Here is a 57,671-nt window from a genome sequence, read left to right as displayed (position 1 = left end):
GAGCAGCGGCACCAGCGACATCTGCAGCGGGACGATCTGCAGGGCGAAGACGCCGAGGAAGATCCAGTCGCGTCCGGGGAAGTTCATCCAGGCCAACGCGTAGGCGGCGAGCGCGGCCAGTGCCACCACGAACACCGTCGAGGGCAACGTGATGACGAAGGAGTTGACGAAGTAGCTGGCCAACTGGCCCTGGCTGGCCGTACCGAACAGGACGTCACGGTAGTTGGCCAGGGTCAGGCTCGGGTCGGTGAAGAACGTCCACCAGCCGGTCGTCTTGATCTCCTGCTCGGGGCGGAAGGAGGAGACGAACAGCCCGAAGGTGGGCAGGGTCCACACGACGGCGATGACGATCGCCGCGATGCTCGCGGCCCGCCCCGACAGCCGGCGGCGGACCCGGGCCGCCGAGGACTCCGTGGCGGCGGGGGAGGTCGGGGCGCTCATCGCTGCTCCCTGGCACGTCGATTGGTGCGCATCTGCACGAGGACAAGAGGAATGACCAGAACGAACAGGAAGACCGCCAGCGCCGAGCCCTGGCCCAGCTCGCCGTAGCGGAACGCCTGGTTGTACATCTCGTTGGCGATCACGCTGGTGTCGAATTGGCCACCGGTCATGGTGCGCACGATGTCGAAGACCTTGAGCGTCTGCACCGAGATCGTGATCAGCACGACGGTCACGGTCGGCCAGACCGAGGGCAGCGTGATGTGGCGGAACAGCTGCCAGGGCGTCGTCCCGTCGAGGCGCGCGGCCTCGATGATCTCGGCCGGGATGGCCTTGATCGCGGCGGACAGCACGACCATCGCGAACCCGGCCTGCACCCAGATCAACACGACGATCAGCAGCAGCGTGTTCAGGGGCTGGTTGAGCAGCCACTGCTGGGGCTCGCCGCCGAACCAGACGACGATCTGGTTGAGCAGGCCGATCTGGTCGGATTCGGCGGGGCGCACCGCGTAGACGAACCGCCAGATGATGCTGGCGCCGACGAAGGAGATCGCCATCGGCATGAACATCAGCGACTTGGCCACCGATTCGAAACGCGAGCGGTCCACCAGGATCGCGTAGAGCAGCCCGGTCGCGGTCGCCAGGAGGGGGGCGAACAGCACCCACAGCAGCGTGTTGCGCAGCACCGTGAGGATCTCGGGCTGGGTGAACATCCAGACGTAGTTGTCCAACCCGACCAGGCTGTCACCGGATCTGTCGAAGAACGACAGCGCGGTGGTGCGAATCGCCGGGTAGACCAGGCCCAGCAGCAGCAACAGCAGCGCGGGGCCGAGGAAGCACACGGCCTGCCACCAGTCGCGCCGGGTCTTGGGTCCGCGGTCGACCAGGAGCAGGAGCAGACCGATGACGGCGGCGAACCCGGCGACGCCGATCACCAGCCACAGGATCTTGGGGAGTTCTTCGAGCAGGGAGAAGCCCATGCCGGCCCTTTCGGTGGGCGGACCGGGCGCCGGCACGCGCCGGCGCCCGGGACGGACTTACGGGAGGAGGGATGGGCGGGGACGGGGGCCGTCGCCCGCCTCGGGGGCAGCGGGAATCAGGAGGAGGGCCAGGATTCCTCGATGTAGGCGAGGGTCTCCTCGGTCTCGTCGCCGTTGATCCAGTTCGTCATGCCGCGCCAGAACGTTCCGGCGCCGACCGAGGCCGGCATCATGTCGCTGCCGTCGAACCGGAACACCGCCTCGGAGTCGCGCAGGGTCTCGGCGCCCAGTCGGTCGGTCGGGGCCTCGAGAAGGTCGAGGTCGAGGTCGCGGTGGGCGGAGAACCAGGAGCCCAGGGAGGCGCGGCTGTTGGCGTACTCCACGGTCGACAGGTACTCCTGGACCGCGACGACCTCGGGGCGGTCGGCGAAGGCGCCGATGAACTCGCCACCGCCGAGCACCGGGGTGCCGTGCTCCTCCTGGATGGGCGGCAGGTTGAAGGCGTAGACGTCACCGTCCTCGGCGACGGTGGTCCCCTCGGGCCACTGGGCGGCGTAGAAGGAGCCCATCAGGTACATGCCGCACTGCCGGTCGAGGATGGGGGTGCCCGCGTCCTGGAAGGAGGTCGTGGCGATGCTCTGCACCTCGCCGTGGCCGCCGTTGACGTAGTCGGGGTTGCGCAGGATGGAGTCGACGCGGTCGAGCGCCTCGGCGACGGCCGGATCGTCGAAGGGGATCTCGTGGTCGACCCACTGGTCGTAGACCTCGGGGCCGTGTTCGCGCAGCATGATGTTCTCGACCCAGTCGGTGGCGGGCCAGCCGGTGGCGTCACCGGACTCGATGCCGGCGCACCACGGCTTGATGCCGTCCTCGACCATCGCGTCGCTGATCTCGATCAGCTCGTCCCAGGTCGTGGGCGTCGCGTAGCCGTTGTCGGAGAAGAGTCCGGGGGAGTACCAGACGAACGACTTGACGTTGGCCCCCAACGGCGTTCCGTAGAGCTCTCCGTCGACGGTGGCGTAGTTCAGCCAGTCCTCGCTCCAACCGGATTCCGCGTTGGCGCGCACGCTTTCGGGAAGTGCGATGGCGTCACCTGATTGGGCGAAACGGGCGAGTAGGCCGGGTTGGGGGAAGAAGGCGAGGTCGGGGGCGTTTCCGCCGTCGACCTTCACCTGGATCTGCGCCTCGAATTCGCCGCTTCCCTCATAGGCGATGTCGATACCGGTGCACGAGGAGAACTCCGACCAGGATTCTTCCAGCAGCTCGGCCTCCTGGTCGCGAATGGAGGCGTAGATGGAAACGGTGGTGCCGTCGTGTCCCTGCCACTGCTCGTAGGCGTCGCAGTCGGCGGATTGGGGGTCGGCTCCCTGCGATTCGCCTGATAGGTAGGAACAGCCACCGGCGAGTAGCAGTAGGGGGAGTGACGCCGCGATGGTCGCGCGGCGGCGCGCGGGCGTGGTCATGCGTGTACCTCCAGTACCGCCGGATGGTGTGGTGTAGACCGGGGTTGTTTCGTCTGATGGAAGTGGTTTTGAGTGACGTTGTCCACATATATAGGTGCTCTCTGTCGTAACGTTTGTGTCACACATGGCGATGCGCCTGGTCAGCGGGTCTGACCTTTCCGGGGGCGTATCCGTTCATGGGGCGGGTGGTGCAACTCACGACCCCGGGACCTTGCGAAACGCGGCGAACCGCCAGATCTCGTCGGCGTGTCGGGGTGGGCCGGCGGGGAAGCGTCGTGACGCCGTGTCGTTTCCACGCCCATATCGACGTTGTTTTGTCAACGGTTGTATTACGCGAATGGTGGTACCTATATTTGCTTCGCCCTGCGGGTCGGGTGCCAATGACCCGCATTCCCGCCGAGGAGGACGAATATGCCCAGCGCCCTGTTCGAGCTCGACGTCGAACTCGTCACCTCGACCGACGACACCCCTGTTCACCCCGACGCCGCCCGCGAACTCGACGAGAACGCCGCCCTCACCCCCACGACGGTCAACACCTACGCCGCGGGAATCGCGATGTGCATTCCCTGCTGCTGACCTTCGGCCAAGGAAGAACGACCCCCATTGTCCGCCTCGGGCAATGGGGGACCGGGGCGGCCCGGTGAGCGAACGAACGGAACCCAGTGTCGCGTGATCCCCGGAATGGGGCGGTGTACCGTCCCGCGTCCTTCGGTGTCGTCCGGATGGCCGCGCTCCCCCTGCGTCACCCCGCCGTGGCCGTCACGGCACGCCCGGACGGAGCGGCCGCCGACCAGCGCGGATCCGCGCGCCTCCTGCTCGACCTCGTCGCCGACCCCGTCGTCCGCGAGGCGATCCAGACCTCCAGCGCCTCCCTCGCCGCGACCATCGCCCGCATCGAGTCCGGCCGCCCTGTCGACCAGGCCAGGGTGGATCGCGCGGTGCTCTCCGTCACCCGCTACCTCCTGCGGATGACCCGGCGCACCACCCCCTTCGGACTGCTCGCCGGAGTGGCCCCGGCGTCCTTCGGCGCGCCGACCGAGATCCGCATCGGCGCCCGCCACCACAAGCGGCCACGGCCGGACACCGCCTGGCTGGCCGGCCTCACCTCGGATCTCCACCACGACCCCAAGGCGCGGGACGGCCTCCTCCTCGTCGTCAACAACCTGTGCCACCGGCGCGGCGACCGGCTCGTCCTGCCCTATGTCCGCGAGGCCGACGGCCATCGGAGCGGCCCGGTGGCCCACGAGCTCACCGTCGGCCTCACCCCTGTCGTGCGCGCCGCGGTCGAGGCCGCCCGCCTGCCCCTGACCTTCGCGGAGCTGCGCGCCGCGGTCCGCGCGCGCTTCCCCGAGGCCGCCGCCGACGACGTCGACCTGCTCATCGGCCGTCTCGTCGACCGCGAGATCCTCCTCACCGACGTCGCGTCCCGTACCGACCTACCCGATCCGCTCGCCCACCTCGGTGAGCGCCTGGCGCAGACCGACGCCCCGGTGGCGATCGAAGTGCGGGAGGTGGCGCGGCTGCTGGACGCCTACGCGGCCACCGCGCCGGGAGAGGGCGGGGAGCGCTGGCGCGACGCCGTCACGGCCATGCGTCGGATACGCTCCGCCGACCTGCCCGGCGGTCGCCCGCCGATCCAGGTCGACCTGCGGCTCGACGCCGACTTCCGCCTTCCCGAGGAGGTCGCGGTCGAGGCGGCGCGCGCCGCCGACGTGCTGTGGCGGCTGGCCCCCGCGGGCGCGGCCCACACCCCCCAGCTCGCCGACTACCACCGGGCGTTCCTGGACCGGTACGGGATCGGTCGTCTGGTGCCCGTCCGGGAGCTGCTCGACCCCCACCTCGGCCTGGGAGTCCCCGCCGGCTACCGGATGCCCCCCGGGGACCGCCCCGCCCCGCCCGAAGCCGCCACGCCCTACCCGGCCTCCCGCGACGAGACGCTGGGACACGCCCTCCACGCCGCCCTCGCCGCCGGGCCGGGCAGCGAGCTCGTCCTCGACGACGGGCTGGTCGCCGCCCTCTCGGGGGAGGGGGAGGAGGTCCCGCCCTCCCCGACACTCGACCTGTGCGTCCAGATACTCGCCCGCTCCGCGAACGCCCTCGCCGAGGGGGACTTCCGGCTGGTGGTGGCCAACGGCTCCTACACCGCGGGGGCGATGGCCGGGAGGTTTGCCCACCTTCTCGGCCTCGAACGCGAACTGGCCGGCCTGCACACGGAGCGGGGGGACGGGCCTCTCACCGCCCACCTGTTCTTCCAGCCCTACGCGGCGCGTTCGGGCAACGTCGCGCGTACCCCGCTGCTGGCCCCCAGGGCCGTCGCGGTGGGCTGCTTCCCGGTGGAGCGGGACGGGGCGGGCGATCCCGTCGACCTCGGCGATCTGGCCGTGGGGGCCACCGGTGAACGGCTCTACCTGGCCCTGGCCTCCACCGGGCGGGAGGTGAGGGTCATCCGTCCGACCATGCTCAACATCGTCACCGAGGCCCCCAACATCGCCCGCTTCCTCGCGGCGGTCTCGATGAGCGGGGTCCGCCCCTGGGCGCCGTGGCAGTGGGGCCGCCTGGACGCGCTGCCCCACCTTCCCCGGGTCCGCCGGGGCCGCAGCGTCCTGGCGCCCGCCCGCTGGCGGCCGGACCCCACACTGTGCGACCCCGCGCTGTCGGAACGCGCGTGGGAGCGCGCCCTCGACGCCTGGCGGGAGCGGCTGGGCGTCCCCGACGTGTTGCGGGTCAGCGCGCTCGACCGCCACCTGGACCTCGACCTCGGCGCGCCGATGCACCGGAGGTTGCTCCGCGCCCAGCTGCGCGAACGCGCGGTCCCGCTGCTTCAGGAGTCCCCCCTCGCCGATCCGGCGGAATCCGGCTGGAGCGACGGTCACGCCGCCGAGGTCGTGGTGCCGTTGTTGTCCCTCCGTCCCGGGCCGCCGGCCCCGGCACCGGCCCGGCTCGCCCCACGGGTGGCCCACCCGCCCGGAGGCGAGTGGCTCTATGCGAAGGTCTACGTCGCCCGTGACCGCATGGACGCGCTCCTCGTCCGCGACCTGCCGGCCTTCCTCTCCACGGTGGAGGCCGACGTCGACCGCTGGTTCTTCCTGCGCTACGTCGATCCGGCCCCGCATCTGCGGCTGCGGCTGCACGGGCGGCCCGAGCGGTTGCTCTCCGCCGTCCTGCCCGCCCTGCACGCCTGGGCGGCGGCCGTCACCGAACGCGGGGTGATCCGCAAGGTCGTCCTCGACACCTACGAGCCCGAGGTCCTCCGCTACGGCGGTCCCGATGCGATCGAGTACGCCGAGCGGCTCTTCGACGCCGACAGCCGTGTCGTGGCCGGCCAGCTCGCCGCCCGCGCGCGGGGGGTGACCGCCCCGCCCCTGGAGACGCTGGCCGCGATGAACCACGCCGAACTCCTGCGCGGCCTGGGGGAGTGGGACTGGTGCGGCTGGGTGCTCGACACCTACCCCATCGAGCTGCAGAAGGAGGTCGCCCCCACGGTACGCCGGACCGCCGCCCCGCTGGCCGACCCGGATCGGTGCCGCAGACTCGCCGGACCGCCGGGGAGGGCGGACGAGCTTTTCGCGCACTGGCCGGCCCGCGCCGCGGCGGCCCGCGCCTACGGTCGTGCCCTGGGGATCGGCGGTTCGAAACGGCCCTCCCCCGCGGCCGCCACGGCCGTCGCCGGCCTCCTGCACATGCACGCCAACCGGCTGCTGGGCATGGACCCCGCCGCGGAGCGCCGCTCCTACGGCCTATTGCGCAGCGCGGTCCGGACCAGGGTGGGCCGGACGGGGGGAGGGGCCCGATGAGCGCTCCGCAGCGGGTCCGTGCGGCGCGTGTCGTGGAGGAGGTCGCCCGGCGGCTGAGCGATCCCGACGCGGTCGTCGCGGCCACCCGGGCCAACGCCGGGCGTCGCGGGGTCGATGAGTCCCGGTCCCCGTTGTGGGAGCCGGGCTCGCTCAACCGGGGGTATCCCGGGCTCGTGCTCTTACCCGCCGAGTTGGGCCTCTCGGCCCCCGACAGTGAGGGACACCGGCTCAACGCGCACAGGTACCTGGAGCTGTCGGCCGCGGCCACCCGTGCCCGACCCGCGCACGGCGCGTTCGCCGGAGTGGGCGCGCTGGCCTCCGCGGCCCGTGTCGCCGCGGGCGCCGACGGCGACTACGCGGGGCTCCTGGCCCGGACGGACGCCCGTATGGCCGAGCACGCCCACCGGTTGGTGGCGCTGCACGTCTCCACCCGTGCGGCCGGGGAACCGACCTACCCGGCGCTGGTGGACGTCCTCAGCGGCCTCAGCGGAGTCGGCCGTTATCTGCTGCACCGGCGCAGGGCCGCCGCCCCCGACGTGGCCGCCGCCCTGCGCGCGGCCCTGGGCTGTCTGGTCTCCCTGCGCCTGCCACTGTCGGTCCGAGGGGTCGAGGTGCCCGGGTGGTGGTTCGGCGCCACCTCCCGCACCCGTGTCGCCGAGGAGTTCGCGGACGGACAGGTCAACCTGGGTCTCGCCCACGGGGTCCCCGGCCCGTTGGCCCTGCTCTCCCTGGCCTGGGAGGAGGGGGTCCGGGTCGACGGGCAGGCCGAGGCGATCGAGGGCATGGCGCGGTGGCTGCTGGAGTGGCGCGAGGAGGACGCCGCCGGACCGTACTGGACCGCCTACATGCCACTGCGCTACTACGCGGACCGGCGGGCCTGGCCCACGCCCCTGCCGGCGCGTCCCTCGTGGTGTTACGGGGCCGTGGGGACCGCCCGCGCCCTCGACCTCGCCGGGCGGGCCCTGGGACGGCCCGAGTGGGTCGGGGCCGGTCTCGAGGCGGTGCGGGCCATGCTCCGCAGGCCCGTCGCGGACTGGGGCGTGGTCGACGACGCCCTCTGCCACGGTCGGGCCGGGATCCTGTACCTGCTCGGCCTGTTCCACGCCGACCACCCCGAGGCCGGCTTCGGGCCGGCGGTCGAGGAGAGCGCGGCACGCCTGCTGGCCGGCTTCGATCCCGAGGCCCCGTTCGGGTTCCGCTTCCACCAGCCGGCCGCCGACCTCGATCTGGACATGCCGGGGTTCCTCGACGGCGCCGCGGGGATCGCCCTGGCCCTGCACGCCTACGCCACCGGCCGTCCGCCGGCCAGCGGCTGGGACACCCTGCTCCTCCTCCGCTGAGGCGGCCTCCCGGGACATGACGCCCTGCGTTTCGCGGCGCCCTCCAGGGTGCTTCGCCACCGGGCGCGCCAACGCGGCGGGACGCGGACGGCGCCGCGGGTGCCCGGGGCCGTGGCGTGGCTCGCCGTCGATCCGGGATGGGCGTGGTGAGCACCCGGGACACGCGCTCGGCAGGAGGGCCCCGAACCGGTCTCCCCGAGGGGTTGCCCGTGATCGCTCAGGGCGAACAGGAAACAGGGAACAAAGGGAGACTCTTCTTTATTGAGTGCTAGTGACTCAACAAGGAGGGTCAGATGACCGAAACGCAGACCGCCGTGACGCTGCCCGTCCTGCCACTGGACGACGATGTCGTCCTGCCCGGCATGGTCGTGCCGGTCGGCATCTCCGACAGTGAGGTCCGCGCCGCCATCGACGCCGCCAGGGCCGGAGAAGAGGAGCAGGCCACGGCGTCCGGCATCCGCGCCACCCCCAAGTCCCGCGTTCTCATCGTTCCGCGCATCGACGGCTCCTACGCGGCCGTGGGCACCGTCGCCGTCGTCGAGCAGGTCGGCCGCACCCCCGAGGGCGAGCCGGCCGCCGTACTCCGGGGGGTCGCCCGGGCCCGTGTCGGCAGCGGCACCACCGGCCCCGGCACCGCGCTGTGGGTCCTGGCCGTGGTCCACGACGAGGAACCGCCTGAAGGCGGCTACCCCGGCCGCGTCCGCGAACTCGCCCGCGAGTACAAGACCCTGCTCACCACCTACCTGCAAAAGCGTGGGGCCTGGCAGATCATCGACGGGATCCAGCAGCTGGAGGACCCCGGACGTCTCGCCGACCGCGGCGGCTACTCCCCCTTCCTCAAGACCTCCCAGAAGCTGGAGCTGCTGGAGGGGTACGACGTCGCCGAACGCCTCGGCCGGTTGATCGAGTGGACCCGCGAGTACCTGGCCGAGCTCGACGTCACCGAGACCATCCGCAAGGACGTCCAGGAAGGGGTGGACCGGCAGCAACGCGAGTTCCTGCTGCGCCGCCAGCTCGAGGCCGTCCGCAAGGAACTCGACGAGCTGTCCGGCAGGCCCTCCAGCGAGGAGGCGGACTACCGCGAGCGGGTCGAGGCCGCGGACCTGCCCGAGCACGTCCGTACCGCCGCTCTCGCCGAGGTGGACCGGCTGGAACGGGCCGGAGACGCCTCCCCTGAGTCCGGTTGGATCCGCACCTGGCTGGACACCGTGCTTGCCATGCCCTGGAACGAGCGCAGCGAGGACGCCTACGACGTCTCCGAGGCGCGCGAGGTGCTCGACGCCGACCACGCGGGTCTGGACGACGTCAAGGAGCGCATCGTCGAGTACCTCGCGGTGCGCCGGCGCCGCTCCGACAAGGGCCTGGGGGTGGTCGGCGGCCGTCGCAGCGGGGCCGTGCTGGCGCTGGTCGGACCGCCCGGTGTCGGCAAGACCTCGCTGGGGGAGTCCGTCGCCCGCGCGATGGGACGCGCGTTCACCCGCGTCGCCCTGGGCGGCGTCCGCGACGAGGCCGAGATCCGCGGGCATCGCCGCACCTACGTCGGAGCGCTGCCCGGCCGTATCGTCCGCGCGATCAAGGAGGCGGGCACGATGAACCCGGTCGTGCTGCTCGACGAGATCGACAAGGTCGGCAGCGACTTCCGCGGGGATCCGGCGGCCGCGCTGCTGGAGGTCTTGGACCCGGCCCAGAACCACACCTTCCGCGACCACTACCTGGAGGTCGACCTCGACCTCAGCGACGTGGTGTTCCTCGCCACCGCCAACGACGTCGAGGCCATTCCCGGCCCGTTGCTGGACCGCATGGACCTCGTGCGGCTCGACGGCTACACCGAGGACGAGAAGGTGGTCATCGCCCGGGACCATCTCCTCCCGCGTCAGTTGGAGCGGGCGGGGCTGGACGCCGAGGAGGCGCTCCTCGGCGAGGACGCGCTGCGTCGCCTGGCCGCCGAGTACACCCGTGAGGCGGGCGTGCGCGGTCTGGAGCGGGCGATCGCCCGGGTGCTGCGCAAGATCGCCGCCTCCGTCGCCCTCGGGGAGCGCGGACTCCCCGTCACCGTGGCGGCGGAGGACCTGCCCGACTACATCGGCCGGCCCCGCCACGTTGCGGAGCCGGCGGAGCGCATCACCGCGCCGGGGGTGGCCACCGGCCTGGCGGTCACCGGCGCCGGGGGTGACGTGCTCTATGTCGAGGCGTCGCTCGCCGACCCCGAGTCCGGCGCGAGCGGGTTGACCCTGACCGGCCAGCTCGGCGACGTGATGAAGGAGTCCGCCCAGATCGCGCTCTCCTACCTGCGTTCGCGGGGCGCCGAGATGGGGCTGCCCGTGGGCGATCTCAAGGAGCGGGGGATCCACGTCCACGTGCCCGCCGGCGCCGTCCCCAAGGACGGTCCCAGCGCGGGGATCACCATGACCACGGCCCTGGCGTCGTTGCTGTCGGGGCGCCCGGTCCGCTCCGATGTCGCGATGACGGGGGAGGTGTCGTTGACCGGAAGGGTGCTGCCGATCGGCGGGGTGAAGCAGAAGTTGTTGGCCAGCCTGCGCAGCGGGATCACCAACGTGATCATCCCGGCGCGCAACGAGCCGGACCTCGACGACCTGCCCGCCGACGTCCTGGCCCGGTTGAACGTCCACCTGGTGGACGACGTTCGCGAGGTGGTGGAGATCGCGTTGCAGCCCGCGCGGCGCACGGAGGCCGTGGCCGCGTGACGGTCGCACCGGGGCGCCGTCGCGGACGGCGCCCCGGTCCCGCCGGCGGCGGGGCGGGGGAGATCCCGGACGACCCGTTAGATTGGACCCATGACGTCTGCGCACGCCCCCGAGCTCCACGTCGCCCTGATCGGCTTCGGCAAGGGCGGTGAGGTCTTCCACGCTCCCCTGATCGATGCCACGCCCGGCCTGCGTCTGTCGGCGGTCGTCACCGGCGACCCCGAGCGGGCCGCCCGGGTGCGCGAGCGCTATCCCGAGACCGAGGTGCTCGCCTCGGTCGAGGAGTTGTGGCGTCGGGCCGAGGATTTCGAGATCGTGGTCGTGGCCTCCCCCAACGCCACCCACGTCCCGTTGGCGCGTGCCGCGCTCAAGGCGGGCCTCGCGGTCGTCGTGGACAAGCCGTTCGCGCTGACAGCGGCCGAGGCGCGCGAGCTCGCCGAGGAGGCCGAGCAGCGCGACCTTCCTCTCACGGCCTTCCACAACCGGCGCTGGGACAGCGACTTCCTGACGGTGTGGAAGCTCATCGACGACGGGAAGCTCGGCGAGGTCCACCGCTTCGAGTCGCGCTTCGAGCGCTGGCGGCCCCAGCCCAAGGACACCTGGCGCGAGCGGGGGACGGCCGACGAGGGCGCGGGGTTGCTCTACGACCTGGGGCCGCACCTCGTGGACCAGGCGATCAACCTGTTCGGACCGGTGGCCACGGTCTACGCCGAACTCGATTCCCGCCGCCCCGGGGTGGCTGCCGACGACGACGCCTTCGTCTCGCTCCACCACGCCTCGGGTGTGCGCTCCCACCTGTGGATGAGCGCGCTGGCGGCCCAGCTGGGGCCCCGCTTCCGGGTCCTCGGCGACCGTGGCGCGTTCAGCATCCGCGGTCTGGACGGCCAGGAGCGCCGGCTGGAGCGGGGCGAGCGCCCCGACGCCGCCGACTGGGGCGAGGAACCGATGGTCAAGTGGGGCGCGCTCGGTGTCGAGGGCGATCTGCTCGCGGTGGCCAGCGAGCGCGGCGACTACCCGGCCTTCTACGCCGCGGTCCGCGACGCCGTGGGCGAGGGGGAGCCGCTTCCGGTGGAGCTGCACGAGGTCGTCCACGGCCTGGAGGTCATCGAGGCGGCGCGGGAGAGCGCCCGGACCGGACGGGCGGTGCACCTGTCCGCCAAGTCTGAGGCGGACTGATCCACGGGAGGGCGCGCGGTGGCCCTCCCCGGCCTCCTCGCCGCCGCGCGGCGCGCGCCGGCGGTGCCCTTCGGGAGCGGCCTGTCAGGCCAGTCCCTCGGCGACGAGGAGGGCCCCCTCCTCTAAAACGAACGCGCGGAACGAGGCCACGGCGGGCGGCTCGTAGCCGGCCGGACGCCACACCAGTCCCAGGGTGCGCACCGCGCCGGGGTCGTCGATGACGAGTTCGCCGGTCCCGGGGAGGAGGCCGTACCGGTGGGGCGGCAGGACCGCCACGCCCAGCCCCGCGGCCACCAGACCGCGGGCGGTGTCGATGTCATCGCCCTCGAAGGCCACGCGGGGCGCGAAACCGGCCCGGTGGCACAGGTCGTCGGTCAGGTGCCGCAGGCCGCGCCCGGGTTTGAGCGCGATGAAGTCCTCCCGGGCCACCGCGCGCAGCGCCACCCGCTCGCGTCCGTTGAGCGGGTGGCTGTCCGGGACGACGAGCCGCAGTGGCTGGGTGTGCAGGACCCGGGTATCCAATCCGGGTTCGGCGGGCAGTGGAGAGGTCAGCGCCAGGTCCACCGAACCGTCACGTAGGTGGTGCATCGCCGCCGCCCACACGTCCTGGATGAGGGCGAAGCGCACGTCGGGATGGCGCGCGCGGAATCCGCGGATCAGCGCGGGGACGACCTCGGCGCCCAACGTCGGCGGAAACGCCAGGGTCACCCGGCCGGCCGAGGCGTCCGTCAGTTCGGCGGCCCCCTCGGCCAGGGTCTCCAGCGCCCGTCGGACGTGGGGGAGGAGGACCCGGCCGGCCCGTGACAGCCGGACGCCCCGTCCGGTGCGTTCCAGCAGCTCCAATCCCAGTTCCTCCTGAAGGCGGGCCAGCGCGCGGCTGACCGTGGGCTGGGGGACCCCCAGTGCGTCCGCCGCCTGGGTGATGTGCTCGTGGGTGGCCACGGCCTCGAACATGCGGAGCCGGGGCGCCAGTACGTGGGCGATGCGGCGGATCTCCTGACCATCCATGCGTATCAGTATCGAACATCCGATATCCATGTATTGGACGTATGGAATGGCCGTGTTTAACGTCGAGGGAGTGACCTCGACCTCGACTGATATGACTTCGGCGGACCAGGAGTCCGGGGACGACCCGGCCCGCGGAACGAACGGCGCCTCCTCCTGGCAGGGGTGGCGGCGGGGAACGGGTGGCCACCGGCGGATCATGGCCGCGATGGGGGCGGCCGGGGTCGCGACCTTCGCCCAGCTCTACGCGGTCCAGGCGGTACTTCCCGGGCTCGCCTCCACTTTCGACGCCTCGGCCGCGCAGACGGCGTTGACGGTCTCCTTCGCCACCGGGGGCCTTGCCGGATTCGTCCTGTTGTGGAGTGGGGCGGCCGACCGGTTCGGCCGGGTCCAGGTGATGATGACGGCCTTGGCGGTCTCCACGCTTCTCGGGCTGTTCGCGCCCTTGGCTCCTGAACTGTGGGCCCTCATCGCGCTGCGCGCGGTCCAGGGGGCCTTCCTCGGCGGAGTTCCCGCGGTGGCGATGGCCTACCTGGCGGAGGAGATCCACCCCGCGGACCTGTCCCGCACGGCCGCGGGATACATCGCGGGCACCACCATCGGGGGCATGACCGGGCGGCTGCTCTCGGGGGTCGTGGCCGACTTCGGCGGCTGGCGTTGGGGGATCGCGGCGGACTCCGCGCTGGGGCTGGTGGCGTTCGTGGTGTTCGCCGTCGCCGTCCCGAGGGCGCGGGGGTTCACGCCGGTCCGGCGTGGGACGGGCCCCGGCCTGCTGCGGCGGTTGGCGGGGGCGCTGCGCGATCCCGGCCTGGTGGCGCTGTACTGCCAGGGGCTGTTCCTCATGGGCGCCTTCGTGACGGTCTACAACTACCTGGGCTTTCGGATGCTGGGGGAGCCGTTCGGCGTCTCGCAGACCGTCGTGGCCTTCCTGTTCGTCGCCTACCTGGCGGGCACCGCGGGTTCGGCGATCGCGGGCGGGCTGACCGGGCGGCTCGGCCGGCACACGATCCTGCTGGCGGGCGTGGCCGGCATGGTCGTGGGGATGGTCGGACTGGCGGTCACCTCGCTGATCGCGGTGGTCGTCGGGCTGCTGGTGATGACCTTCGCCTTCTTCGCCGCCCACACCACCGCTTCGGCGTGGGTGGGACACCGTGCCACGACCGGCCGCGCCCAGGCGTCGGCGCTCTACACCCTCGGCTACTACCTCGGGTCGAGTCTGTTCGGCTGGCTCGGCGGCGTGGTCTACGGTCACCTCGGCTGGGGCGGCGTCGTGGGCTACGTCGTGGCGTTGTGCGCCGCCGCGGCCCTCTCGGGGGTGATGGTGCGGTTCCCCGTTCCCGCCGCCCGCTGAACCCGGGTCGCTCCGGCCCCGATCCCTCGGCACGGCCGTGGCGCCGCGTGACGCGCGGCGCCACGGCCGTGTTCGCGTTGCGCCATCGGATCGGCGCGCGTTGTGAGCGTCCGCGTATGCGCGTGGTGCGCACTTCACGCATTTGAAACCTCCATCTTGCGTAAAATGAGCAAAAAGGTCATGATGGGGCGAACGTTACGCGCATGACCTGGCAGGAGGAGTCGATGGGACGCCACCAGCGGCTGCTGGACGCCGTCACCGAGGGGATCCAACGCGTCGAGGATCTCGCCGACGCCCTCGGCGTCAGTCCCTCGACGGTCCGGCGTGGGCTCAGCGAGCTGGAGCAGGCCGGGAAGGTGGTGCGCACCCACGGAGGCGCGGTTCCGGTCAGCGCGACCACCGAACTGTCGTGGACGCAGAAGAGCGAGCGCAACGCGACCGCCAAACGGCGCATCGCCGAGCGCGCCGCCGAGCTCGTGGAGGACGGCGCCGTCGTCCTGCTCGACGCCGGCAGCACCACCACCTTCGTCGCCGAACGCCTCGCCGACCGCTCCGGGCTGACCATCGTCACCAACGGCATCGGCCCCCTGTGGGCGCTGCACGACGCCGAGGACGTCGAGGTCATCCTGATCGGCGGACACGTCCGGCAGCGACGCGGCTCGATCGTCGGCGACTACGCGCGCGCCGTCCTCGACCGCGTCACCGCCGACATCGCCTTCATCGGAGCCGACGGGCTCGTGCCCGGGCGCGGCCTCAACTGCGCCAGCTCCGAACTCGCCGCGGTCAAGGAACTCCAGATGCGCAGCACGCGGCACACCGTCGTCGTCGCCGACTCCACCAAGATCGGCGCGGCGCCGTTCCCGCACTGGGCGATCGTCCCCGGCCCCTACACCGTCATCACCGACGAGGGCGTCACCGAGGACGACCGCGCCTCCCTCACCGAGGACCCGCGATGCTCCCCCCTCATCGTTCCCCTCGGTCCCGATTCCCCGGCAATGACGCCGGCGGAAGGCTAAGGAAGAAGAACGAGTATGGAACTGCAGCTGCTCGCGGCGCTGGCGCTCGGCGTCGCCGCGGTTGTCGCGCTCATCCTGTGGTCGCGACTGGACGCGTTCGTCGGCCTGCTGGCCGGTGCGCTGGTCACCGGCGTGGTGGCCGGAGTCCCGGTCACCGAGCTGATCGACCACATCAGCACGGGATTCGGTAGCACGCTGGGCGGTATCGGCGTCGTCATCGCCCTGGGCGTGATGATCGGCAAGATCCTGGAGGAGAGCGGTGGTGCCGACGCGCTCGCCAAGCTCTTCGTCCGGATGGCCGGTAAAGGACGCGAGGACGTCGCCATGACCGCCACCGGCGCGGTCGTCTCGGTCCCGGTGTTCTGCGACTCCGGGTTCGTCATCCTGCACCCGTTGGCCCGTTCGCTGGCCCGCCGCTACGGCAGGCCGATCGTCACGCTGTGCCTCGCGCTGGCGGGCGGCCTGGCCATCACCCACCACATGGTGCCCCCGACCCCCGGCCCCCTGGCCGCGGCCGGCCTCTTCGGCGCCGACCTCGGCTCGGTGATCCTCGCCGGCCTGCTGTTCGTCATCCCCCTCATCCCCGTCGTCGTCGCCTACGCGCGCATCGTGGGACCGCGCCTGGAGTCCCAGCTCGACCCGGCCCTCGTCGGCGACGCCGACGAGGACGAGATCGGCAAGGAGCCCGCCGACCCCCGGATCGGCGCCTTCCGCGCGAGCATCCCGCTCCTGCTGCCGCTGCTGCTCATCGTCGGCAACACCGTCACCGGTGCCGCCATGGAGGGCAGCGCGGTCGCCACCGTCTTCGCCTTCCTCGGCGAGCCCGCCATCGCCCTGCTCATCGGCCTGGCCATCGCCGTCTACCTGCTGCCGCCGCGCGGCACCGACCGCAAGACCGTGCTCGGCTGGCTGACCGCCGCCGCGGCCTCGGCCGGCATGATCGTCTTCATCACCGGTGCCGGCGGCGCGTTCGGCGAGGTCCTGCGCCAGTCCGGCGTGGGCGACGCGCTCGCCGACGCCGTCTCCGGCTGGCCCGTCCCGATGTTCCTCATGCCGTTCCTCATCGCGAGCTTCGTCCGCGTCGCGCAGGGGTCGGGTACCGTCGCGATCATCACCGCCGCCACGCTGAGCGCCCCGATCGTCGAGGCCGCCGGCGTCAACCCGACGCTGGCCGTACTGTCGGCCTGCGCCGGTTCGATGGTGTTCTCCTACTTCAGCGACTCCTTCTTCTGGGTCGTCACGCGGTTCACCGGGCTGTCCGGCGTGGCCGCCATGAAGATGTGGAGTGGGATGACCACCACGCTGTGGCTCGCCAGCCTTCCGCTGCTGGGTGTCGCGGCGCTGATCCTGAACTGAGGAGACCGTCATGGCTCAGGTCCTCGTCGTCGCCGACGACCTCACCGGCGCCAACGCGACCGGCGCGCGCTTCGCCCGCATGGGGATGCGCGTGGCGACCGTGGCGCCCGAGCACGTCACCCACGTGGCCGACGACTACGACGTCGTCATCGCCAACCTGGACAGCCGGCACCTGCCGCCGCAGCAGGCCGCCGACCTCGTCACCGACGTGATCGAGGCGGTGTGGCCGGTCGGACTGGTCGTCAAGCGCACCGACACCACCCTGCGCGGCAACATCGGGGCCGAGCTGGAGGCCGCCTGGCGAGCGGTGCGGGAACGCTTCCCCGCCGGCACGCGGGTGCGCGCGCTGTTCGCGCCGGCCTTCCCCTCGTCCGGGCGGGTCACCGCCGACGGGGTCCAGCTTCTCGACGGTGTCCCGTTGGAGCGGACCGAGCTCGCGTTCGACCCGCTCAGCCCGATGCGGACCAGCATCGTCACCGACATCATCGCCCAGCAGAGCGACCTGGCGGTGCGTCACGTCCCGATCCGCCAGGTCACCCACGCGATGCTCACCGCGGACCTGGTGGCGGGGGACGAGCCCATCGTGCTGTGCGACGCCCTGACCGAGCAGCACCTCGCCGACATCGCGACGGCCGCGGCAGAGGCCCACCGCAGGGACGGGACGGTCTGGGTGTCGGTCGACCCGGGCCCGGCCGGGGCGCTGCTCGCCGACGCGCTGCGCCTGGGCGGTCGCGGCAACGCGGCCGGCCCCCTGCTCGCCGTCGTCGGCAGCGCGACCGAGCTGACCCGGCGCCAGCTCGACGCGGTCGCGCGCACCGGACCGGTCCGCTTCGTCGACGTGGACGTCACCAGGCTGGCCTCCGGCGACGAGGAGCACCGCGACGACCTCGCCGCGGCCCTCACCGACCACCTCACCACCGCCGTCTTCCCCGAGGTCGTGGTGTTGCGTACGGCCACCTCGGCCGGCGACGTGGTGGAGCTGCCGGCCGAGTCCCGCCGCGCGTTGCCGCGCCTGCTCGCCGAGCTGGTCACCGAGGTCGTCGAGGAGGCCGGGCGCGCCGCCGGGGCCACCGGCCTGCCCAGCGGGCTGTACACCAGCGGAGGCGACGTCACCTCGGCGGTGCTCGACGAGCTCGGGGTGCACGCCTTCGAGGTCGGCGGCGAGGTCGTCCCGCTGGCGGTCCACGGGACGCTGAGCGGCGGCCCCCTGGACGGCATCCCCATCGTCACCAAGGGCGGCCTCATCGGTGACGACACCACCATCCTGGAGTGCTTCGCCAAGTTGCGCCGCGCGGTCCAGACCCGGCTGCGCAACGTGCGCTCCGAGGTCTCCGAGCACGTGCTCATCAGCGGCGGACGGCCGCGCGACTGACCGACTCATCCGGGCGTGACCTCCCCACGCCCCCACCCACTGGAGGGACCAGACATGACCGAACGCCCCACCCTCGCCGTCACCGTCGGCGACCCCGTCGGCATCGGACCGGAGATCACCGTGCGCACCCTCGCCGAGGTCGGCGCCTCGGCGTCGGCCCGCGGCGTCGTCGTCGCCGACCCGGCCGTGCTGCGCCGCGCCGTCCAGGTGTGCGGCCTGGACGTCGAGATCCGCACGGTGTCCTCGTGGGACCTGCCCCCCGAGCAGGAGGGGGTCATCGACTGCTACGACATCGACGTCCTGGGTGAGCAGGAGCTCGCCTGGGGCGTGGTCGACGCCCGCGCGGGCCGGGCCGCGGTGCGCGCCATCGAGGTCGCGACCAAGGCCGCCATGGACCGCGACGTCGCCGGCATCGTCACCGGCCCCATCAACAAGGAGGCCATCTGGGCGGCGGGCAGCAAGCACCTCGGCCACACCGAGATGCTGGGCGAACTGACCGGGGTGACCCGCCAGACCACGATGTTCGTGGTGCGGGGCAAGAAGATCTTCTTCGGCACCCGGCACCTGTCGCTGCGCAAGGCCCTCGACCAGATCAACGAGGAGCAGCAGGTCGCCGTCATCAACGAGGCGCTGACCGCGCTGCGCGTGTTCGGCGACGACGAGCCCCGCCTGGCCGTGGCCGCCATCAACCCGCACGGCGGCGAGAACGGCGCCTTCGGCGACGAGGAGATCGTCCACCTCAAGCCGGCGATCGAGCGGGTGCGGGCGACCGGCGCCGACGTCACCGGACCGGTCCCGGCCGACTCGGTGTTCCACCAGCTCCTCCAGGGGCGCTACGACGGCGTGCTGTCGCAGTACCACGACCAGGGGCACATCGCGGCCAAGACGTTCGACTTCCACGGCACCATCTCGGTGACGGTCGGCCTGCCGATCCTGCGCACCTCGGTGGACCACGGCACCGCGTTCGACATCGCGGGCAAGGGGCTGGCGGAGGAGGGCACGATGAAGTCGGCCTTCCTGCACGGCGCGGAGTTCTCCCACTTCGCCGACCGCATCCGGGCCGAGTACGGTAGCTGACCCCGGCCTCCCCGCCCCTTCCACGCGGCGTGGAAGGGGCGGGGCCGAGACGGCCTGTGGACGGCCACCGCGCGGGCGAAGGCCGTTCGCCTAACGTCGGGACTCCCAACCGACCCGTCAGGGAGGCCCACGGTGCGCTGTGTCGTCCAGATCGAGATCGAGGCGGCGGGCGCTGTGCCCGTCCTCGACGAACTCCGTTCCCGGGGGGCCGCCCATGTCCTGACCGAGGACCTCGGCGCGATCGTGCGCGTCGAGGGGCCCGGGGGGATCGTGGTCCGCCTCCTGGAGCATCGGTGTCTTCCCCACGACCGGGGCGTCCTCGTCGGTCTGCTCGCCGAGGCCCCGTCGCCCGACCGGGCCGGCACCGGACTGCGTCTCGCGTTGGCCCGCCTCCTGGGCGAGCGCGCCTGCCTGGCGGGATGGCGGGTGGCGCGGGTCTGGACGGTCCCGGTCGCCGCCCCGCCGTCCCCTCCGGGCGCTTCCGGGGCGGGGGCGCGATGACCTCACTCGTCGGCGAACACCTCGGGCACCGCGAACGGGGGGCGGCCCGATCCCGACACCGGGTGTCCGCCCCAGACGTTGGGATCGCCGATCCTGCCATGCCCCTCGTGGCCCTCGGGGGTGCGCACCACGACCGTCCTCGCCTTCCCGGCCGCGTACCACTCGCTGACCTCGCTGTTGGGGGCCAGCCGGCCGACCCAGCGGTAGCCGCCGGTCAGCGGGTCGAAGTGACCCGCCAAATGGGCTTCGGCGGCGATCTCCCGCTCGTCGACCACCACGGTCACCGGACCGCGGTACTCCTCTTCCTCGTCTCCCATGCCGCTCATCTCGCGCCTTCCTGGATGTTCGTGAAACGGTGTGGTGCGGTCCCGCCCGCGGGCGGGACCATGTCAGGCCGCCACGGCCGTCCGGGACGCCGGCGTCTCGCGGCGGAGGAGGTAGTTGGCCGGGTCGAACCTGCGCGTGCGCAGCGCGTAGGACCAGGTGAACGTCGGCCACAGCGTGGTGTTGCGGCCCTCGGAGTTGAGATACCAGCTGTCGCAGCCCCCCGAGGTCCACACGGTTCCCTCCAGGGCGTTTTGGACCCACGTGTTGTAGGCGTCCTGGGCGTCGGCGCGCACCTCGATCCGGTCCAGCCGGTTGCGGCAGGCGTAGCGCAGCGCGGCCATCACGTAGGCGATCTGCGCCTCGATCATGAACACCTGCGAGGTGTGCCCGAGCCCGGTGTTGGGTCCGGTCAGCAGGAAGAAGTTGGGGTAGCCGTTGATGGTGGTGCCGCGGAACGCCTGGGCGTCCTCGCCCCACCGCTCGCCCAGGGCCACCCCCGCCGCGTCGTGGACACGCTGCGCCACCGGGATGTCGGTGACGTGGAACCCGGTGCCGAAGATGATCGTGTCCACGTCGTGCTCGGCACCGTCGCGGGTGATGATCGAGTGTTCCCGGATCTCGGCGATGCCCTCGGTGACGACCGAGGCGTTGGGGCGGGTGAGCGCCGGATAGTAGTCGTTGGACATCAGGATGCGCTTGCAGCCGATGGTGTAGTCCGGCGTCAGCTTCGCCCGCAGCCACGGGTCCTTGACCTGGCGGCGCAGGTGGAAACGGGCGAGCGCCTCGGCGGCCTTCGTCAGCCTGGGGTTCTTGGCGAACCCGAACACGTAGTTCTCCCGCGCCCAGTAGATGCTGGTCCGGGCGATCCGCTGGGTCACGGGCAGGGCGCGGTAGAGCCGTTGCTCGATCCCGCTGATGGGGCGGTCGTGGCGTGGGATGATCCACGGCGGCGTGCGCTGGAACAGGTGCAGGCGCCGGACCAGCGGCTGGATCCGGGGGACGAACTGGATGGCCGAGGCGCCGGTCCCGATGACCGCGACATCGCGTCCGCGCAGGTCGTGGTCGTGGTCCCAGCGCGCCGAATGGAACACCGTGCCGGCGAACCGCTCGAGGCCGGGGATGTCGGGGATCGACGGATCGCTCAACGGCCCCGTCCCGCTGACCAGGAACTGCGCGGTCAGCGTCCCCCCGCTCGTCTCCAGCCGCCAGCGGTTGGCGTCGGGCTCCCAATGGGCCGCCAGCAGTTCATGACCGAACCGGACATGGCGCACCACGTCCTCGTCCTTGGCCACCCGCAGCAGGTAGTCCCAGATCTCCGGCTGGGGCGAGAAACTGCGGCTCCAGCCGGGGTTGGGCGCGAAGGAGAAGGAGTACAGGTGCGAGGGGACGTCGCAGGCGGCACCGGGATAGGTGTTGTCCCGCCAGGTGCCGCCGATCTCGTCGGCGCGTTCCAGCAGCACGATGTCGTCCAGACCGGCTCGTTTGAGGCGGACGGCCATGCCCAGTCCGGCGAACCCCGTACCGATGATGGCGACGCGGTGGTGGGGCACTCCCGAGGCGGGGGGCTCAGGGGCTTTCGTCACGAGCGGACCTTTCACGAGGGAAACCGGGGTCGGCCACGGCGTCCGGTGACACGGGCGCGATCGTTCCACCGGGACGCCGTGGCCGCTGCGCACGGCCGGGGCACGAGGCCGGGGCCGTGCGAGTTCGACGGGCCGTGGCGGTGTGCGCGCGACGATCGGTCAGGCCGGCGCCCCGGGGCGCCCCAGCAGACCCGCCTTGCGCCACAGGTACCTGCCCGGACCCGAGATGGCTCCGGCCTTGCTGAGCGTCGCCACGACCTTGCGCGCGGCCCAGGTGCGCGTGTCCACCCAGTGCGGGTTGCGCAGCGCGACCCTGCGCGCCTCGCGGGGGTTCAGTCCCACCGCCGCGTAGCAGCGGGGGTTGATGAGGCGGGTGGTGGAGTAGTAGACGACGAGGCCGAGCACGAGCCGGGTGTAGGCGCGGGACAGCGCGTTCCTCCTGGGCCAGTCGCGGATGAACTCCTCCCGCGCGTAACGCATGTGCCGGGCCTCCTCGACCACGTGGATGCGCGAGACCGCGCGCACCAGGGGTTCCAGGGACTCGTCGGTCATGGCCTCGCGCTGGATCTGGTCGAGGATCTCCTCGACGAACAGCGCCCCACTGAAGGTGAGCGGGCCGTTGGAGATCGTCTTGAACACCTTGCCGAGGAAGTGGGTCACCGGGTCGAGCCGGTAGTAGGGGGCGCCGAGCCTGCCGACCATCTTGGCGAACATCACCGAGTGACGGCACTCGTCGGCGATCTCGGTGTAGGCGTACTGGATGTGGTTGGAGGTGGGGTCGCGGTCGTAGGCGTGGCGTACCAGCATCTGCATGAGGATCGTCTCGAACCAGATCCCGATGCTGGCGATGCTGGCGACCTCGTGGCGGCTCAGCTCCTTGCGCTGCTCCTCGGTCATGCGGTCCCACAGCTCCGTCCCGTACAGCGAGACCCGCTCGGGGCGGAGGGCGTAGCGGTCGCGGTCGATCGGCGCGTCCCAGTCGATCTCCACCAGCGGGTCGAAGGACGCCTTCGCCGAAGAGCGCAGAAGCCGTTTGGCGATGTCCTCGCGGTCGGTCGGGGCGGGCGCCTGTGCCTGGACGGTCATGGCGTTTCTCCTTGCGGGTGCGGCGCTGCTGTGCGTGAGGGACGGACGGGCCCCGGTGTGCCGGCAAGCCGCGGGGTGTCCGGCCGGGCCCATCCCCGACGAGGCGGTGGCGAGAGCGGGGTGGTGGGCGCCGTGGAGCCGGAGGCGGGGCGGAGATGAGGGGCGCGTCCGCTGAGATCACCCTGCGTGTCCGGCGCCAATGTGACCTCCTCCACAGTTCTCATTAAGAACGTTACAATGAGCATTGTCACGATGCAATAGGGAATTTTCCGGGCCCGTGGAGACCCGCGACGGCCCGCACCACTCCGGTTCCCAGCCCGGGAGCGCGCCCTCCCACGCCCCACGGTCCATAAGCTGAGCCCATGGCCGAATACCGCATCGACGAGCTGGCCCGGCTCGCCGAGACCACCGTCCGTAACGTCCGCGTCTACCAGGACCGTGGACTCCTGCCGCCTCCTCGCAGGGAGGGCAGGGTCGGCATCTACACCGAGGCCCACCTGGCCCGGTTGCGGCTCATCGGCCAGCTCCTCAAACGCGGCTACACCTTCGCCAACATCAGCGAACTGGTGACCGTCTGGGAGCGCGGCGGCGACCTCGCCGACGTGCTCGGCTTCGAGTCCGCGGTCGGCGATCCCTGGACCGACGAGATCCCCGTCTACGTCACCCTGGACGAATTGCGCGGGATGTTCGGCGGTCAGGTCACCCCCGCCACGTTGACCCGTGCGCTGCGGCTCGGCCTGCTCGAACGCGACGGTGTGCGCTTCCGCGCGCCCAGCCCGCGCCTCCTGCACGCGGGAGCCGAACTCGTCTCCATCGGGATGTCCCTGGACGGCGTCCTGGACATCGCCGAACAGCTACGCGAGCGCATCGACGCGGCGGCGCGGGACCTGGTCGGGACGGTCGCCGACCACGTTCTGGCGGTACACGCCCCCGGCGGGCTGCTCCAGGGAGACGACATCGCCGGCGCGGCCGAGCTGATCCGCCGGGCGCGTCCGCTCGCCCAGACCGCGGTCGACGCGATCCTCGCCCAGGCCATGGCCCACCACCTCCAAGAGGCCCTGGGCGAGCACTTCGCCGCCGTCCTGGAACACCTCAAGGCGGCGAAGGAGGAGCGGCACAGCGCCTGACCGCCGCCCTGCCTCACAGGGCGGCCCGGCACAGCTCCGCCAGCCGCTCCTCCACGAGTCGGGGACTCTCCAACATCGGTACATGTCCGACCCCGGGCAGCAGGTCCAGCCGGGCGTCCGGCAGGGCCCGCGCCAGCGCGTCGCCGTGGTGGGCCGGCGTCAACCGGTCCTCCTCGCCCAGCATGATCCTCACCGCGACGTCACGCAGCGCCGTCGGAAAGCGCGGCGCGCCCGACGCCACGACCTCCGGTCGGAAGGCGGCGATGACGGCCGTGGGTGTGGCGTGGAGGAGCTCCGCGCACTCCCGGACCAGCATCGGGTCGGCGTGACGTCCAAAGAGCGTCCGGCGGACGAGCGCCTGGTGAGCGCTCCAGTGGGCGGGAAGGAGAGCGCGCAGGTGCTCGACCGGTCCGGGGAGCGCTGCGAGCGCTCCCAAGACGCCGCGCCGCGCGAGGGCGGACACGCGCGCCGCCCGCGGAAGCCCCGGACCTTCGGGGGCCGGCCGCCCGGACGGCACGGAGACCAGCAGGAGCCCGCGGACCCGATCGGCGACGAGATCGGGATGGGCCGCGGCCAGCGCGCACACCGCCACACCCCCCACGCAGTGCCCGCCCAGGACCACAGGGCCCGTCGGGGCGAACTCCCGGATGACCGCGGCCAGACCCGCGCCGAGCAGCCCGCCGTCCACACGGCGGGCGCCCAGGGTGGAACCGGCGTGGCCCCGCTGTTCCCAGCGCACCACCCGCACCCTCCCCGGCTCGATCCCCGACCGGCCTGAGAACAGCGCCGACACCTGAAGACGCCAGGTGTCGGAGGACAGGAACCAGCCGTGGCACAACACGACGGTCAGCGGAGCGTCGTCCGGCCCGCGCAGGAACACCCGCAGCAGCGCGCCGTCGGGTGTCCTGAGGCTCCGTGGGCTTTCGACGGCGTAGCGCAGGGGGGTCATCGAGCCTCCGTCCGGGGGCGTCCACGGACCTGACGGCCCGTGAGGGCAGGGGAGGGCGGGAAGGGACCGGAGGGGAAGCCCCGCCGGAGTGGGAGTCAGCCTGCCGCCGCGGTGGAGGCCGGAGGGACCACCTCGACGGAGAGGGAGCGACGCCGACCGAAGTTCAGCTCGGCGAACGCTCCCGCGGGAACGGCGGGATGGCGGGGGAAGACCGGGTCGACACGCCGGTAGGGGGATCCCGGCTCGGGCCTGGGGTCGGCCTCACCCCGGTTGGGCCACAGCGACATCGCCCGTTCCGCCTGCGCGGTGATCGTCAGGGAGGGGTTGACCCCGAGGTTCGCCGAGACCGTCGATCCGTCCACAACGGAGATCCCCGGGTGGCCGTAGAGCCGGTGGTAGGGGTCCACCACTCCCTGCTCGGGGGTGGCGCCGATGGGACAGCCGCCGAGGAAGTGCGCGGTCAACGGGATGTTGAACACCTCCCCGACGGTGCCGCCGGGGAACCCGTCGATCTCCTTGGCGAGCCGCGTCATGACCTCCTGGCCCTTGGGGATCCAGGTCGGGTTGGGAGCGCCATGCCCCTGTCGGGACGTGAGCCTGCGTCCTCCCCACAACCCGCGCCGGGTGTAGGTGGTCAGCGAGTTGTCCAGCGACTGCATCACCAGGCCGATGATGGTGCGCTCGGAGAAGCGGCGCACCGAGAGGCTGCGCGCGAAGACGTAGGGATGGGCGGCGGCCAGGCCGAGGAAACGCAGCCAGCGGGGGATCCGTCCACCACCGGGCACCTGGATCGTGGCGAGGAGTCCCATCGCGTTGGACCCCTTTCCGTAGCGCACCGGTTCGACGTGGGTGTAGGGGGCGGGGTGGATGGAGGAGGTGATGGCGACCCCCCGGGTGAAGTCCTCGGGGGGCGTCATCGACGTGGTCATCGCCCCGGCCAGGGACTCGGAGTTGGTCCGGGTCAACGATCCCAGTCGGGGCGAGATGCGGGGGAGCAGCCCACTGTCGCGCATGGCGTGCAGCAGGCGCTGGGTGCCGTAGGTGCCCGCGGCGAGCACGATGTTGCGGGCGGTGAGGGTGCGGGCGTTGGCCCGGACCCGCGGAGCGCCGGTGACGAGGGTGTCCACGGCGTATCCACCGCCGAGGGACTCGGGACGCTCACGGATCCGCTCCACCGTGGTCATCGGATGGATCACCGCGCCGCCGCGTTCGGCGAAGTAGAGGTAGTTCTCGGTGAGCATGTTCTTCGCGCCGTGTCGGCACCCGGTCATGCAGTTGCCGCATTCGGTGCAGGAACGCCGGCGTGGGCCGGCACCGCCGAAGTAGGGATCGGCGCTCTCGGATCCGGGTTCGATCCGCTCGTTGCCCTCGCCGTCGAGTCCGTCACCGTAGAAGACGCCGACCGGGGCGAGGCGGAAGGTGTGGCCGACGCCCATGTCCTCGGCGACCTTCTTCAGGTGCACGTCGGAGGGGGTCATGTGCGGGTTGGTGCGCACCCCGAGCATCCGTTTGGCCTGGTCGTAGAAGGGGGCCAGTTCGTCGTGCCAGTCGGTGATGTCGCGCCACTGCCGATCGGCGAAGAACTCCCTCGGCGGTTCGTACAGCGTGTTGGCGTAGTTGAGGGAACCGCCGCCGACGCCCGCGCCGGCCAGGACGAGCACGTCACGGAGCAGGTGGATGCGCTGGATCCCGTAGCAGCCGAGAGCCGGGGCCCACAGGAAGTTGCGCAGGTCCCAGGAGTTCTTGGGCAGGGTCTGGGGGGTGTAGCGGCGGCCTGCCTCCACGACGCCGACGCGGTATCCCTTCTCGGTGAGGCGGAGCGCGCTGACCGAACCGCCGAACCCGGATCCCACCACGAGGACGTCGTAGTCGAACATGTCGTCCCCGGAGCCGGGGGTGGTGGGCCGGGGGGCCGTGGTCTCCGCGGTGTGGTCGTGCTCGGGGGCCATGGCACACCTTCTCTTCTCTCGGGGACGGGGAACGTGGCCCGAAGCGTGCTCGAAATGAAAAACGAGCCACCTAGAAATGTGACATTAACTATTGTAATCTTCCTCACCTACTGATGAGTAGGGTGTCACATGGAAAACCCGAGCGGTCATCCCTCTCGAGACCCCCGATCCCCCATCCCGGGCGCGGGACCGGCCACGGCCGACCCCGGTTGAGGAGGCAGTTCCCATGGCAGAAGAAACGCAGACGATCGTCCAGGGCGGTGTGGGGTGGAGGCGTTTCCTCCTCGCCCTCGGCCCCGCCCTCGGTGCGGCCGCGGTCCTCGTCGTCCTCACCGCCCAGGGCAGCATCGCCGCCTCCTTCGCGGTGTCCGGCCAGAACTTCAAGGTCTCGGCCGACTCCCTGGAGGGAACGGGATTCGCCCAGTTCGGCGACGTCGCGACCTCCGTGGACGACACCGCTCACCCCGTCGCGCTGTCGGTCATCGACGACGCCGAGCTGACCAACCTGTGCCAGTCGGTCCTGATGGAGACGCCCGTCGGCGACGTGACACTGCTCGTCGAGGCCGGTCAGGACGGCACGCCGGTGACCGCCCGCAACATGGTCATCGACCTGGAGCAGCTCTCCGGGGAGGCGTCCTTCTCCGGCATGCAGATCGGCCGTGACGCCAGCACGTTGGAGAACGCCAGCGGCGAGGCCGGCGCTCCCGGGGGGTTCGGCATGCAGGCCGGCACCATCAACGTCACCGACCTGCGGCTCACCGCCTGGTCGGTCAACGCCGGAACCTTCGGGCTCAACGGGCTCCAGCTCGGTGTCAAGCCCGGCGACCACGAGTGCTTCTAAGGCCATGAGAAGGCACGGAACCGCCCAACTCCGGCATGCTCCCCGACAGGGGTTTCGGACATGGCGCAGGACCCGTCCCTTCTGGGGCGGCCTCCTCGTCATCGTCGCGGGTCTGGCCATCGTCGCGGCTCCGATGGCGCCCCTCCCCTTGATCATCCACCAGGGCATCGCCGGCGTCTCCGGCTATTTCGTCGGACTGCTGCTCATCGCGATCGGCGTGCTGACCTGGCTGCAACCCGCCCAACGGTTCTTCTTCGGGATCGTCGCCATCCTGCTCTCGCTCGTCTCCTTCGTGACCTCCAACTTCGGCGGGTTCGGCATCGGCCTGCTCACCGGCATCGTCGGCGGCTCGTCGGTCTTCGCCTGGGGCCCCAAGGAACCCCGTGAGCATCGGCGCCGGGCACGCGGCTCCGCGACCGTCCCGCCCACCGGCCCGGCGGAGAAAGAGCCCGCAGCGGAACCCCGAGGGGACGGCACATCCGAGGAGCGGCCTCCCATCGTCGGAAGCGAGGGGCAGGTCCACGGCGTCATCGCCTTTCCCCTGGCGCTCCTCCTCGCCCTGTCCGCGCCGGCCTGGCCATGGGATGACCGGTTCGGTGGTGGGCAGGAGGGGACGGCGGAGCAGGAGGCCACCCCCAGCCCGTCTCCCTCGCCCTCGGTCTCCCCCTCGCCCGGTTCCCAGCCCTCCGAGCCCCCTGGAGCCTCACCCGGCCCCGGCGACGGAGGTGAGGACGACGGCGGGGACGGTGATGAAGACGGCGGTGAGGACGGCCGGCCCGAGGAGGAGGACGAGGAGGGCGACTCCGAGGAGGAGGCCGAGGTCGCCGAGGAGTGTCAGGTCCGCGAAGGGGTCACCGACATCTCCGAGGAGGAGTTCCGCGCGATCATCGAGGCCTGTGAGGCCGCCCGGGAACGCGGCGAGGTCCCGGACTTCACGGTCCATGAGGGGGATGGCAGGTTCATCGCGCACACCGCCCCCTCCGGCCTGAGCGCCGACCGCCTCACGATGAGCGGGGCGGCGTTCGGCGGCGTCGTCGAGTACCCCACCACCGACGGCCCGCGGCGTTATCTGAAGCTCACCATGGACGAGGGGGTCTTCACCGGGGCCGAGAAGTGGTTCGAAGAGGGAACGGTCCGTAGCACGCTGGACATCCCCTCCATGACGATGGAGGGCGACGTCGTCTTGCACGTCACCCGGATGGAGGTCCGCCTGCTCGGCATCCCCCTGACCTTCACCCCCGACTTCCCCCCTCCGTTGCTGCTGCCCTACATGATCGTCACCGACGTGGACGTCGAACATCCCCTCGCAGAGGCGGACTCCATCGTCATCGACGGTTTCGCCCAGTCGGTCGGTTCCTGAGCGCACACCAGGCGTGAGCCCGGCCGTCCACGGGAACGGCCGGGCTCACGCGTTTCAGCGACGCTCGGCGTGGGCCGGACGCGGCAGCAACCGGCTCGGCTCCCCGACATGGGACACATACAGCGCGTCACGGGCCCGGGTGCACGCCACGAACACGAGGTTGCGTTCCTGCTGGTGGACCTGTTCCAGGGCGACGGGGTCGCCCTCGGCCGCCTCGATCGCGGCCTTCGGGGGCAGGAGCGGCTCACTCAGGCCGACCACCGCCACACAACGGAATTCCTGCCCCTTCAGTTTGTGCATCGTTCCCACGCGCACCCCCTCGGCATCCTCGCCGGTGTCCAGCGGCGCGGTGGCGATCCCGCGGGCGGTCAACTCCTTGGCCACGTGCCGCACCACCCACTGGTTGCGCCCGGCAACGGCGATGGAGGAGGGGACGATCCCGGCTTCGAGCCACCCCCGGACCCACGCCCCGAGCGCGGCCAGCTCCTCCGCCCGGCTGGAGCAGGCGCGTACCACCGGATCGGGGCCGTGCAGGAGGGAACGGTAACCCGCGAGGGTGTCGGCGTTGTCGTCCAGCCCCACGGCCGCCGTCCGCCCCAGGATGGGCAGCGCCCAGTCCAGGATCTCCTGGGTGATCCGGTAGCCGACCCGCAGCCGGTGGCTGCGACCGCGCACGTTGATCCCCAGCGACGCCAGGGAGACCCGGTTGTCGTAGATCCGCTGGTGCGGATCGCCGACGATGAACAGGTCGTCGGGTCCTTCGTCCACCGCCGCGCGTAGCAGTCGCCACTGCGCGGGGTGGAGGTCCTGGGCCTCGTCGACGACGACGTGCTGGTAACGGGGGCCCGAGTGGCGCAGGAGACGGGCGGCCTCCTGGGCGATCTGGGGGTAGAACCACTCGCCGGCCACACGCATCGCGCCGGTGTAGCGCCGGATCGTCTCCCACACCAGGGTGCGGTGCTCGGGGGCGAGGTGCAGGATCCGACCATTGCGTTCACAACGGATGTAGGAGGGCAGGTCGGTGATGTCCCGGGCGAGGATCACCTGCTCCCACTCGTCGACCAGGAAACGGCCGGAGTAGGGGATGCCGTCGGCGCGGGCGGCCTCGCGCCAGCGCTCGGCGAGCGCCTCCTTGGCGAGTGTCTGGAGGGGCGCGCCGGACTGTTCCTGGACGATCCCCCGGGCCAGGGCGTCGATGGTGACGACCTCGATCCGGGAGCGCACGTGGGGGTCGGGGACGATCCGGTCGAGCTGATCGGCCAGGGTGCGGGCGAGGAGCCGGTTGAAGGTCGTGAGCAGGACCGGACGGTGACCGGCGGGACCGTCGAGGCGGTCCTGTAGGGAGGCCAGGTGCGCCGCCCGATGCAGCGCGATGACGGTCTTTCCGGTCCCGGGACCGCCCGTGACCTGAGCGGACCCGTTGAACCGGGCGCTGGCGATGCGGTGTTGGTCCGGGTGCAGGGTGATCCGCCATTCGGCGAACGAACGGCCCAGGCCGCGGGAGAGCTCGGCGGGGCCGCTGACCCGCGGGGCGCGGGGCGTGGCCATGGGGGACGGGGTGTGTGGTTCCACGATCTCCATGGGGGCGGTGGAGGGGACCCGGTAGCCCCGGGCGAAGGCGACCGCCTCGTCGTGGGGGCGGACCGCGACAAGGCAGTAGACGTCCGCCGAGGTCGGCGCGACGACACCAGACCATTCGGGACCGATCTGCATGACGCGCACCCGGGGGTCCGGTGCGTCCGAAATAGGTTCGAGGTCCTTTCGGTCACCGGCCATGTAGGCCTGCATGACCGTCAGCGTGGCGGCCTGGACCCGGGCATCGAGACGGGAGAAATCGCTGAGGAAAGTCGGGGCAATCGCGAGCTGAGGCACGTCGGGGGTTCCTCCGGTCATCGACCTGACGTGGGGATTCGCGTGGGGAAGAAGGTTGCGTGCAACCACCGCGTCACCTAAGAACATCGCCCCCGCGGAATTCCGGCAAACCCCTTGGGAAGGAGGAATCCAGACCGGTCACAAGGAGCCGGAGCGTGTGGTGTCCGTGCAGCTCAGGACGTGTTTTCAAGGCCGGTTCCGGGGGTGGGCAAGATGATGTGGCCCACGGAGGCCTCGCGCTGGGGAAGCGAACGCGGCACCTGTGACCGTAAAACGCTTATCAGTGGGGCCGAAAAGAAGAGGGGGGGAGGGACGGGACGGGGCCGGCGAGAAGAGGACGGCGGAGGAGGCCGGTTCTGGCCACCTGTGGGCGCGGGTTAGGGTGAGGCGGTCCCACCCCGCGTCGTCCGGTCCAGGAGGAGTTCAGTTGCGCGCAGCGATAGTGACCGCGTTCCGGGTCGTGGCGGCGGTCGAAGCGGTGACCTGGATGGGGCTGCTGGTCGGCATGTTCTTCAAATACGTCGTCGTTCACAACGAGATCGGCGTGACGATCTTCGGCCCGCTGCACGGCATCGCGTTCATCGTCTACGTAATCCTCGCGGTGCTCGCCTGGTGGACCCTGCGCTGGCGTCCCCTGACCGGGCTGCTCGCGCTCGTCGCGAGCGTGCCGCCACTGGGCACCGTGGTCTTCGAACGCTGGGCCGCCGGCACCGGACGCCTCGCCGTCGAGCCCGCGCGCGAGCAGCAGCCCGCCTGACGGGTGGGGCGAGCCGACACGGGGGCTGCCCGGCTCTCCTTTGTCCGATTACGATGGGAATCCGCTGAAGGAGCACGAGGAGTAGGACGGGAGGAACGTGAGCCCAGACGAGGTGAACAATGCCCTGCGCGCCTCCGACGCCGATCGGGAGCGCGTGGCCGAGATCCTGCGTGATGCCGCGGCCGAGGGGCGGATCACGCTTGAGGAGCTCGACGAACGGCTCGACCTGACCTACCGGGCACGTACCTACGCCGACCTCGCGCCGTTGACCGCTGACCTCCCCGCCACGTCCTCGGGAGTCGCCGTTGCCGGGTCGGAAGGCGGTCTCGTCCCGGGCGGGACGGAGCGAACCCTGGAGCTGAAGGCCAAGGGCAGCACGATCACCCGTACCGGTGCCTGGCGGGTCCCCGGCCAGATCATCGTCAAGAACCCCTATGGCACCGTCCGACTGGACTTCCGCAAGGCGGTGTTCACCACCTCCGTCGTCGATATCGACATCACCCTGTCGTGGGGCGAGGCGAAGCTCATCCTGCCCGACCACGCCTCCGCCGAGATCGAGGTCGACACCTCCTGGCTGGGAACCATCGACAGCCGGGTCAACGAGGTCGCCGATCCCCCGGCCCCACACCTGCGCATCACCGGGAAGGCGGCCGGCGCGACGCTGAAGGTGCGCTACGGTTCGAGATTCGACAACCTGGTGGCCTCGTGGGGCACGGAGTAGGCCCGACCCCCGTCGGGTCTCCCGGCCGCGGTGGCGGCCGGGAGACAGCCTCCTATCCCGATCTCCTGCCCACCACCACGCGGGCGGCCTGGAAGAACAGGGCGATGGTCAGGGCTCCCGGATCGGCCGCGCCCAACGCGGCCTCGCCGACGTAACTGGACCGGCCCTTCCGGCCGAGCAGTTCGCTGGTGCCCTTGGCGCCACGCTGGGCGGCCTCCAACGCGGCGTCCACGGCCCCCGCGAGGTCGGCGCCGTCGCTACGGGCCCGCTCCAGGGCCTCGGCCGCCGGGGCGATCGCGTCGACCATGGTGCGGTCGCCGACCTTCGCCGATCCGAGGCGCTGGATTGTCGCCAGGCCGTTGGCGGTGGCCTCGGTGAGCTCGCCCACCCCGAATTCCTCCCCGCCACGGGCGGCCTTCGCGAACTCGCGGAACCACATGCCGAACAGTGGTCCGCTGGTGCCTCCGCTGTAGGAGAGGAAGGTCGTGGACATGGTCTCGAACGGGTCGCCCAGGTCCCGGGGCGGATTGCGGACGAGGGCGTCACGGGTGCGTCGCAGGGCGGTGGTCATGTTCGTGCCGAAGTCGCCGTCGCCACTACGCCGATCGAGATCGGTGAGTTCGGGTTCGGCCCGTTCCACGGTGGCGATGAAGCCATCCACCCACTGGCTCGTCTGGGCCGGTGTGAATCCGGTCGTCATCGGTGCGGACTCCTTTCCAGGGGTGTTCACCAGGTCAGCGCCGGCGTGGACACCGGGGCGTCCCACAGGTCGACCAGGTCGTCGTCCGAGCGGATCAACGTGATCGAACAACCGGCCATGTCCAACGAGGTCAGATAGGTGCCCACCAGCGCGCGGTCGATGACGATCCCCTCCTTCGCCAGCACCTGGACGAGTTCGCGGTGGATGGCGTACAGCTCAAGGTCATGGGTGGAGCCGAGCCCGTTCACGATCGCGATGACGTGTTCCCCGCGGCCCAGCCCGAGGGGGTCGCGTACCCGATCGACCATCTCGGGGACGAGGTCGCGTACGGGGGCGAAGGGGTGGCGCTGGCGGGCCCGCTCACCATGGATGCCGACACCGAACTCGATCTCGTCGTCCGCGAGGTCGAAGGAGGGCCGTCCCTGACCGGGATGCGCCCCCGCGGCCAGGGCGACGGAGAAGGTGCGGGCTCCCGAGGTGATCCGCCGTCCCAGGGCGACGATCTCGTCGAGGTCGTCGCCGCGTTCGGCCGCGGCTCCGCAGAGCTTCTCGACCGCGATGACGGCCGCGGTGCCGCGCCGTCCCGGTCCCTCGCCGTCGCCGGTGTCGGAGGCGACGTCGTCGTCGACGAACACCGCCTCGGCGCGGATGCCGTCGTCCTCCAGCAGTTCCGCGGCGATGCGGAAGTTCAGCACGTCACCGGTGTAGTTCTTGACGATGTGCACGACGCCGCCGCCGGAATCGGCGGCCCGGGAGGCCGCCTGGATCTGGATGGCGGTGGGAGAGGCGAACACCGCGCCCGGCACGGCGGCGTCGAGCATTCCCGGTCCCACATAGCCGACGTGCAGGGGTTCGTGTCCCGACCCGCCCCCCGAGACGAGGGCGACCTTGCCGCGGCGCCGGCCGGAGTCCGCGCGTACCACATAGGACGGATCGCGGTTCCAGCGGATCCGACCGCGCTGCGCGGCCTCGAACCCCTCCAGCGCCTCGTTGACGAGGTCGGCCGGGTCGTTGACGAACTGCCGTCGCATGTGCCCCTCTTTCCACGTGGATTCTCTCCAGGGTCCCTCCCCGCCCAGGGGGAGGGACATGCGGCTTGTCGGAAAACGGACTCACGCGGTCGGTACCACACCGAGCGCGGTCGCGGTGAGTTCGGGGAGGTCGAAGCGGGCGGGATCGAGACGGACCGACACGGCCAGCCCCGGCGCCACCGACCAGAACGCCTGGCCTTCGGTGATCAGGCCGGGATCGGAACCGTGGGAGAAGGGGGTCAGCCGCCAGGTGGCGAGATCGCGTTCGTGGTATTCGGCCAGAAAATCCCGCAGACCGGCGAGATCGCGGAGACGCTCGCCCCGCAGTACCGCCACGCTCAGGTCCACCCGGTGCCCCTCCTCGCCGAGGTCGCGTTCCCACACCCGGGAGGAGAAGGCGACCCCGCCCCATTCGTAGGAGAAGTCGGAGACCGACGAACCGATCCCCGAAGGAAGATGGTTCACGGCGAAGCCGTCCACGATGCCCCCTTTCGCGCCTTCGTCGCCCAGCGCACCACTGTGCCAGGTGGTCGTGGTCACGGTGAACAGCGTGACGAGCAGGAGACGTCCGATCCAGGACATGGCGAACCTCCAGGGTGGGGCGGGCGCCCGATCTGAGCGCCGCACCTCCATGCTGCGTACCGGACGCCGGCCCTCACCACCGCAATCCGAGGGCTGTGGACAACCCGAGGCACGCCTGTGCGGCCACGACGGCACACGCCCAGAGGGAGAGGCCCGCGGAAAGGCGCGCCGGCTAGTCGCCCGGGCAGTCCCCGTCGTCAGGTACGACGTGGATCCTGAAGCGAGACGACTCCTCGCAGCCGAAGGGCCAGATCTCCTCGGCGGCGCGCGCGATCGTCTCCCAGTGGTCCTGACCCACCCCCTTGGGACGGACCGTCGCGCGGACGTCGAGGGCATAGCCACGCCCCCCGTCCCGTCCCAGCCTCACCCGGGTCTCGACCCGGACCGGCCGGCCGGCGCCGCCGCCCCCGTCGGCCGCCGCGGCCTCGGCCGCGGCGTGGTGCAGGCACGCCGCGAAGCCGGCGGCCAGCAACTGCTCGGGTGTCACCCCGCGACCGTTCGGCTTCAGGGGCGATGCCAACGGGGTCACCAGCGCACCCTCCTCGGTCCGCACACTCCCGTTCTCGGCGATCGCCCGCGCCTCGTGCACCGTCTCGTGTCGTCCCATCTCCTCGTCCCTCCTCCGTGCCGAGCGCGGGACGGCTACCCGGGCGGAGTGCGCCGAACCACCCCACCCCCGGGCGCAGACCCGGGGGTGGGGCCGTGATTAGGGCGAGGGGGTCGGGTAGCGGGCCGAGAACCCCACGAACACCGGTGCCGAGAGTAATCGAGGAAGTTCTGTCATGACGGACGTAGCAAGCCAGGGCCGCCGCAGCGGTGATGAGCGCCAGACCCTGACCAACCGGCAAGGCCACCCCGTCTACGACAACCAGAACCAGCGCACCGTCGGCGCCCGTGGCCCGGCGACGCTGGAGAACTACCACTTCCTGGAGAAGATCAGCCACTTCGACCGGGAACGGATCCCCGAGCGGGTCGTGCACGCCCGTGGCGCGACCGCGTTCGGCTACTTCGAGGCCTACGGGAAGTGGGGTGACGAACCGATCTCCCGCTACACCCGGGCCGGGCTGTTCCAGGAGGCGGGCAAGCGCACCGACGTCGCGCTGCGGTTCTCCACCGTCATCGGCGGACGCGATTCCGCGGAGACGGTCCGCGACCCGCGCGGTTTCGCGGTGAAGTTCTACACCGAGGAGGGCAACTGGGACCTTGTGGGCAACAACCTCGCGGTGTTCTTCATCCGTGACGCCATCAAGTTCCCCGACGTCATCCACTCCCTCAAACCCGACCCGGTGACCTTCCGGCAGGATCCCAACCGGATCTTCGACTTCATGTCGCAGACGCCCGAGTGCATGCACATACTCGTCAACCTGTTCAGCCCGCGCGGCATCCCCTCCGACTACCGTCACATGCAGGGGTTCGGCGTCAACACCTACAAGTGGGTGAACGACAAGGGCGAGACCGTGCTGGTCAAGTACACCTGGATGCCCAAACAGGGCGTGCGCAGCATGACCGAGGAGGACGCCGCCAAGATCCAGGCCCACGACCTCGGCCACGCCACCAAGGACCTGCGCGAGGCCATCGACCGGGGCGACTACCCCGAGTGGGAGCTGTTCGTGCAGATGATGAGCGACGACGAGCATCCCGAACTCGACTTCGACCCGCTCGACGACACCAAGACCTGGCCGGAGCAGGACTTCCCGCCCAAGCCGGTGGGCCGGCTCGTCCTCAACCGCAACGTCGTCGACAACTTCACGGAGAACGAGCAGATCTCGTTCGGAACCGGTGTGCTCGTCGACGGCCTGGACTTCTCCGACGACAAGATGCTGGTCGGCCGCACCTTCTCCTACAGCGACACCCAGCGCTACCGGGTGGGGCCCAACTACCTGCAGCTGCCGGTCAACCAGGCCAAGAACGCCCAGGTGCGCACCAACCAGCGTGACGGCCAGATGGCCTACTCCCAGGACAACGGGGGCCGGAACCCGCACGTCAACTACGAGCCCTCCATCACCGGCGGGCTGTGCGAGGCCCAGTACCCGACCCACGACGAGCAGGGCCCGGAGATCGTGGGCAGGGTGACGCGCAAACGCATCCCGCGCACCAACGACTACAAGCAGGCGGGGCAGCGCTTCCGGCTCATGGAGCAGTGGGAACGCGACGATCTGGTGAAGAACTTCGTCAACCAGCTCTCCCAGTGCGACCGTCCGATCCAGGAACGGATGGTCTGGCACTTCCTGCTGGTCGAGGACGAGCTGGGGCTACGGGTCGGGGAGGGGCTCGGCATCTCCCCCGAGGACGTCGCCCACCTGGAGCCGCTTCAGAGCCAGACCCTCACCGACGAGGACCGTGACCGCTTGGGCAAGCTCGGCAAGAACGGCCCTCGTGACGTCAACGGCCTGAAGATGACCCACACCGTTCCCAACGAGCGGTTCGAGGTCACGCGCTGACGGCGTCTGGACGACGGCGCGCGGGGCGCCCCGGCAGGTATCGCCGGGGCGCCCCGCGCGTGCAGACCGCCCAGGTCAGCGGCCACCGCCGCTTTGGTAGCGGAACAGCGCGGTGCGCGCCTCCTTGCGGACCCCCGGGTCGGGATGGTTGTCCCCGAGCCAGCTCAGCAGGAAGGTGGTCTCGGGATGGCCGAGCGAGGGGGCGAGCTCCAGCAGCGACGCTCCCTCGCCGCCGCGCCGGACCGGCAGCTCGCCGAGCCGCTCCTCGTCCAACAGGTTCATGCGCGCCATGGCGGCGACGCCGTCGACCATGACCCACGGCAGGTCGGCCGGCTCCAGCTCACCCTCCTTGAGGAAGCCCGCGTCGAACAGCCAGGCGCGGGCCTGGGGACCGAACGCCCCGTCCGCGCGCAGCTCCTCGTAGACGGGACGGGCCTCCTGGGGATGTTCCGCGGTGACGGCGCGGACCGTTCCGCGGTGCGTGCAGTCGTCCGTGCGCCGCGCCACCTCCACCAGCTCCCGCATCGCCCGTTCCGTGCCGCGTTGCCCGATCCACTCGTCCAGGTCGACGTCGCTGAACGGCTCGCCGGCCGCGGCACGCTCGACGAGCACCTCGGCGTCCTCGGCCATCAGTTCATCGAAGGTGCGGATCGTGTAGTCGTCGAGGACGAGTTCGTCGAACCCGATCCACTCGCCCAACGGCGTCAACCGGAACACCGGCTCGCCCGCGAGTTCGGCCTCCTCGCCCGTCGTCTCGCGCGCGACGGCCCCCAGGCCCTCCAGCTCGCCGAGGACCAGGCCCACCGCGCGGTCGAACTGTTCGGACTCCTCGTCGGTGAGCGGCCGGTCCTCCTCCAGGGGGTCGCCCATCTCGGCGACGACCTCGGAGACGAGCGTGCCGGGGAGCGGCAGCCTTTCGATGAACAGCGTCGTCACGATGGAGGCGACGAACTCGTCGGCCTCGGAGCCGAACGCCTCGTAGAAGTCGTCCTCGTCGAGCCCCAGCCGTTCGGCGAGCGCCTCCCCCAGCGCCTCGTAGGCCAGCAGCCACGCCTCGACGGAGTCCTCGGGGAGCGCGTCGTCGCCCTGCTCGCGAAGCCGGAGCATGGTCGGGGTCGCCTCGATCGCCTCGGCCAGGGCCGCCCCCTCCAGCAGCCGCGGGGCACGCCAGGTGTAGCCGGTCCGCCCGGGACCCGACAGGGGCGACAGCGGGGCCTCCTCCTCGCCCGACGCGATCGCGGCCATCAGCTCCTCGTCCAGCGACACCCCGCCGGACTCCACCTCGGCCTCGAACTCCGCGACCTGGTCGGGATCCTCGGGGTCGTAGCCGGCCTCGACCATGCTGTGCTGGAGGAACAGGGAGACCCGGTGCTCGGCCGGGTTCGCCACGGCCTGGCGGTAGGCGTCGGCGAGCGTGTCCAAGGTCTCCACCAGCTCCCCCGGCTCGTCGGAGTGAGGGTCGTACCATCCGCGTGCGCGCAGGAACTCCACCCAGGCCAGCAGCGAGGAGCGCACCTCCTCGACGCGCAACGGCGCGGCCATGTCCTCTCGGGGCAGCCAGTCCAGGAGCAGGGCGGCGACGTCGGAACCGTGCCAGCGCGCCAGCAGTCCGTCGCCGCCCAGGTCGGGCTCGCCGTACTTGAAGTCGAGGATCGTCTCCAGCGCCCACCGGGACACCTCGATCCGTTCCCTGCGGGCGTGATCGACCACTCGTGTGACGAACAACGAACGATACCGGTCGAACGTTTCCTGATCGGCGTTCGTGAACACCAGGCGCATGACGTGAGGACCAACCCGTGATAGAGGGACGAGGAAGAGAACGCGGAGGCCGCGGAAGAGGGCGGTGACCCGTATGGGGATGACCAGCGCCCCATCGGACACCGCCGTATGGCATGACCCTACCGCCGCGACGCGGCCACCCGGGTTGCGGTGGGGGGACACCGCGCGCAACGTCCTGTTCCTCCGGTGACGCATGACCTGCCGCTGCCTCCAGGGGCTCCGCCGCGCGCCAGGACGAGGCCGCGGCCGGTGGAACGCCAACGCGAGGATCCCCGCCGGGCGAGGGGCGCGAGAGGGGAGGCCATGGAGGCCGGTGGGGAACGTCCCGGCCCGCTCGGCGAACCCGGGACAGGGACCTTCGGTCACGGAAGAGGCGAGGCCGCACGGGCCGTCCCCTTACGGCGGGGTGCCCTCCTGGGGAAGGGCGACGGAAGAGTCTTCGAGGCGGGCCTCCCCGGGGCCGCGGGCCCCCTGCACCGCGGCTGCCTTCCGGGACGGACGGCACCCGCGGACCCGGCGCCCCCTGGCGGGGGAGCCCCCTCGCCTGTTCACGACTCGGCCGGATCGTCGTCCAGGTAGGGGTGGAACGGGACGATCTCCTCCCGGTCGGGCCGGAACCAGGAGCGCAGCGCCGGAGCGCCGGCCTCCAGGTCCAGGTCGGAACCGTCCGGTTCGGGGAGGTCGAGGCTGGTCGAGTACAGCCGTTCGTGGTCGAGGTCCTCGAACGCCGACTCGGTGAACGCCGCGAACATGTCCAAGACGGTCTCCTCCTCCATGCCGGCCAGGTCGATGAGCGCCGTCTTGGCGTTCTCGACGAGCAGGCGCAGGGCCAGCGCCTCGGCGGTGCAGGTGGGGGGAATCCAACGGGACGCGGTGAGCCGGGTGAACACGTTCGCCGAGGCGATGAGGAAGCGCTTGGCGAACCAGGCGTCGTAGTGGTGCCGGTAGCGGTCGGGGAGGTCGTGCAGGACCAGCATCGACTCGCAGTCGTCGGCGGTCGCCTCGGTCCCCTCCGGGGCCTCCCCGGCGTCCTCCTCCAGGTAGGTGATGTCGACGAACAGCTCCTCGGTCAGCACGGCGGCCCCCTCGACGAGGGCGCCCGCGGCCAGCGCGACGTCGGTCGCGCTGGGAGTCCTCCCGCGCTCCACCGCGCCCTCGTCCCCGGAGACGTGTCCGAACGCGCCCGCGTCGAAGGCGCGCAATCGGGTACCGCGCCGCAACAGCCGGCGCCGTTGCGCGGCGATCTCCTCCTCGGGCATGCCCGAAGGGCCTTCGCGGGAGGCCCCGAAGGACCGCTCCTCGCCGGCGACGGCCTCGGCGAGCTCCTCGTCGGTCACGGTCACCTCGCACTTGCCCACGGTCCATTCGGCGAGGGCACCGGTCCGTTCCAGGATCTCGTGCAGCAGCGCGACCGCGCCGTTCTCGGCGAAGGACAGCGCCGGCGCGTCGACGAGCAGGCGCACCGTCGCGCCAGTGCCGTGCACGGTGATCTCGTGGTCGTAGGGGGTGATCTCGACCCCGTCGGGGCCCTCCACCGTCGCGACCCGCTCAAGCCACTCCGACAGCAGCGCGGTCGCCCCGTGACGCTGCAGCTCGTCGAGCTCACCGGTCCCCGAGGGCGGGGCCAGTTCGGCGGTGAGACGGTACTCCACGGACAACTCCCAACACGACAACGAAGTACTGGGCATTAGAGCACGTTGTGCGGTCGCCCGCGCGTCCCCGCCCCGCCACGGGGTCCCGGGTCACCCTCGGCCGGGGGCGTGGGCGAGGAGAGGAGCGACCGTCACCGGCGCGGGCGGGGGAGGAAAGGGCTGGGCCGGCCGTGCCAGCTCACGTACAGCGATTCGCGGGCGCGGGTGCAGGCCACGTAGAGCAGGGACCGCTGGGCCGCCAGGTCGGCCTCGTGCTGGTGCTCGTCGACCTCGAGGGGGGTCACGTGGTCCATCCGCGGCAGTGCCTCGGCGGTGACGCCGACCACCGCGACCGCGCGGAACTCCAACCCCTTCACCCCGTGCATGGTCGTGACCCGGACGGTGCCCGTGGTGTCGGTGACGGCGTGCTCGCGCGGGTTGAACACCGCGACGGGCAGTCCGTGTTCGCGCAGGCGGCGTACGACGGTGTCGCGGATCCGCTTGGTGCGCGCCGTGACGCAGACGTCGCCCGGCGCGATGCCCGAGGACAGCCACCCCTGGACCCGCCGGGCCAGCGCGTCGAGCTCGGCGGTCTCGTCGGCCGCGCCGTACAGTTCGGGCGGGTGCCCACGCAGCACCGAACGGGTCGCACCGGAGGGTTCGGGGGTCGTCTCGCCGAGCTCGTCGATGCGCTGGCCGCGCAGGATCTCCCCGGCCCAGGTGAGGATCTCGGTCGTGGTGCGGTAGTTCACCCGCAACGGGTAGGAACGGCCGACGATCCCGATGCCCAGCTGTTTGAACGAGACGACGCTGTCGTAGATGCGCTGCCGGTTGTCCCCCGCGATGAACATGTCGTTGGGCCCGGGATCCACGGCGGCGCGCAGCGTCCGCCACTGCGCGGGGTGCAGGTCCTGCGCCTCGTCCACCACGACGTTGGTGTAGGGGCGTTCAGGGCGTGCCCGCAGGATCCGGGCGGCCTCCGCGTGCAGTTCCAGCGCCGGCAGCCGCCTGGTCTGGCGCATCACGGCGCGCGCGTCGGAGATGGCGTGCCACACGTCGCGCCGCTGGTCGGTGGTGAGGGGGGTGCTGCGGCCGCGCCGCGCGTCGGGGTCGAGGTAGCCCTCCAGCGTCGTGATCTCCTGGGCCATGACGACGTGCCGGTACTCCTGGTAGACGAAGTCCGCGGGCCAGGGCAGCTCGTGCTTGCGCGCCACGTTGGCGAACAGGCCCCGCGTGTCCGAGCGCAGCCGGATGTCGGGGTGCTCGTCCTTGACGACGTCCAGCGCCAGCTTGTCGGCGGTGATGACGTCGACGTCGTCGATCAGCTCACCGGGCAGCAGCAGCGCGAGGTTGCGTTTGAGCGACTCCACGAGCGCGTTGGTGAAGCTGGTGAGCAGGACCCGCCCGCCCAACGGGAGGTGCTCGGTGAGGTGCTTGACCCGGTGCAGCGCGACCACGGTCTTCCCGGTGCCCGGCCCGCCCGACACCTTCGCCGGACCGTTGAACCGGGGCCGGTAGGCCAGTTCCCGTTGTTTGGGGTGCAGGTAGACGCGCCAGGCGTTGAACTCGCCGGCCAGGACGTCCTCGATCTCCTGGTCGTCCTCGACGAGGACGACGCGGTCACGGGTGTTGCGGATCGCGCTGTCGTAGTCGTCGGCGGCCACGGCGCCCACGACGGGCTGCCGCGGCTGGACGACCTCGCGCATCACCCGTTCGACCGAGTGGCCCTGGGCGAGCTCGGTGAGCACCTCGTACTGGTCCTGCGGCAGCGCCGGACCCCAATCGCGCAGTTCTGCCGGATCGCCGATGGAACGGCAGAAGTCGAGGATCTCCTCGTCGATCCCCAGGCGTTTCAGGTCGTGGTCGCTGACGTGGTCGAACAGGCCACGGTCGGAGTGGTGATGGACGTCGGCCCGGTTCACGGGCTCACGGAGGGGCGAACGCTGGAGCGCGGTGGCGTCACGGCGCTCCAGCGTGCCCATGACGGTGTTGACGTCGTGGCGCTGGTCGCCGGCCCACTCCTCGGCGCTCTCGCGTGGGAGCAGGTGCACCAGCAGGAACGTCTCACCGGATTCGGGGGCCAGCATGACACCGGTCCACGAGTCGCTGATTCGAAATGTTCGGATCCGGGGGTCCTGTCCCGCGGGGAGCGACCTGATGCGCAGGTCGGGGTGGGCCAGCAGGGCCTGCAGGGGGAGTTCCCGGAACTTGCGCGTCGCGGCGAGTAACCGTTCCCGGGTGGGCCGGTCGAGCTTGTCGTATTGGGGGAGGCACGTCGCGTCGATGGCAAGCTGGGGCATGAGCCTCCTTCGCTACGGGCGCGTGTCTCGCGGGGGAGCCCGTCCTGCGGTGTCTCCCGGAATGTCTTCCCTTGATCTTGTAACGGCTGGTGCTGACAAAACGACCGGTACCGGCCAACCTCGATGTCCCCCGTCCTGGCTTTTCCCGAAGGGGAATCCTCTCCTCGTCGCAGAACTGAAAGGGGCGCGGTGGCAAGGCAGGGGTTCGGTGGTCTGCTGACCGATGAGCAGTGGCGGCGGATGGTGCGCTCGGGAACTCCTCGGCGTCACGCCGCCGGCCAGGTGATCATGCGGCAGGGGGATCCCGGTGGGAGCGTCCATCTCCTCGTCGAGGGACGGGTGAAGGTGACCCTGATACGTCCGGACGGCGAAGAGGTCATGCTGATCATGCGCACCGTGGGCGAGGCGCTGGGAGAGATGTCTGTGATATCAGGTCGGCCCAGAACCGCCACGGTCACGTCGGTCGGTCCTTCCCAGACACGGATGCTGACAGAGGAACGGTTCCGCGACTTCATCCGAAGCATGGAGCTCGAACCCCCGCTGCTACGTCATCTCGTCGAACGGCAGAACGAGAGCGATCTGCTGCGAGCCGAGCAGGTGACACTTCCGGCGGGCCGACGCCTTGCCGCGGCGCTGTTGAGGTTGTCCCGACTGTCCGGGGAACCGATTGAGCCCGGGCTCGGCGGCCCTCAAGGGGAGGGGGGACGGGGGGTCCTGTTGAGGCTGGGGCTGTCCCAGCGCGAGCTCGGCGAGTCCATCGGCCTGTCGCGTACCTCGGTCGCCGTCGAATTCACCCGTCTGAGGGAGATCGGCTTGATCCGCACGGGCCGGCAGTACGTGGCCGTCCTCGATGTCGAGCGACTCCGGCAGTTGGCGGAAGGCGACGTGGTGCTGTGACCCGAGTGGCGGGCGTCACTTTTGGTGCCTGTGTTCGATTCTGAACACAGGCCTTTGGCGGTCGGGCCCACTGTTGGACCGGGCGGGCGTTCCCTTCCCGCCCATATGCCACGGCAGTGAGCTCAGGAGGCCCCTTGTCCATTCGGCCACGCCCACAGCGCACCAGCATTGTGCTACCGCCCTACCGGGCCGTCCTCGCGGTCGACACGCAGAAGTACACCCGTCATTCCGGTTACCACCAGCAGATCCTCAGCAGGACGGTGCAGAGCGTCCTGGAGGACGCCTGCCGACGCGCGGAACTCGGCGAACTCTGGGAGAACCGCCGTTTTCCCCAGAGCACGGGGGACGGCTACGTCTTTGGTGCGGAACCCGAGAAGATGCCCTTCCTGGTCCATCCCTTCCTGCACCACCTCCAAGAGGCCCTGGAAGACGTCCAACCGGACCTCGCCGCCCATGACCGGGAGCTGCGGCTGAGGCTGCGGGTGAGCGTCCATGTCGGTCCGCTGCCGGACAGCCGCGGCGAGGACCCCTTCGACGGGATCGGACCGGCGATGAACGACACCCACCGTCTCCTCGACTCCGATCCGGTGCGAACCGAACTGGCCGGTTCGGATCCCGAGATCACCATGCTCGTCGCGATCGTGTCCCGGCGCGTCTATGAGGACGCGGTGCTGAGCCGCTTCGTCGGCCTCAACCCACGTCGGTTCCGGCCGGTGCGCGCGACCGTTCCGGAGAAGGAGTACGACGCCGAGGGGTACCTCTACGTCCCCAGCCCCTCGCTGCGCCCCGACCTGGCGGAGGCGGAACAGGGCGGTGTGCCTGGTGCTCGGGGCAACGGTCTTTCCTCCCCCGAACGGGAGAGCGGCGGTGCGCACACGGTCAACCAGCTCAACGGCGAGAACCACGGCCAGCTCATCCAGGGAGGCACCGTCCACGGCGGCGTCCACGGGACCTTCGGAAAGGCCGGCGCATGAACGCCATGCACGTTCCTGCCGGAGACGCTCTCCAAAGCCGGGCTCCTGGGAAGGTCCATAACGAGTTCACCGGAACAGCGGAGCTGGTTGTCCAAGCCGGCGCCATCAACGGCGACCTTAACCTCATGCTGCACGTCGCCGAGATGATCGAAACCGGCCTGCTGGGACCCGAGGCCCTGAGCCAGTTGCGTACGGTCTTCGTGCCACCACTCGACTACTTCGACTTCGTGGACGGAGTTCGGAAAAGCAGGGTGGGGGCGGTGGTCGCCGAGTCGGGAACCGGGCGCTGGACGACCGCGGTCATGACCTTGGCCGAGGTGGGGTTCCCGGTCAACCATGTCGCGTTCGACGAAGGTGATGAGGACTGGAGTCTCGCGCGGCTCCCCTGCGGCAAGCGGCAGGGATACCTACTCGACCTCTCCGAATACGGACCCCTCACCGATCAGCACCGCAGGACCCTGCGCGGGTACGCGCAGAAGATCCGTGACTGTGATTCTGTGGTGGTCTTCATCGCCAAACCGGAGCAGTGGCCACACGAGGAGATCCTCGATGCCCAGGTGTTCTCACTGAAGCCACCTCGTTCTTTCCAGGTCTTTGAACGGCACCTCCAGGCGCGTATCACCGATGTCGAAGTACAGCGTTGGAGGGAGCAGACAGATGTCTCGGCCGTACTGGACGCTGTGGGACCCGCTGACGCCGCTCGTCTCGCCCGCCTCGCAAGTGAGGTATGGGAGCAGAGTGGGGGCGATCCACAGAAGTGGATCGGTGACACGCTCGCGGCGTTCGGCGACTGGAAGAATGAGCTGAAGTCCTGGTTCGCTAAGAGAACCGATGAGCAGGGTGTTCACGACCGGGTGCTCATCACTGCCATCGCGCTGTTGGAGAACGAGGTTGCTGGCGAAGTGCTCATCGCAGCGGAGCAGCTGGCCGAAAGTCTCCAGGTCCCGCCGGCCGATCCGACCGGGATCTCCGGTCCCGGTCTGGAAGAGACACTCAAGCGCGTGGACGCCACAGCGGGGGATGACCTTCGGGTCCGCTTTCCGCGCGTCGCCTATGGCGAGGCCGTGTTGGAATACCTGTGGCGTAACCACCCAAGAGTCAGAACCTCCCTGCTGGAGTGGAGCGCCGACCTCGCCAAGGGAAGATCCCCTGTGCGGAGGCGAGACCTTGCGGCACGCTGGGTCAGGTTCGCGATCAGAAACCGTGATCCCGAGCCCTTGGTGAGGTTGTTCGAGGAGTGGTCTGGGACTCCACAGACTCAGGCGGAGGCTATCGGGATCGCGGCGTTGGCGGTCATGGATCGCCAGCTTGGCCGTGGGATGCGCAGCCGTCTCTACGCTCTTGCCCAGAACCCTGGGACGACGACCAGAGCCATCGCGGTCGCCGCGGTCTGCGCCGAGTATGGGCGGGCTTATCCAGGCAATGCTATGACCAGGCTGCAATGGCTGGCCGACATGGACGATGACGACGTCCGTGAAGCCGTGCTCAGCGCGGTGCGACGGCTCGCGGAAGATCCGACATCCCAGAGTGATGTCATGTCCCGGCTCGTTGCCTGGGTCGGCGACGAGCGTGGTCGCGGCCGGGTACGAACCGCGCGCAGGGCGATGAGCAGGGTGCTCGCCTCCCGGAACGAGTCGGGTGTCCCCCTCCTCCTCGACGACCATTCCGCTCTCGAACCGGTTCTGCTAGCTAAAGCGTGGCAATCGGTTCTCGACGTTGATCATCGAGAGCTGGCGGCACCGGCTGTGGCCGCCTGGTTGGAAGCGGTGGTGAGGGATCGAACCGACGCAAGAAAGGTGGCGGACATTCTGGCCACGGCTACCTACGGGGATCTGAGCCGCACGGTCGCCGCGATTGGGTTCATCGTGGAGTGGCAGCGTGGCATCGGCGCCGTGGATGCCAGGGTGACCGAGATCCAACAGCGCATTCTCTCGGGGGACCCCTTGAGAAAGCCGCAAGGTGAACACTGATGTTCAGCCACATCCCCACCTGGGACATGTTTGCGGTGGGTAGGCGGCGTGGACAGGAAACACCTCGTGCGCGGAGATCGTTCGAAGCGAGGCTGCCCAGTCGGTTCCAAGCGATGCCTTTTACTGCGGAGTTCAGGCTGTTTCTGCCAGGCCCGAGAGAAGGGGAGGGAGGGGAGGAATGGCTATTCTCCCTACAGGAGGAAATCCGAGAGACTGCGGCCAGGATCAGCGTGCAATACTCGCTGATCGACCACGGCAGCGCTGGGAACGCGCTCAACAGGTATTTCACCCGCTTTACCGGTGGACCTCCTGGGATGAGCGTGGATGTCATCCTATGTCCTCCCAATGAGGCGGACCTGGCCCGGACCCGTGAGCGGGAGCTCGTGGACTTCGACGCTGATATGGCGGCAGCTCGCCATGCGGAGATGGTGGGTGCTCTACGGAATCTGCGCGCAGACGTGTTCGCCGACCCTGTACTGGCGAGGCTGTGGTGGCTGCGGGAACATCCCGACCAGGTCGAACGTCTGCCGCAGGTAGGCGCCGCGCTCGACGATGTCGTTGGGCATGTCGATCCTTCCACGGGAGACGACCAGATCGCCCGGGTCGGTGGTCTCTTCCTGGGACTGATGCGGGAGCTGCCCGGCCAGGAACGGGAGTACCTCGTTCGTAGCCTGGCCGGATGGTTGGGACGGGCGTTCCACGCCTGTGGAAGGCCGGAGCTGGGGAACGAGCTGGCCGAGATCGCGGAGGGGGGAGCTCACTTCTCGTCTGGAACATGATCCGTCCCTCACCTTCAGAGGGGGAGCCGTGGGGACCTGGCGGCTCCCCCGGCGCCTCCCGGCCGCCGGAGACGGCCGCGTTGTGGGCAAAGGAACACGGGTCGCTCCTGTCCCGCGCGTCCCTGTCACGTTAGAAAGTGCTGTCGCGGTGGAAGCCGCACCTGGAGGCCGGACCGTGACAGGTGCCGCCTCTAGAGGAGCAGTGCCCATGACTTTCGCGTGGTGAGGAGAACGCCCATGAAGGCGGTCGTCTACGACAGATACGGCGGACCCGAGGTCCTGCGTGTGGCCGAGGTACCCGACCCCAAGGTCGGACCCGACTCGGTGCTGATCCGGATGAGGGCGACCTCGGTCAACCCGGTCGACTGGAAGGTGCGCGAGGGCTACCTGGACGGCCTTTTGGACGCGTTCTTCCCGGTGATCCCGGGATGGGACGTCGCCGGGGTCGTCGAGCAGCCCGGCCCGGCGGTTTCGGAGTTCGCCCCCGGCGACGAGGTGATCGGCTACGCGCGCGAGGACGTCGTGCGCCGCGGCACCTACGCGCAGAAGATCGCGGCCCCGGTGCGCGCGCTCGCCCGCAAGCCGCGCAACCTCAGCTGGGCCCAGGCGGCGAGCCTGCCGCTGGTCGGGTTGACCGCCTACCAGGCGTTGGTGCACCACCTCAAGGTGGGCGCCGACGACGTGCTGCTCGTCCACGCCGCCGCCGGCGGCGTGGGCTCCGTGGCGGTGCAGATCGCCCGTTCCCGCGGGGCCCGGGTCATCGGCACGGCCTCCGAACGCAACCACGACTTCCTGCGTTCCCTGGGCGCCGAGCCGGTCGCCTACGGTGACGGGCTGGTGGAGCGGGTCCGTGAACTCGTGCCCGACGGGGTGACGGCGGTGTTCGACACCATCGGCGGCGAAGCGTTGAAGGCGACGCCGGAGCTGACCGCACCGGGGGCGCGGGTCGCCTCGGTCGTGGAGACCTCGGTCACCGATCTCGGGGGCGACTACGTCTTCGTCCGCCCCGACAGCGCCGATCTCACCGCGCTGGTGGAGCTGGTCGAGGCGGGGAAGCTGACGGTCGAGGTGTCCGAGGTCTTCCCGTTGGAGGAGGCCGCCGAGGCGCAGCGCCGTAACGCGGAGGGCCACACCCGAGGCAAGATCGCCATCGAGATCGACTGAGCCTCACGGCCCCGCGCCACCGTCCCGAGAACCGGGAATTCCGGTGTGGTTCGCCGACCGAGGGTGGACACGGAGGCGGACACGGCCCAAACATAGGGGCCCAACAGATACGGGGATCCGGCCCGCCCAGCGGGAGCCGGTGCCGTGGACGGAGGGTTCCGGGCATGGACGAGGAGAAGGGGGAACGGCAGGTCGCCGTTCCCGCCCCCTCCACCGCGCGCAGGGCGGTCGGCGGGGTCGGCGCGGTCGTCTTCCTCGCCGTGGCGGTCACCCTGCAAATGGCCCCGGACCTGCTCGAAGGTCTCGACCGGGCCGTCGTGTGGGGGGTCGGGGTCCTCGGCGCGATCGCGACCACGGCGGCGACGCTGATCGTCGAACGGAGGCTGTCGGCGGGTCCCGGCGGGCGGGCCCTCCCGTCTTCGGCGGGCCGTCCCCCCGCCGAACTCCCGCCCTACAGCCGGCGTTTCACCGGCCGTGAGGAGATCATGGGCGAACTGCGCGCCCGCTTCCGGCGCTTCCCGCGCAGCGGTGTGCGCCGCCTGCTGGCCCGCCCCGCGGGACGCCAGGAGCGCGCGGCCCGCAGGGCACCCCTGGTGATCGTCGTGACCGGCGCCCCGGGGACCGGCAAGACGCAGCTCGTCACCCAGATCGCGCACGAGGTCGCCGACCGCTTCCCCGACGGCGACCGTTGGGTGGAGCTGTTCGGCGACCGGGCCCACGACGCCCAGGGGGAGCTGGAGCCCGAGGAGCCCCAGCCGTCGCAGTGGCCCGCCATGGCGTCGCCGCGCGCGGTCCTGGCCCGTGCCGGGTTGTTGCGTCGGGGAACCGCCTCGCCCGGTGACGGCGCGCCGGCCGCCCTCCGGCCGGCGCCGCGCCGCCCCGAGCGGGTCTTGGTGGCGCTCCTGGAGTCGTTCGGGCGTACGCCGCGCACCGACGCGCCGCTGCGCGAGCTGAAGACGGCCTGGCGGGCGCTCACCAACACCAGGCGCCTGCTGATCGTCTTGGACAACGCCAAGGACGCCGCCCAGGTCGAGCCGCTGCTGCCCAACGGCGGGCGTTGCGCGGTGCTCGTCACCAGCCGCCGTTCCTTCGCCGACGCGGCCTTCGAGTGCGAGCGCTACGAACTGGACGGGCTGGACGACGGGGACGGCGTGGCGTTGCTGAACAAGCTGGCGCCCATGCCGCCGGGGGCCGACGAGGAGGAACGGCGGGTACGCGCCCGGATCGTCGCCCGCTGCCACGGACTGCCCCTGGGCATCCGGCTGTGCGGTGGCGTCCTCTCACGGCCCGGCGTCTCCGCCCAGGAGTTGCTGGCCGACCTCGACGACGTGTCGCGCACCCCGCTCCTGCACGCCTCCGGGGGGTTCGCGGAGGTGATCGCGTTGAGCCTGCAGCAGTGCCGTCCGCGCGAGCGCCTGCTGCTGCGCCGGGTGGCCGACACCGGTCTGCACGAGTTCGCGGACTGGTCGGCCGCCGCGTTGCTGGAGACGACGAAGGAGGAGGCGCGCGGCCTCATCGACGAGCTGCACGCGCGCTCCCTCGTCGCCTTCCTCGGCCGCGACGAACTGGGTGTGCGCCGCTACCGCCTGCACGACCTGGTCCGTGACGCGCTCCGGGTGATCGAACCGCGAAGCGTCACCGTCTCGGCCGGGGAGCTCGCCTCCTGGTCGCGGCAGGCCACCGAGGAGGCCGTGGGACGGTTGCTGACCTGTTACACGTGGCTGGCCGAGCAGGCGGCGCGGGCGATCGGGCGCACCGACGACTTCTCCACGCCCCCCATCGCCGCGCCCCTGCCGCCCGTGGCGTTGCGGCTGTCCCCACCCGGCCGCCCGGGGGCCTGGCTCACCCACGAGATCCAGGCGTTGCGGACGTGTCTGCGTCTCGCCGAGGAGCGCCGGCGCTGGGAGGACGGGTGGCGGCTGGCCCGCGCGATCGCCGCGATGTGCCAGAACCGGCGCGTCTACTGGCGAGACTGGGAGGAGGCCACCCGGGCCCAGCTGCGCATGGCCTATGAGCTCGGTGACCGGCAGGCCAGCGGCATGGCGCTGCTGGACCGGGCGGAGTTCACCGTCAACCAGGGCGACTACGAGCGGGGAGCCGAGTACGCCCAGACCGCCCAGACCATCTTCGAACAGTTGGGCGAGCCCGATCCGAGGTGGCTGGCCCGTTCCTGGCGGGCGCTCGGCGTCAACCTGCACCGGCGCGGCGACCTCGACGACGGGCTGCGGGAGCTGTCCAACGCGGAGAAGGCGTTCGCGGCGGCGGGGGAGCGCTGGTGGCGGGCGCGCACCCTGTGCAACCTCGCCGACCTGCACAGCCACCAAAGGCGCCACCGTCGCGCCCAGGCGCTGTTGCGCATGGCCTGCACGCTGTTTCGCGCGGAGGAGGACTGGGAGCAGTACAACAAGGCGCGGCTGATGCTGGCCGAGGTGCTGGCCGCGCGGGGACGCCACCTCAACGCCTGGTACATGCTGACCGAGGCCCGCCGCCGCTTCGAGGCCGCGGGGGAGCAGTGGTACGTGGCGCGTTGCCTGCGCGCGATGGGCGAACTGGAGACGGGGGCCCTGCGCGCCCAGTACGACGCCTGCGACCTGGCCCTCAACCCCGCCCGCCGGGCCGAGTTCGACCGTAGGGTCCAGGCGCGGGTCGAGAAGGAGAACCTGCGGTTCGGCCCGCAGCCCCAGACCGAGCGCGAGGTGCTGTGGGAGCGTTTCAGCGACGAGCTGCGCCGCCCGGCGCGCCGCTGGCTCGGCGAGTACTGGGCCGTGCGGGAGTTCGAGTTCACCGGTAAGCGGTCCGGCCGCCCGCCGGGATGGCGCTTCTGGCGTGCCGAACGCTCCGTGGAGGAGGAGTGGTCGCAGCGCAACCGGCTGGCGATGCTGGAACGCGCCATCGAGATCCTCGAACGCATCGGCGACGTGTGGGGGGTGTGCCGCACCAAGATGTCGCTGGGCCGGGTTCTCATGTCCGACCGCGACCCGGCCCAGGCCATCCGGCTGATGAGCGAAGCCGCCGAGGGGTTCGCGGGGCTCGGGGACCGCTGGTGGCACGCCCGCGCCCACCGGGTCACCGCCCGCGCCCTTTATGACGCCGGTCACCACCAAGAGGCGTTGGAACCCGCGCGGCTGGCCTATGAGGCCTACCACCACCTGGCCAACCACACCGGCCAGATCCGCGCCCAGACCCTGCTCGGCACGATCCTGCTCGCCAACGGCGACCTGCTCCAGGCGGCCACGCACCTTCGGGGCGCGGTGGCCAAGGCGCGGGCCAACGGTGAGGACTGGCGCGAGATGGAGGCACACCGCCTGCTGCAACGGCTGTTCGGGGACGAACAGGACGAGGCCGCGTGGTCCTCGCCGGCCCCGGGGGCCCGTTAGGGTCGGAGTCCGAAGGCGACGGCCATGACGACGCGCCCTTGAGGAGGACGCCGGTGAGACGAGGATCGTGGGCGGCCCTGGCCGCCGGGACGGGGGCGGCCCTGGCGCTGGCCCCCACGGCGTGGACCTACCTGGCCAGCCGCCGCTACCGGTTCGCGCCGGAGACGGTGCCCCAACGGCCCGTCGCGCTCGTGCTCGGCGCCGCGGCGTGGAACGGGGAACCCTCCCCGCTGCTGGCCCGCCGACTGGACGTCGCGGCGGACCTGCTGCGCTCCGGGCGGACGCGCGCCATCCTCGTCTCCGGCGACAACCGCGCCGTCTCCGGCCACGAGACCGACGTCATGACCCGCTACCTCGTCGAACAGGGGGTGCCGCGGGAGGTGATCGTCGCCGACCCGGCCGGCTACCGCACGTGGGACAGTTGCGTGCGCGCCCGCGACACCTTCGGGGTGCGGGCCGCGGTGGTCGTCACGCAGGCGTTCCACCTGCCCCGGGCGGTCGCGCTGTGCCGGGCCGCCGGGGTGGACGCGGTGGGCGTGGGGGACCCGAGCCTGGGCAGCCGGTCGCGTTCCACGGTCTACGGCTACGCCCGTGAGGTCGGGGCCAACGCCAAGGCGCTGCGCGACGCGCTGCTGCGCGTGCCCCCGGCCCGCGTCCAGGAGCGTGACGGCGTGCTCGAGGACGTACTGCGGCGCGCGGCCTGAGCCGGGGCGCCGCCCAACAGCGGGATCAATCGCGTGGCGCCGCCAGCGCCTCGTCCACGCCCGTTTCGCGGGGCCCCAGGAAGGTCGGGTCGGGGCGCAGCCAGGCGTCCAGCGCCGCCTTGAGCGCGGCGGGGAACTCCCGCAGGTGACCGTAGGCGGTCGCGGTGGGGCGCGCCTCCCAGCTGGCGTCCGCGGCGCCGACGGTGTCGATCCCCGCGGCCCGGCACAGCGCGACCGCCCGGGGCAGGTGGAACGCCTGCGTGACGACCGTGGCGGCCTCGACCCCGAAGATCTCGCGGGCCCGCGCACACGACTCCCAGGTGGAGAAACCCGCGTGATCGCCGACCACCTTCGCCTCGGGCACCCCCGCCGCGACGAGGTAGGCGCGCATCGCGTCGGTCTCGTTGTAGGCGTCGTGGCTGTTGTCGCCGCTGACGAGCAGCGCGTGGACACGCTCGGAGTGGTACAGCCCGGCGGCGATGTCCAGCCGTCGGGCCAGCAGGGTCGTCGGGGTCCCGTCGGCGCGCAGTCCGGCGCCGAGCACGATCGCCACGGGACGTTCCGGCACCTCAGAAGGAACGAAACGGCTGTCGGAGGTGGAGGACCGCACCCACACCATGGGGGCCAGCGCCACCAGGGCGAGGAGGGCCGAAAGGCCCCACAGCGCCCAGCGGCGCGGGACGTTCGTCTTCGCGAGTCTCACACCCTACCGACGTGGACGCCCTCCCCAAGGTTCCCGCGGCCGTCTAGGGTCGTCTCCCATGGACGATCTCTCTCCACGGCTGCGCGCCGTCGCGGACCTGACCGTCGCGAAGATGCGCGAGGAGGCGGGCCGGCACGAGTACGACGGCCGTACGGCCGACCTCTCGCCCGAAGGGGTACGCGCGGGGCTGACCCGCCTGGGGCGGGGCGACACGCTCGACGACCCGCACGACGAGACCCACCTGCGCGCGGTCGAGGACGCGCTGCGCGTGGAGTTCGGGGAACTGGAACTGCACCGCTCCAACCCGATGCCCCACCTGGACGAGCTCGACCTCGCCTGCTACGACAAGCCCTACGCCTCCGAGGCCGAGCGCCGCGCGGCGCGGCTGAGCCACCTCGAACGCTGGCCGGAGACGGTGAGGGCGGCCGTCGAGTCGCTGGACCGGGTGAGCGCCCCCGTCGCCGCGTCGCTTCTGGGGGCCGCGCGCGGCCTCGCCGAGGCCATCCCGGCCGACGCCCCGGAGGGGGTGCGGGAACGCGCCCACACCGCGCACCGGGAGCTCGTCGCCCACCTGGAGCGCGCCGCCGAGACGGGTGACCCGAGCGCGGCGCTGGGCGGTTCGGCCCTGGCCCGCCTCATGGGCGTCAGCGAGGCCGTCGAGGTCGACCTGGGGCGGATGGCCGAGCGCGCCGACCGCGAACGGGACCGGCTGCGCGCACGCCTGGCCGAGTCCGCCGCCCGCATCGATCCGGGGCGCGATCCGCTGGAGCTGGCCCGAGAACTCGTCCGCGACCACCCTGATGCCGCCGGCGTGGTGGAGGCGGCACGGACGTGGACCACGCACGCCGTCGCGTTCACCCGGGAACGCGACCTGGTCCCCTGGCATGACGGCGACTGCCTCGTGGAGACCGCGCCGGCGTCGCGGCGCTGGGCCACGGCCATGATGACCTGGGCCGCGCCGGGCGAGCCGGACGGGCCCAGCTACTACCACATCACCCCGCCCGACCCCGGGTGGCCGCCGGCCGAGGCGGCCGAGTGGCTGGAGATGTTCAGTGCCACGACGCTGCCCGGGATCACCCTCCACGAGGTCGCGCCCGGCCACTTCTCGCACGGCCGCGCGCTGCGCCGGGCCGCCGGACCGGTCCGGCGGACCCTGTTCTCGGCCGCGTTCATCGAGGGGTGGGCGCACTACGCCGAGGAGCTGTGCGTGGAAGAGGGGTTCGGGGCCTACGCCGAGGAGGTCGCGGGCGACAGCGGGTTCTCCGCCGCCCACTTCGAGGTCGGGGTCTGGTTGGAGGCGTTGATCCGGGTCACCCGGCTGGCCGTGGCGCTCGGGGTGCACACGGGCGCGATGACCGTGGAGGAGGCCGCCCGCCGGTTCGCCGCCGACACCCCTCTGGCCGGTCCCGCGGCGCTCGCCGAGGCGCGGCGCGCCACCTTCGACCCGACCTATGGCCGCTACACCTGGGGCAAGCTGGAGATCCTCGACCTGCGTGAGCGCGCGCGACGGCGATGGGGCGCCGACTTCTCGCTCCGCCGCTTCCACACGGCGATGCTCGAACTGGGCTCGCCGCCGCTCGGCCTGTTGGACACGGCGCTGGAACGGGGCTGACCGGCGCGTCCGGGAGGGACGGGGGCGTCCCACCCTCCCGGACCTCGCCGGTTCGCGCCGGCTCAGGAGTTCTGAAGGTCCCGCAGCGCGGTGCGCACGGAGCCGCCGGCCGCCCTGAGCGCCCCGGCCGCGGTGGGGGCGTCGACGTCGGCGAGCAGGCAGACCAGCGCGGTGCGGGTGTCACCGTCGGTGCGGGCCAGGGCCTGGGAGCAGGTCTCCTCGTCCAGGCCGGTGGCCTGGGACAGGATGGTGACCATGCGCCCGCGCAGTTTCGCGTTGGTGGCGTTCACCCCCACCATGAGGTTGGAGTAGGTGTGCCCCAACCGCACCATGACCGCTGTGGAGAAGGCGTTGAGGATCAGTTTCTGCGCGGTCCCGGCCTTCATCCGGGTGGAACCGGCGATGACCTCGGCGCCGGTGTCCGCGCCCACGTGGACGTCGGCCTCGCCGGCCAGGGCGGCGTGGGGGTTGGCGGTGATCAGGACGGTGTGCGCGCCGGCCTCGCGCGCCCGGCGCAGCGCCCCCGCCACGTAGGGGGTGCGTCCGCTCGCGGTGAGCCCGACCGCGAGGTCGCCGGCCGAGAGCCGGGCGGCGTCCTCGCCGCCCAGTTCGGCGTCGTCCTCGCGTCCCTCGACGGCGCGCCCGAGGGCGTCCTCGCCGCCGGCGTGGTGGGCCACGACCCGATCACCGTCGATTCCGAACGTCGGCGGAAGCTCCGCGGCGTCCATCGTGGCCAGGCGGCCGGAGGTGCCGGCGCCGAAGTAGTGGATGCGCCCCCCGCCCTGGAGCGCCGCGACCCCGAGGTCCACGGCGCGGGCCAGTTCCGGCAGGACGGCGGCGACCGCGCCGGGGACGGTGGCGTCCTCGGCGTTGATCCGGCGCAGCACCTCGATGCTGGGCAGCAGATCGATGTCGAGGGTGGCGCTGTTGCGGCCCTCGGTGGGGACGCGGACGATCTCCACGGGTCCGGTCAGGGCCTCGGGGGCCTCCTCGGCGGCGGTCGCGGGTCGTTGGGTTTCCATGCCGTTCCTTCCTGCCGTGTCCCGTGTCATGAGTTCCGCTCCCGGCTCCGGCGCCGGTCGTCGCGGTCCACCCGCCGTTTGCGCACGGCGTGGTAGGTGGATTCCAGGGCGTCGCGGCTGTCGGTGTAGCGCGTCTGGGCCAGCCCCACGAAGACGCAGTCGATGACGGTGAGTTGGGCGAGGCGGCTGGCGGTGGCACCGGAGCGGAAGGTGGTCTCGCGTGCCGCGGTGGTCAGGATCAGGTCGGAGGTCCGGCTGATCGCCGAACGCGGGAAGTTGGTGATCGCCACGGTGGTCGCCCCGCGCTGCCGCGCCTGCTCGAGCGCGTCGATCGTGTCGATGGTGCCACCGCTGTGGGAGATCCCCACCGCCACGTCCCCCTGCCCGAGCAGCGCGGCGCTGGTCAGCATCACGTGGGCGTCGGACCAGGCATAGGAGACCAGTCCGATGCGGTGCAGTTTCTGTTGGAAGTCGGCCGCGACGAAGGCGCTCGCGCCGACCCCGTAGATGTCGATGCGGCGGGCGCGCGCCAGGGCCTTGATGACGTCGTGCAGCACGCCTATGTCGAGTTGGGCGGCGGTCTCCTCGACGGCGCGGGCGTCGGTGAAGGCGATCTTCTCGACCACCGTCACCAGGGTGTCGTCGGGGTTGATGTCGCCCGCGGGCTCGGGGGCGTCGCCGCGGGCGCCGCGGGCCTGGCCGGCCTCGGTGGCCAGGGTCAAGCGCAGCTCGCGGTAGCCGGTGAAGTCGATCGTGCGGCAGAAGCGGATGACGGTCGCCTCGGAGGTGTCGCAGTCCTTGGCGAGCTGGGTGATCGACGAGGCCGCGACGCTTTCGGGGTCGTCGATGATGCGTTGCGCCACCCGTTGTTCCGCGGGCGCCAGCGAGGGCAGGAGCGACCGGATGCGCAGGACGGTGCTCGGCAGGGGGCGATCGTCACGGGCCGGCGCGGATGGCGCGCCGTCCGTTTGCTTCGCCGTTTTCGACATGTCGGAAAGTTTCCTTCGGGTTGTCGGGGTGAGTCAACGCTCAGCTAAGGAGAATTCGATAATTCGGGGCGTTACACAAGTGGGCACGCACACCACCCGCGATTGCGCCGCACCGGGCGACCGGGCACCCTGATTGCACGCTCACAGCGTGCACACCGGGGGGAACGAGAAGAACGCCCAGCTCATGGGAGCCACATTGGCAGACGTCTCGTTCGAAGTACTCGGGCGGCTCGCCGTCCGGGTCGACGGCACACCGGTCCAGATCCAGGGAAGGAAACGGCGGATCCTGCTGGCGGCGCTGCTGCTGCGGGCCGACCACACGGTACCCGTCGCCGACCTGGTCCGGCGGATGTGGGGCGAGGTCCCGGTGGACGCCTACCGTCCCGCGCTCCAGGTCCACGTCGCCCGGCTGAGGTCGGTTCTCGACGACGCCGGCATGGCCCCGATCATCGCCGGCGGAAGCGACGGCTACCGTGCCGAACTCGCCGGCTACCGGCTCGACCTGGCGCGGATGCGCGCCCTGCTGGCCGCCGCGCGCGAGGCGAGACGGCAGGGCGACCTGCCGGGGGAGAGCGACGCCCTGGCCCAGGCGCTGGGGCTGTGGCGCGGCCCGGTCCTGGCCGAGATCGACTCGGCGGTCCTGCACGAGCACGACGTCACCCGGATCACCGACGAGCTGTTACGCGCCGCGGAGCGCCGGTTCGACGTCGAACTGCTGCTGGGACGCCACGACTCGGCGATCGCCCCCCTGCGCACGCTGGCCACGCTGCACCCCGACCGCGAGGCGGTGGCGCGTCTGTTGATGATCGCGCTGTACCGGAGCGGGCGCCAAAGCGACGCCCTCGACGTCTACGAGCGGACCCGCCGCCA

General features: G+C 71.3%; 46 protein-coding genes (2 of these 46 only partly in view). 26 read left to right on the top strand and 20 right to left on the bottom strand.

The features are described from left to right. The 3 genes from ACYVHU_RS14130 to ACYVHU_RS14120 all read right to left on the bottom strand — a co-directional run. Positions 1-441, bottom strand: partial view of a carbohydrate ABC transporter permease gene (locus tag ACYVHU_RS14130; RefSeq protein ID WP_078762290.1) — the 5' portion only. It extends 498 nt beyond the left edge of the window; only the first 441 of its 939 coding nucleotides appear in the window; its start codon is at positions 439-441; its stop codon lies beyond the left edge, outside the window. Continuing rightward, positions 438-1,418 (bottom strand): carbohydrate ABC transporter permease, encoded by a 981-nt coding sequence (locus ACYVHU_RS14125; RefSeq protein WP_432938998.1) that lies wholly within the window; start codon positions 1,416-1,418, stop codon positions 438-440. Before ACYVHU_RS14125 ends, ACYVHU_RS14130 begins: the two co-directional genes overlap by 4 nt. 116 nt (positions 1,419-1,534) lie before the next feature. Continuing rightward, positions 1,535-2,881 carry an ABC transporter substrate-binding protein gene (locus ACYVHU_RS14120; RefSeq protein ID WP_078762288.1) on the bottom strand — a complete coding sequence of 449 codons (1,347 nt, stop codon included), beginning with the start codon at positions 2,879-2,881 and terminating at the stop codon, positions 1,535-1,537. A gap of 411 nt (positions 2,882-3,292) precedes the next feature. Here ACYVHU_RS14120 and ACYVHU_RS14115 point away from each other — a divergent pair, with 411 nt between their 5' ends. The 5 genes from ACYVHU_RS14115 to ACYVHU_RS14095 all read left to right on the top strand — a co-directional run bounded on the left by ACYVHU_RS14115 (position 3,293) and on the right by ACYVHU_RS14095 (position 11,896). After that, positions 3,293-3,457 carry a hypothetical protein gene (locus ACYVHU_RS14115; protein ID WP_200813651.1) on the top strand — a complete coding sequence of 55 codons (165 nt, stop codon included), beginning with the start codon at positions 3,293-3,295 and terminating at the stop codon, positions 3,455-3,457. Positions 3,458-3,570: 113 nt separating this feature from the next. Next, positions 3,571-6,675 (top strand): lantibiotic dehydratase, encoded by a 3,105-nt coding sequence (locus tag ACYVHU_RS14110; protein ID WP_498948719.1) that lies wholly within the window; start codon positions 3,571-3,573, stop codon positions 6,673-6,675. Next, entirely contained in the window at positions 6,672-8,015 is a 1,344-nt protein-coding gene (locus ACYVHU_RS14105; protein WP_078762285.1) for a lanthionine synthetase C family protein, read from the top strand. The genes ACYVHU_RS14110 and ACYVHU_RS14105 overlap by 4 nt, the downstream gene beginning before the upstream one ends. 293 nt (positions 8,016-8,308) lie before the next feature. Beyond that, the gene (gene lon / locus ACYVHU_RS14100; RefSeq protein WP_078762284.1) at positions 8,309-10,720 is read left to right on the top strand and encodes an endopeptidase La; all 2,412 of its coding nucleotides are present in this window, start codon (positions 8,309-8,311) and stop codon (positions 10,718-10,720) included. A 90-nt stretch (positions 10,721-10,810) separates the two neighbouring features. Continuing rightward, a complete protein-coding gene (locus ACYVHU_RS14095; RefSeq protein ID WP_078762283.1) occupies positions 10,811-11,896 on the top strand; it encodes a Gfo/Idh/MocA family oxidoreductase in 1,086 nt (361 codons plus the stop codon). A gap of 84 nt (positions 11,897-11,980) precedes the next feature. Here ACYVHU_RS14095 and ACYVHU_RS14090 read toward each other — a convergent pair whose 3' ends face one another. Further along, positions 11,981-12,904 (bottom strand): LysR family transcriptional regulator, encoded by a 924-nt coding sequence (locus ACYVHU_RS14090; RefSeq protein ID WP_078762282.1) that lies wholly within the window; start codon positions 12,902-12,904, stop codon positions 11,981-11,983. A 196-nt stretch (positions 12,905-13,100) separates the two neighbouring features. On the opposite strand from ACYVHU_RS14090, the gene ACYVHU_RS14085 reads away from it, so the two are divergent. The 6 genes from ACYVHU_RS14085 to ACYVHU_RS14060 all read left to right on the top strand — a co-directional run bounded on the left by ACYVHU_RS14085 (position 13,101) and on the right by ACYVHU_RS14060 (position 19,574). Beyond that, positions 13,101-14,252: an MFS transporter gene (locus tag ACYVHU_RS14085; protein ID WP_235001011.1), complete on the top strand. Its 1,152-nt coding sequence runs from the start codon at positions 13,101-13,103 to the stop codon at positions 14,250-14,252. A 203-nt stretch (positions 14,253-14,455) separates the two neighbouring features. After that, positions 14,456-15,268 carry a DeoR/GlpR family DNA-binding transcription regulator gene (locus ACYVHU_RS14080; protein ID WP_235001003.1) on the top strand — a complete coding sequence of 271 codons (813 nt, stop codon included), beginning with the start codon at positions 14,456-14,458 and terminating at the stop codon, positions 15,266-15,268. A gap of 15 nt (positions 15,269-15,283) precedes the next feature. Next, positions 15,284-16,624 carry a GntP family permease gene (locus tag ACYVHU_RS14075; protein WP_078762280.1) on the top strand — a complete coding sequence of 447 codons (1,341 nt, stop codon included), beginning with the start codon at positions 15,284-15,286 and terminating at the stop codon, positions 16,622-16,624. Positions 16,625-16,634: 10 nt separating this feature from the next. Then, the gene (locus ACYVHU_RS14070; RefSeq protein WP_078762279.1) at positions 16,635-17,996 is read left to right on the top strand and encodes a four-carbon acid sugar kinase family protein; all 1,362 of its coding nucleotides are present in this window, start codon (positions 16,635-16,637) and stop codon (positions 17,994-17,996) included. Positions 17,997-18,050: 54 nt separating this feature from the next. Beyond that, a complete protein-coding gene (gene pdxA / locus ACYVHU_RS14065; protein WP_078762278.1) occupies positions 18,051-19,073 on the top strand; it encodes a 4-hydroxythreonine-4-phosphate dehydrogenase PdxA in 1,023 nt (340 codons plus the stop codon). Between the two features lie 132 nt (positions 19,074-19,205). After that, on the top strand, positions 19,206-19,574 hold the full coding sequence (locus tag ACYVHU_RS14060; RefSeq protein WP_078762277.1) for a hypothetical protein: 369 nt from the start codon (positions 19,206-19,208) through the stop codon (positions 19,572-19,574). Between the two features lie 2 nt (positions 19,575-19,576). On the opposite strand, the gene ACYVHU_RS14055 is transcribed toward ACYVHU_RS14060, so the two are convergent. The 3 genes from ACYVHU_RS14055 to ACYVHU_RS14045 all read right to left on the bottom strand — a co-directional run bounded on the left by ACYVHU_RS14055 (position 19,577) and on the right by ACYVHU_RS14045 (position 22,570). After that, positions 19,577-19,900: a DUF4873 domain-containing protein gene (locus tag ACYVHU_RS14055; RefSeq protein WP_078762276.1), complete on the bottom strand. Its 324-nt coding sequence runs from the start codon at positions 19,898-19,900 to the stop codon at positions 19,577-19,579. A gap of 63 nt (positions 19,901-19,963) precedes the next feature. Beyond that, positions 19,964-21,484 carry a flavin-containing monooxygenase gene (locus ACYVHU_RS14050; RefSeq protein ID WP_078762275.1) on the bottom strand — a complete coding sequence of 507 codons (1,521 nt, stop codon included), beginning with the start codon at positions 21,482-21,484 and terminating at the stop codon, positions 19,964-19,966. Positions 21,485-21,643: 159 nt separating this feature from the next. Then, on the bottom strand, positions 21,644-22,570 hold the full coding sequence (locus ACYVHU_RS14045; protein WP_078762274.1) for an AurF N-oxygenase family protein: 927 nt from the start codon (positions 22,568-22,570) through the stop codon (positions 21,644-21,646). A gap of 362 nt (positions 22,571-22,932) precedes the next feature. On the opposite strand from ACYVHU_RS14045, the gene ACYVHU_RS14040 reads away from it, so the two are divergent. Then, complete coding sequence (locus ACYVHU_RS14040) at positions 22,933-23,697, top strand: MerR family transcriptional regulator (protein ID WP_078762273.1); 765 nt, start codon at positions 22,933-22,935, stop codon at positions 23,695-23,697. A gap of 13 nt (positions 23,698-23,710) precedes the next feature. Here ACYVHU_RS14040 and ACYVHU_RS14035 read toward each other — a convergent pair whose 3' ends face one another. Continuing rightward, positions 23,711-24,646, bottom strand: a complete 936-nt coding sequence (locus ACYVHU_RS14035; protein ID WP_078762272.1) for an alpha/beta fold hydrolase — start codon at positions 24,644-24,646, stop codon at positions 23,711-23,713. A 95-nt stretch (positions 24,647-24,741) separates the two neighbouring features. Continuing rightward, the gene (locus ACYVHU_RS14030) at positions 24,742-26,595 is read right to left on the bottom strand and encodes a GMC family oxidoreductase (RefSeq protein WP_078762271.1); all 1,854 of its coding nucleotides are present in this window, start codon (positions 26,593-26,595) and stop codon (positions 24,742-24,744) included. Between the two features lie 226 nt (positions 26,596-26,821). Between ACYVHU_RS14030 and ACYVHU_RS14025 the strand changes: the two genes are divergently transcribed. Both ACYVHU_RS14025 and ACYVHU_RS14020 read left to right on the top strand, forming a co-directional pair. Then, positions 26,822-27,436, top strand: a complete 615-nt coding sequence (locus tag ACYVHU_RS14025) for a DUF6230 family protein (RefSeq protein ID WP_078762270.1) — start codon at positions 26,822-26,824, stop codon at positions 27,434-27,436. A gap of 4 nt (positions 27,437-27,440) precedes the next feature. Next, positions 27,441-28,796, top strand: coding sequence for a DUF6114 domain-containing protein (locus tag ACYVHU_RS14020; RefSeq protein ID WP_078762269.1), 1,356 nt, complete (start codon positions 27,441-27,443; stop codon positions 28,794-28,796). Between the two features lie 54 nt (positions 28,797-28,850). Here the strand turns inward: ACYVHU_RS14020 and ACYVHU_RS14015 are convergent, their stop codons facing one another. Then, a complete protein-coding gene (locus ACYVHU_RS14015) occupies positions 28,851-30,668 on the bottom strand; it encodes a UvrD-helicase domain-containing protein (RefSeq protein ID WP_144390133.1) in 1,818 nt (605 codons plus the stop codon). 427 nt (positions 30,669-31,095) lie between these two features. Between ACYVHU_RS14015 and ACYVHU_RS14010 the strand changes: the two genes are divergently transcribed. Continuing rightward, positions 31,096-31,425 (top strand): DUF3817 domain-containing protein, encoded by a 330-nt coding sequence (locus ACYVHU_RS14010; RefSeq protein ID WP_268805380.1) that lies wholly within the window; start codon positions 31,096-31,098, stop codon positions 31,423-31,425. 97 nt (positions 31,426-31,522) lie between these two features. Next, positions 31,523-32,146: a DUF1707 SHOCT-like domain-containing protein gene (locus tag ACYVHU_RS14005; protein ID WP_235001002.1), complete on the top strand. Its 624-nt coding sequence runs from the start codon at positions 31,523-31,525 to the stop codon at positions 32,144-32,146. 52 nt (positions 32,147-32,198) lie between these two features. Here ACYVHU_RS14005 and dhaL read toward each other — a convergent pair whose 3' ends face one another. The 4 genes from dhaL to ACYVHU_RS13985 form a co-directional block, all read right to left on the bottom strand. After that, on the bottom strand, positions 32,199-32,846 hold the full coding sequence (dhaL, locus tag ACYVHU_RS14000; protein WP_078762267.1) for a dihydroxyacetone kinase subunit DhaL: 648 nt from the start codon (positions 32,844-32,846) through the stop codon (positions 32,199-32,201). 26 nt (positions 32,847-32,872) lie between these two features. Continuing rightward, on the bottom strand, positions 32,873-33,877 hold the full coding sequence (locus ACYVHU_RS13995; protein WP_078762266.1) for a dihydroxyacetone kinase subunit DhaK: 1,005 nt from the start codon (positions 33,875-33,877) through the stop codon (positions 32,873-32,875). An 81-nt stretch (positions 33,878-33,958) separates the two neighbouring features. Further along, the gene (locus ACYVHU_RS13990; protein ID WP_432939020.1) at positions 33,959-34,459 is read right to left on the bottom strand and encodes a hypothetical protein; all 501 of its coding nucleotides are present in this window, start codon (positions 34,457-34,459) and stop codon (positions 33,959-33,961) included. 172 nt (positions 34,460-34,631) lie between these two features. Next, positions 34,632-35,066, bottom strand: a complete 435-nt coding sequence (locus tag ACYVHU_RS13985; protein ID WP_432939022.1) for an OsmC family protein — start codon at positions 35,064-35,066, stop codon at positions 34,632-34,634. Positions 35,067-35,241: 175 nt separating this feature from the next. On the opposite strand from ACYVHU_RS13985, the gene ACYVHU_RS13980 reads away from it, so the two are divergent. Next, entirely contained in the window at positions 35,242-36,900 is a 1,659-nt protein-coding gene (locus ACYVHU_RS13980; RefSeq protein WP_498948715.1) for a catalase, read from the top strand. 75 nt (positions 36,901-36,975) lie between these two features. Here ACYVHU_RS13980 and ACYVHU_RS13975 read toward each other — a convergent pair whose 3' ends face one another. From ACYVHU_RS13975 to ACYVHU_RS13965, 3 genes are all read right to left on the bottom strand, one after another. Next, positions 36,976-38,610, bottom strand: coding sequence for a hypothetical protein (locus ACYVHU_RS13975; RefSeq protein ID WP_498948713.1), 1,635 nt, complete (start codon positions 38,608-38,610; stop codon positions 36,976-36,978). Positions 38,611-39,227: 617 nt separating this feature from the next. Next, a complete protein-coding gene (locus ACYVHU_RS13970) occupies positions 39,228-40,367 on the bottom strand; it encodes a hypothetical protein (RefSeq protein ID WP_144390131.1) in 1,140 nt (379 codons plus the stop codon). Positions 40,368-40,462: 95 nt separating this feature from the next. After that, a complete protein-coding gene (locus tag ACYVHU_RS13965) occupies positions 40,463-42,610 on the bottom strand; it encodes a 3'-5' exonuclease (protein ID WP_078762260.1) in 2,148 nt (715 codons plus the stop codon). 189 nt (positions 42,611-42,799) lie between these two features. On the opposite strand from ACYVHU_RS13965, the gene ACYVHU_RS13960 reads away from it, so the two are divergent. The 7 genes from ACYVHU_RS13960 (at position 42,800) to ACYVHU_RS13930 (ending at position 52,475) form a co-directional block, all read left to right on the top strand. Further along, a complete protein-coding gene (locus ACYVHU_RS13960; protein WP_078762259.1) occupies positions 42,800-43,507 on the top strand; it encodes a Crp/Fnr family transcriptional regulator in 708 nt (235 codons plus the stop codon). Between the two features lie 134 nt (positions 43,508-43,641). Beyond that, on the top strand, positions 43,642-44,481 hold the full coding sequence (locus ACYVHU_RS13955) for a hypothetical protein (protein ID WP_078762258.1): 840 nt from the start codon (positions 43,642-43,644) through the stop codon (positions 44,479-44,481). Continuing rightward, a complete protein-coding gene (locus tag ACYVHU_RS13950) occupies positions 44,478-46,451 on the top strand; it encodes a hypothetical protein (RefSeq protein WP_144390130.1) in 1,974 nt (657 codons plus the stop codon). Before ACYVHU_RS13955 ends, ACYVHU_RS13950 begins: the two co-directional genes overlap by 4 nt. Next, entirely contained in the window at positions 46,451-47,230 is a 780-nt protein-coding gene (locus ACYVHU_RS13945; RefSeq protein ID WP_498948710.1) for a hypothetical protein, read from the top strand. Before ACYVHU_RS13950 ends, ACYVHU_RS13945 begins: the two co-directional genes overlap by 1 nt. Before the next feature lie 237 nt (positions 47,231-47,467). Continuing rightward, complete coding sequence (locus ACYVHU_RS13940) at positions 47,468-48,394, top strand: NADP-dependent oxidoreductase (protein ID WP_498948709.1); 927 nt, start codon at positions 47,468-47,470, stop codon at positions 48,392-48,394. Positions 48,395-48,558: 164 nt separating this feature from the next. Further along, complete coding sequence (locus ACYVHU_RS13935; RefSeq protein WP_498948707.1) at positions 48,559-51,771, top strand: tetratricopeptide repeat protein; 3,213 nt, start codon at positions 48,559-48,561, stop codon at positions 51,769-51,771. A gap of 53 nt (positions 51,772-51,824) precedes the next feature. Continuing rightward, on the top strand, positions 51,825-52,475 hold the full coding sequence (locus ACYVHU_RS13930; protein WP_078762253.1) for a SanA/YdcF family protein: 651 nt from the start codon (positions 51,825-51,827) through the stop codon (positions 52,473-52,475). A gap of 25 nt (positions 52,476-52,500) precedes the next feature. Here ACYVHU_RS13930 and ACYVHU_RS13925 read toward each other — a convergent pair whose 3' ends face one another. After that, positions 52,501-53,094, bottom strand: coding sequence for a SanA/YdcF family protein (locus tag ACYVHU_RS13925; protein ID WP_078762358.1), 594 nt, complete (start codon positions 53,092-53,094; stop codon positions 52,501-52,503). Positions 53,095-53,236: 142 nt separating this feature from the next. Between ACYVHU_RS13925 and ACYVHU_RS13920 the strand changes: the two genes are divergently transcribed. After that, positions 53,237-54,790, top strand: a complete 1,554-nt coding sequence (locus tag ACYVHU_RS13920) for a DUF885 family protein (protein ID WP_078762252.1) — start codon at positions 53,237-53,239, stop codon at positions 54,788-54,790. A 62-nt stretch (positions 54,791-54,852) separates the two neighbouring features. Here ACYVHU_RS13920 and murQ read toward each other — a convergent pair whose 3' ends face one another. Both murQ and ACYVHU_RS13910 read right to left on the bottom strand, forming a co-directional pair. Next, the gene (murQ, locus tag ACYVHU_RS13915; protein WP_078762251.1) at positions 54,853-55,812 is read right to left on the bottom strand and encodes an N-acetylmuramic acid 6-phosphate etherase; all 960 of its coding nucleotides are present in this window, start codon (positions 55,810-55,812) and stop codon (positions 54,853-54,855) included. 26 nt (positions 55,813-55,838) lie between these two features. Beyond that, the gene (locus ACYVHU_RS13910) at positions 55,839-56,801 is read right to left on the bottom strand and encodes a MurR/RpiR family transcriptional regulator (protein ID WP_078762250.1); all 963 of its coding nucleotides are present in this window, start codon (positions 56,799-56,801) and stop codon (positions 55,839-55,841) included. Positions 56,802-56,949: 148 nt separating this feature from the next. On the opposite strand from ACYVHU_RS13910, the gene ACYVHU_RS13905 reads away from it, so the two are divergent. Then, positions 56,950-57,671 carry the 5' end (the start) of an AfsR/SARP family transcriptional regulator gene (locus ACYVHU_RS13905; RefSeq protein ID WP_498948704.1) on the top strand. Its footprint extends 934 nt past the window's final position, so the window shows 722 of its 1,656 coding nt (coding positions 1-722); its start codon is at positions 56,950-56,952; its stop codon lies off the right edge, out of view.

The sequence above is a fragment of the Marinactinospora endophytica genome (assembly GCF_054780875.1).
This window is presented reverse-complemented; position numbering and strand designations above follow the sequence as displayed.

Excerpts from the sequence above, each read along its gene's own strand:
- ACYVHU_RS13940 (WP_498948709.1), top strand. The coding sequence starts at position 47,468 with ATGAAGGCGGTCGTCTACGACAGATACGGCGGACCCGAGGTCCTGCGT.
- ACYVHU_RS14075 (WP_078762280.1), top strand. The coding sequence starts at position 15,284 with ATGGAACTGCAGCTGCTCGCGGCGCTGGCGCTCGGCGTCGCCGCGGTT.
- ACYVHU_RS13910 (WP_078762250.1), bottom strand. The coding sequence starts at position 56,801 with ATGTCGAAAACGGCGAAGCAAACGGACGGCGCGCCATCCGCGCCGGCC.
- ACYVHU_RS14070 (WP_078762279.1), top strand. The coding sequence starts at position 16,635 with ATGGCTCAGGTCCTCGTCGTCGCCGACGACCTCACCGGCGCCAACGCG.
- ACYVHU_RS13950 (WP_144390130.1), top strand. The coding sequence starts at position 44,478 with ATGAACGCCATGCACGTTCCTGCCGGAGACGCTCTCCAAAGCCGGGCT.
- ACYVHU_RS13995 (WP_078762266.1), bottom strand. The coding sequence starts at position 33,877 with ATGCGACGGCAGTTCGTCAACGACCCGGCCGACCTCGTCAACGAGGCG.
- ACYVHU_RS14115 (WP_200813651.1), top strand. The coding sequence starts at position 3,293 with ATGCCCAGCGCCCTGTTCGAGCTCGACGTCGAACTCGTCACCTCGACC.
- ACYVHU_RS13970 (WP_144390131.1), bottom strand. The coding sequence starts at position 40,367 with ATGCCCAGTACTTCGTTGTCGTGTTGGGAGTTGTCCGTGGAGTACCGT.
- ACYVHU_RS14095 (WP_078762283.1), top strand. The coding sequence starts at position 10,811 with ATGACGTCTGCGCACGCCCCCGAGCTCCACGTCGCCCTGATCGGCTTC.
- murQ (WP_078762251.1), bottom strand. The coding sequence starts at position 55,812 with ATGGAAACCCAACGACCCGCGACCGCCGCCGAGGAGGCCCCCGAGGCC.
- ACYVHU_RS13925 (WP_078762358.1), bottom strand. The coding sequence starts at position 53,094 with ATGGTGTGGGTGCGGTCCTCCACCTCCGACAGCCGTTTCGTTCCTTCT.
- ACYVHU_RS14080 (WP_235001003.1), top strand. The coding sequence starts at position 14,456 with ATGACCTGGCAGGAGGAGTCGATGGGACGCCACCAGCGGCTGCTGGAC.
- ACYVHU_RS14045 (WP_078762274.1), bottom strand. The coding sequence starts at position 22,570 with ATGACCGTCCAGGCACAGGCGCCCGCCCCGACCGACCGCGAGGACATC.
- ACYVHU_RS14020 (WP_078762269.1), top strand. The coding sequence starts at position 27,441 with ATGAGAAGGCACGGAACCGCCCAACTCCGGCATGCTCCCCGACAGGGG.
- ACYVHU_RS14085 (WP_235001011.1), top strand. The coding sequence starts at position 13,101 with ATGGCCGCGATGGGGGCGGCCGGGGTCGCGACCTTCGCCCAGCTCTAC.
- ACYVHU_RS13935 (WP_498948707.1), top strand. The coding sequence starts at position 48,559 with ATGGACGAGGAGAAGGGGGAACGGCAGGTCGCCGTTCCCGCCCCCTCC.
- ACYVHU_RS13980 (WP_498948715.1), top strand. The coding sequence starts at position 35,242 with ATGACGGACGTAGCAAGCCAGGGCCGCCGCAGCGGTGATGAGCGCCAG.
- ACYVHU_RS13920 (WP_078762252.1), top strand. The coding sequence starts at position 53,237 with ATGGACGATCTCTCTCCACGGCTGCGCGCCGTCGCGGACCTGACCGTC.
- ACYVHU_RS14105 (WP_078762285.1), top strand. The coding sequence starts at position 6,672 with ATGAGCGCTCCGCAGCGGGTCCGTGCGGCGCGTGTCGTGGAGGAGGTC.
- ACYVHU_RS13945 (WP_498948710.1), top strand. The coding sequence starts at position 46,451 with ATGTTCAGCCACATCCCCACCTGGGACATGTTTGCGGTGGGTAGGCGG.
- ACYVHU_RS14035 (WP_078762272.1), bottom strand. The coding sequence starts at position 24,646 with ATGACCCCCCTGCGCTACGCCGTCGAAAGCCCACGGAGCCTCAGGACA.
- lon (WP_078762284.1), top strand. The coding sequence starts at position 8,309 with ATGACCGAAACGCAGACCGCCGTGACGCTGCCCGTCCTGCCACTGGAC.
- ACYVHU_RS13965 (WP_078762260.1), bottom strand. The coding sequence starts at position 42,610 with ATGCCCCAGCTTGCCATCGACGCGACGTGCCTCCCCCAATACGACAAG.
- ACYVHU_RS14030 (WP_078762271.1), bottom strand. The coding sequence starts at position 26,595 with ATGGCCCCCGAGCACGACCACACCGCGGAGACCACGGCCCCCCGGCCC.
- ACYVHU_RS14120 (WP_078762288.1), bottom strand. The coding sequence starts at position 2,881 with ATGACCACGCCCGCGCGCCGCCGCGCGACCATCGCGGCGTCACTCCCC.
- ACYVHU_RS13990 (WP_432939020.1), bottom strand. The coding sequence starts at position 34,459 with ATGTCCTGGATCGGACGTCTCCTGCTCGTCACGCTGTTCACCGTGACC.
- ACYVHU_RS14040 (WP_078762273.1), top strand. The coding sequence starts at position 22,933 with ATGGCCGAATACCGCATCGACGAGCTGGCCCGGCTCGCCGAGACCACC.
- ACYVHU_RS14125 (WP_432938998.1), bottom strand. The coding sequence starts at position 1,418 with ATGGGCTTCTCCCTGCTCGAAGAACTCCCCAAGATCCTGTGGCTGGTG.
- ACYVHU_RS14025 (WP_078762270.1), top strand. The coding sequence starts at position 26,822 with ATGGCAGAAGAAACGCAGACGATCGTCCAGGGCGGTGTGGGGTGGAGG.
- ACYVHU_RS13985 (WP_432939022.1), bottom strand. The coding sequence starts at position 35,066 with ATGGGACGACACGAGACGGTGCACGAGGCGCGGGCGATCGCCGAGAAC.
- ACYVHU_RS14055 (WP_078762276.1), bottom strand. The coding sequence starts at position 19,900 with ATGAGCGGCATGGGAGACGAGGAAGAGGAGTACCGCGGTCCGGTGACC.
- pdxA (WP_078762278.1), top strand. The coding sequence starts at position 18,051 with ATGACCGAACGCCCCACCCTCGCCGTCACCGTCGGCGACCCCGTCGGC.
- dhaL (WP_078762267.1), bottom strand. The coding sequence starts at position 32,846 with ATGACGACCGGATTCACACCGGCCCAGACGAGCCAGTGGGTGGATGGC.
- ACYVHU_RS14090 (WP_078762282.1), bottom strand. The coding sequence starts at position 12,904 with ATGGATGGTCAGGAGATCCGCCGCATCGCCCACGTACTGGCGCCCCGG.